We start from the raw sequence: 54,082 nt of genomic DNA on the forward strand, positions 1-54,082 counted from the left end.
CGGGCGCGTCCGCCGGGCGCGTGCGCCCGCCCCGCCCCGGTCCGCCATCGGGGGCGCCCGCCCGCCGAGGGGGCCGGACCGCCTGCGGCTGGGTATACTGGGGGGCAGGGCGCGCCTGCGCCCCCGACCGACCGAGGAGGTCCGCATGGCCGATTCCGCACCCAACCCCATCACCGCAGCCGAGCTCGCCGACCGCGTGCCCGACGTCGTGATCATCACGGGCATGTCCGGATCGGGCCGCACGCAGGCCATGCACGTGTTCGAGGATATGGGCTACTTCTGCATCGACAACCTGCCCCCGCGCCTCTTCCTGCAGCTCGCCGAGCTCGTGGGCATCAACGCCGGGATCGGACGGCATCTCGCGGTCACCTGCGACCTGCGCAGCCAGGGCCTGTTCGACGAGCTCCAGGACGCCATCAAGGCCCTCGCCGACCACGAGATGAGCTGCAAGGTCGTCTTCCTGGAGGCCTCCGACGAGGTGCTCATCCGCAGGTACAGCGAGAACCGCCGCCGCCACCCGCTCGCCATGCCGGGGGAGGCCACGGCCGACGCGATCCAGCGCGAGCGCGTGCAGCTGCGGAGCGTGCGCGACCGCGCGGACATGATCATCGACACGAGCCGCCTGCGCACCAGCGCGCTGCGCACCCGGCTGCGCCACGCCTTCTCCGAGCTCACCGACCAGCAGCTCATGGACGTCCACGTGTTCTCGTTCGGCTTCAAGCACGGCATGCCCGTCGAGGCGGACATCATGATCGACGTGCGCTTCCTGCCCAACCCGTTCTACGACCCCGAGATGCGCACCATGACGGGGCTCGACGAGAAGGTATCCGGCTTCGTGCTGGACAACCCCAAGACCCGCGAGTTCCTGGAGGCGTGGTACCGCCTGCTCGACGCGGTGATGCCCGGCTACGTAGCCGAGGGGAAGCCCCAGCTCTCCATCGCCATCGGGTGCACGGGCGGGCAGCACCGCAGCGTGGCGATCGCGGAGGCGACGGCGCGCTACCTCGAGCGCCAGCAGTACCATGTGAGCATCTCCCACCGCGACCTGCCGCGCGCGAACCGGACCGCTACGGGCGAGGCGCACTGACGCCCCGCCGTCGGGGTCGGGTGCGGTCGGCGCAGGCCGGAGTGCGGCGCAGGTCGGAGGGCGGTGCAGGCCGGAGAGCTGAGGAAGGGGAGGACCGATGTCATTCACCGCAGAGGTGCGCGACGAGCTCTCGCGGTGCGCGCCGGAGTGCGAGTACTGCAACCTGGCGACGCTCGCCGCCCTCACGCGGGTCTGCGGCACGCTGAGCCTCGTGGGCCGCGGGCACTACCGCCTGCAGGTCGCCACGGAGACCGGGGCCGTCGCCCGGACGATGATCGGGCTCACCCATCAGATCCTGAAGCTCGAGACCGAGTTCACGGTCCGCCGCTCGGTCCTGCACCGCGTGCGCAACTACCTGATCTCCCTGCCCGACCAGCCCGACCTCGAGAAGGCGCTCGTGCTGCTCGGCATCCTCGACCGCTCGGGCTCGCTCGTGACGGGGATCCCGCACCACGTGGTGGCGCGGGACTGCTGCCGGCGCGCCTACATCCGCGGCAGCCTCATCGCGGGCGGGTTCGTCGCCGACCCCCGCGGCGACTTCCACCTGGAGATCTCGGTGAACGGGGAGGGGTTCGCGCAGGCCCTCGCGGACCTCATCGGCCAGACGGGCGTGCGGGCCCGCGTCAACCGGAGGAGGTCCTCGTTCGCGGTGTACGTCAAGAGCGCCGAGGACATCCTGCGCCTGCTCGAGGAGGTCGGGGCGACCCGCTCGGTCGCCGAGATCCGCGAGGCACAGGCGGTCAAATCGGTCAAGAACGAGGTCAACAGGCGCGTGAACGCCGAGCTCGCGAACCAGGGGAGGAGCGCCGGCGCCGCCCAGCGGCAGCTCGAGCTCATCGACCAGGTCGATGCCCTGGGGCTGCGCGACGGCCTGCCCGAGGCGCTCGCGTCGTTCTGCGACCTGCGCCGGGCGCACCCGGACCTGTCCCTGCGCGACCTGGGGGCGGTCGCCGACCCCGCGCTCTCGAAGTCCGCGCTCTACCATCGGGTGCTCAGACTCGAGCGGATCGTAGCCGAGGCGCGCGGTGATGAGTGAAGCGTTTCAATGGCCTTTGTACTGGGGTTTTGAAGCGAATCAACGGAGTGAAAATTCTCAAATCACCCCCATTGTCGCGACACGCGCCCCGAAAAAACGGTATATTCTAAGAGGTTTGTTTTGTAGGCCTCCCAAGGCAGGCAAGGGAACCTGCCGGGGCCTCGCGAAAGGAGACAAGCATGGCAGTAAAGGTTGCGATTAACGGCTTCGGCCGCATCGGTCGTCTCGCGTTCCGCCAGATGTTCGGCCACGAGGGCTCCGAGATCGTCGCCATCAACGACCTCACCTCCCCCGACATGCTCGCGTACCTGCTGAAGTATGACTCCACGCAGGGCAACTACTCCCGTGACCACCAGGTCGAGGCCGGCGAGGACTCCATCACCGTCGACGGCAAGAAGATCACCATCTACAAGGAGGCCGACGCCAAGAACCTCCCGTGGGGCGAGCTCGGTGTCGACGTCGTGCTCGAGTGCACCGGCTTCTACACCTCCAAGGCCAAGGCCCAGGCTCACATCGACGCCGGCGCCAAGAAGGTCGTCATCTCCGCTCCGGCCGGCAACGACCTGCCGACCATCGTCTACAACGTCAACCATGAGACGCTGACCGCCGAGGACGACATCATCTCCGCCGCCTCCTGCACCACCAACTGCCTCGCCCCGATGGCCAAGGGCCTGAACGACTTCGCCCCCATCGTGTCCGGCATCATGACCACCATCCACGCCTGGACCGGCGACCAGATGCCGCTCGACGGCCCGCAGCGCAAGGGCAACAAGCGCCGCAGCCGCGCCTGCGCCGTCAACATCGTCCCCAACTCCACCGGTGCCGCCAAGGCCATCGGCCTGGTCCTGCCCGAGCTCAACGGCAAGCTCATCGGTGCCGCCCAGCGCGTCCCGACCCCGACCGGCTCGCTGACCAACCTCTACGCCGTCGTCGACAAGAAGGTCACCGCCGACGAGGTCAACGCCGCCATGAAGGCCTACTCCGAGACCATCCCGGAGACCTTCGCCTACAACACCGATGACATCGTCTCCACCGACATCATCGGCGAGACCCACGGCTCCATCTTCGACGCCACCCAGACCATGTGCTCCGATCTGGGCAACGGCCAGACCCTGGTGCAGGTCGTCTCCTGGTACGACAACGAGAACTCCTACACCTCCCAGATGGTCCGCACCATCAAGTACTTCGAGAAGTTCATCGGCTAGGTCCGCGCAGCGGATACGAGCTCTCCGATAGCGTCTTAGACAAGGGGGCGCGGCCTTAAGGCGTATGCCCTGAGGTCGCGCCCTCGTCGTGACGGGAGGGCGGGCTCCCGCGCCCGGCTTTCGCGCGGCGCCCGGCCCCTCCGCCACCGAAGAGAAAGGCAACAGCACATGGCTTTCACCAAGAAGACCGTCCGCGACATCGACGTCGACGGCAAGCGCGTGCTCATGCGCGTCGACTTCAACGTGCCCCTGAAGGACGGCGTCGTGACCGACGACACCCGCGTGCGCGCCGCCATCCCCACCATCTCCTACCTGAAGGACCACAACGCCAAGGTCATCCTCATGAGCCACCTCGGCCGCCCGAAGGGCGACGGCCCCGAGCCCGAGCTCTCGCTCAAGCCCGCCGCCGACAAGCTCGCCGAGCTCACCGGCTACGAGGTCAAGTTCGTCGACGACACCTACGGCGAGAAGGCCGCCGAGGCCGTCGCCGCGCTGGAGCCCGGCGACATCCTGGTGCTCGAGAACGTCCGCTTCGACAAGCGCGAGAAGAAGAACGACCCCGAGATCGCCAAGACCCTCGCCTCCTACGGCGACGTCTTCGTCCTCGACGCCTTCGGCACCGCGCACCGCGCCCAGGGCTCCGTGGTGGGCCCGGCCGCGTACCTGCCCGCCGTGGCCGGCTTCCTGCTCGAGAAGGAGGTCGACACCCTGACCGGCATCTTCGCCGAGCCCGAGCGCCCCTTCGTCGCCATCGTCGGCGGCTCCAAGGTGTCCTCCAAGATCGGCGTGCTCGACCACCTCATCGACTCCGCCGACACCCTGATCATCGGCGGCGGCATGGCCTACACCTTCTTCCTGGCCAAGGGCTACACCGTCGGCACCTCCCTGCAGGAGCCCGACTGGGTCGAGCGCGCCGGTGAGATGCTCAAGAAGGCCGAGGACAAGGGCGTCAAGATCCTGCTGCCCGTGGACAACGTCGTGACCGACCACTTCGGCGAGGACGCCGTGGGCGAGGTCGTCGACTCCGACAAGATCCCCGCCGACCGCATGGGCATGGACATCGGTCCCAAGACCGAGGCCCTGTACGCCGAGGCCATCGCCGGCGCCAAGACCGTGTTCTGGAACGGCCCCATGGGCGTCTTCGAGATGGACCAGTTCGCCCACGGCACCCAGGCGGTCGCCGAGGCCGTCGCGGCCAACGAGGGCTGCACCTCCATCATCGGCGGCGGCGATTCCGTCGCTGCCGTGAACAAGTTCGACCTGGCCGACAAGATGTCCTGGATCTCCACGGGCGGCGGTGCCTCCATGGAGCTCGTCGAGGGCAAGGCCCTTCCCGGAGTGGAGGCTCTGAACGATGCCGAGTAACCGCACCCGCCTCATCGCAGGCAACTGGAAGATGAACAACGACGTCCCGGCCGCCAAGGAGCTCGCCTCCGCCCTGGTGGAGAAGGTCCCCGCCGACAACGGCGTCGAGGTCGTCGTCTGCCCGCCCACCATCGATCTGGCCTGCACCTCGCACAAGATCGAGGGTTCCGCCATCAAGCTGGGCGCCCAGAACGTCTACTGGGAGGCCTCCGGCGCCTACACCGGTGAGACCTCCTGCGCCATGCTGAAGTCCGTGGACGCCGCGTACTGCATCATCGGTCACTCCGAGCGCCGCGACTACTTCCATGAGACCGACGCCGACGAGAACAAGAAGGCCCGCGCCCTCATCGCCGCCGGGATCACCCCGATCTTCTGCTGCGGCGAGAGCCTCGAGACCCGCGAGGCGGGCGAGCACGTCGCCTTCGTGACCGCGCAGATCCGCGCCGGTCTCGACGGCGTCGAGATCGACAGCGCCGATCAGCTGGTCATCGCCTACGAGCCCATCTGGGCCATCGGCACGGGCAAGACCGCGACGGCCGCCGACGCCCAGGAGGTCTGCGGCGCCATCCGCGCCACGCTCGCGGAGATCTACGGCGAGGAGCTCGCCGGCGGCATCCGCGTGCTGTACGGCGGCTCCGCCAAGCCCGAGAACATCGCCGGCTTCCTGGCCGAGGAGGATGTCGACGGCGCCCTCGTGGGCGGCGCCTCCCTCAAGGCCGACGACTTCGCGGCGATGGTCGAGAAGGCGGGGGAGTAGCCCATGGCCGAACGTCACCTGCCCGCGCTCCTGGTGATCATGGACGGCTGCGGCCTGGCGCCCGAGGGCGCCGACAACGCCGTGGCCGCGGCGAAGACGCCGTTCCTCGATCACCTGTACGCGACCTACCCCCACACCACGCTGGGCGCCTCCGGCGAGGACGTGGGCCTGCCCGACGGGCAGATGGGCAACTCCGAGGTCGGCCACCTGAACATCGGTGCCGGGCGCATCGTGTTCCAGGAGCTGTCCCGCATCAACAACGCCATCAAGGACGGCTCCATCGAGGAGAACGAGACCCTCGTCTCCGCGATGGACGACGTCGCCAAGAGCGGCGCGACCCTGCACCTGCTGGGCCTCGTCTCCCCGGGCGGCGTGCACTCCATGCAGCGCCACGGCGAGAACCTCGCCGCCGTCGCCGCCATCCACGGCGTGGAGCACATCCGCTTCCACTGCTTCATGGACGGGCGCGACGTCGACCCGCACTCCGGCGCGGGCTACATCCAGACGCTCAAGGAGAACCTCGACGCGCTGAACACCTACGCCGGCACCGACGCCCGCATCGCCACGGTCTCCGGCCGCTACTGGGCCATGGACCGCGACAACCGCTGGGAGCGCGTCGAGCGCGCCTACGACGTCATCACCCTGCCGTCCGACACCGAGACCGACCCGGTCGAGGGCGTGCGCGCCTACTATGAGCGCGACGAGCGCGGCGACGAGTTCGTCGAGCCGTTCGCCTGCCACAACGAAGGCGTGCGCGACGGCGACGCGATGGTGTTCTTCAACTTCCGTCCCGACCGCGCCCGCGAGATGACGCGCGCCTTCACCGAGGCCGATTTCGACGGCTTCGAGCGCAAGGTCGCGCCGAAGCTCTCGCACTTCGTGTCCATGACGGAGTACGACGACACGTTCACCAACGTCGAGGTGGCCTTCCCCAAGACCTTCCCGCAGAACGTGCTCGCCGACGTCATCGCCCAGGCCGGCCTGAAGCAGCTGCACACCGCCGAGACCGAGAAGTACGCCCACGTGACGTTCTTCCTGAACGGCGGCGTCGAGGAGCCCAAGGAGGGGGAGGAGCGCGTGCTCGTGCCCTCGCCGAAGGTGGCCACCTACGACCTGCAGCCCGAGATGAGCGAGCCCGAGGTCACCGAGAAGCTCGTGGCGGCCATCGAGGCCGATGCCGCGGACTTCTATATCGTCAACTACGCCAACTGCGACATGGTCGGCCACACCGGCGTGTTCGACGCCGCCGTCAAGGCGGTCGAGGCTGTCGACGACGGCCTGTCCAAGGTCATCCCGGCCATCCTCGCCAAGGGCGGCTTCGCGCTCATCACCGCCGACCACGGCAACGCGGACCACATGTTCGACGTGGACGACGCGGGCGAGAAGCACCCGTTCACGGCGCACACCACCAACCGCGTGCCGTTCATCGTGGTCGATCCGGCCGCCAAGCTCACCGGCATCGAGGACGGGCGCCTGTCCGACATCGCGCCCACCATGCTCACCATGGCGGGTCTCGAGCCCTCCGCCGAGATGACCGGCCGCGTGCTCGCCACCGAGTAGCCCTTTTTGGGACGGGGTCATTTTTGCCCATGCCAGGGGCCGTTGCGGTGCATCCGCGACGGCCCCTTCTTTTATGGTGGCCCTTTTTGGGACGGGGTCATTTTTGACCATATGGCCAGCGACGCATGGTGCGCGGCGCCGGCGGGAAGCGAAACCGCTCGCAGAGGAGCATCGCCCCTTCGTTTCCCTCGACAACCATGAGTTCGAGGTCATCGACCCCGGTTGCATCGAATGGGGCGATCGCCCACGAGAGCAGCCGGGTACCTAGGTCGTTGCAGCGCCAAGCGGGAAGCACGCACAGCTCGTCGATGTATCCCCGACCGCGCACGATATCGATTATGTAGAATACCGCGGCCTTTCCGCCGCACTCGACATTTGATAACGACGACCTGCGTCTTACCAGTGGCGAGGTCATCTCGGCATTCCTCAAGCTGCATATCGACTGTGGCGGTTGGGAACCGGCCCGCAGCATGGGCGTAGACATCGTTATGATGCTGCGCCAACGCTTCGTACAGCGGTTTCAGTTGTGCGACGCCGCAGCTGTCGATGGCCGTGAGATGGAAGTCGGAGTTCTCGTCCAAAGCCGGGCCTTGCTGCAGCTGCTTAGGGGATCGAAGGGGCGGCCGGCGCACCGGCAGATCGTCGGCTAGGGTCGCTTAGGGGCCGGCGTTCCCCGTGCGAGGTGGCCGAGCAGCCCGAAGGCCGCGCTTGGACGAAACCGTATCAAAGTCGCGCCGCCCGGGCGGAATCGCGTTCGGCCGGAACGGCTCCCAATAGATTTCCTCGCGTGCAGCGCCACGGTTGCGATGCGACGGGGCGCTGGGGACATCGCCGAGGGGGTTCGGCTCCGAGTCGGTAGCGCTGATCGCGGAACCAGGCTTCCCTTGCATACTCCTGTCAGCATCCTTACCGGATCCCATCGGGTTCCTTGCAGGAATCTTACTGCACAATAGGCTGTCTACCTGCAGTAATAATGGGTACTAGCGTATAACGCGCTTTCGGCTGCGGCTTTGAGCGCGCGGGAGGGAGTGAGCAAAAATGACCCCGTCCCCAAAGGACCAAACGGGGTCAGACGGGAGGTGGCGAGCATGCCGCGGAGGGCGCGAGAGTATGCGGATACCGGCTTCTACCATGTTATCCACCGGGGCAACGGAAGGCAGCTGCTCTTTGAGGACGATCGGAGCCGCCGATTATTCCTGAAACTTCTGACCGAGCACACCTCCGAAAAGGAGATAGATATCATCGCGTGGTGCCTGATGAGCAATCACGTTCATCTTGTCCTGCACGACGAGGGAGGCAGGCTCAGCGAGGCGATGCACGGGCTCGCGACATCGTATGCCCGCTACTTCAACGGCACGACGGGGCATGTCGGATCGGTTTTTCAGGACCGATTTACCAGCGTGCCCATCAAAGATGACCGCCAGCTGCTCCAGGCGGTCCGATACGTGCACGAGAATCCGGCAAAGGCCGGCATCGCGGAAGTCGGGCGGTATCCGTGGAGCAGCTACGGGGATTACCTACGGGGACCGGGGATCACGCATACGGCGACGGTGCTTGACATGCTCGGCGGACCCGACGGCTTTCTGCGCTTCTGCTCGGATGGCAGATACGGCTGGTACTATGCGCGGGTATCGAGGAAGGTGCCAGATGATGAAGCGCTGCAGGCTGCACGGGCAGCACTCTGCGGGGGAGACCCGGGCGCGATCAAGGCCCTGCCGCGCTCAGAGCGCGATGCCGCGCTTTGTCTCTTGCGAGATGCGGGTGTGACGCTAAAGCAGATCGAGCGGCTCACTGGTATCGGCCGAAGCGCCGTCATGCGCGCGACGAAACGCGCGGGCACCTCGATGAGCAAAAACGACCCCGTCCCCGAAAGACCCACCGAAAGAGCCGCCGAAGGGGTCGAATGAGCAAAAACGACCCCGTCCCAAAAGGGCTCAGATGGCGATTGCGTGCGGCGGGTTCGGGTGTGGTACCATACGGACTGTTCGAACGTACGTAGAAGGAGTGTCCCCGTGGGTCCGTTCCAGATCATCCTGTTCATCGTGTGGGCGCTGTCCACCCTCGCGCTCATCGCGCTCGTCCTCATGCATTCCGGCAAGGGCACCGGCGTCTCCGACATGATCGCCAGCTCGCTGTACAACTCCAGCGCCGCGACGGGCGTCATGGAGCAGAACCTCGACAAGCTCACGGTCATCGTCGCCGTGGTCTTCGCCGCGTGCGTCGTGCTCGCCATGTTCTTCTTCCCCCAGGGCATCGTGGGCATCTAGGCGCGCGTATCTACCGAACCGACCTTCAGGCGGGCCGTCCGGATTCCGGGCGGCCCGCCTTTCGTTTCCGCCCTCCCCGTCGTACCGACCCCTCGGGACGCCCGCATGGGGCTTACCCGAACGTTACGAAACGGTTACAGGAGGGAGCGGTCGGTTGCGGGGGGTCAACGGCGAAACAGCATGAATTATGCAAGAAGTCACAGGAAGGACTCCGTTTTACTAAAGCTGAATCAGCGCATCGGCCAAATTGAGCACTTTATTATGCAAAAGTTGCGGTAGAGTATAGCCCAACGCGTGCGGGGTGCCCGACAGCCCGGGTCCCGTGGCGACGCTACCGGAAGGGGAGGGAGGTGTCGCTCCCTCGACCCGAATCCAAAGGAGGATGGCATGGCTGAATTCCTGAACAAGCCGATGGGACGTCGCACGTTCATCGGCAGCGCCCTGGCTGCAAGCGCCCTCGCCGCTCTGGCGGGCTGCAGCGGCGGCAACGGCGAGAGCTCCGGTTCCGGTGACTCCGGTGCCGCGGCCCCCTCGGTCGGCGAGAACTACATGAGCTTCTACCTGTCCGAGCCCGCCTACATCGACCCCTACAACGGCCAGGAGAATCAGGGCATGGCGGTCATCCACGCCTGCTTCGACAGCCTGCTGACCTGGGACTACAACACCAACGAGGCCGTCCCCCTCGCCGCCGCCGACCTGCCGGCGGTCTCCGAGGACGGCCTCACCTACACCTTCACCCTGCGCGAGGGCATGACCTTCCACAACGGCGACCCGGTGGACGCCGCCTCCTTCAAGCGCGGCTGGGAGCGCGTCGCGAGCCCTGCTATGGCGACCCCGTCGGACATCTGCTACCACCTCGCCCCGATCGCCGGCTACGATGAGTTCCACGCCGGTGACGCCGACGAGATCACCGGTGTCGTGGCCGTCGACGACCTCACCCTCCAGGTGACCCTCTCCGCCCCCATGGCCGACTTCCCCGCGGTCGTCTGCCACCCGAGCCTCGTGCCCGTGCCGCAGGCCGCCCTCGACGACCCGGCGTCCTTCCTGGAGCAGCCGATCGGCAACGGCGCCTTCAAGATGGATGAGCCCTGGCAGCACAACCAGTACATCCTGTGCTCCCGTTTCGAGGACTACTACGGCGAGGCCCCGGCGCTCGACGGCGTGTACTTCTCCATCCAGGCCGACCCCGACACCGCCTATCGCGGCTTCGAGAGCGGCGACATCGACTTCGCTCAGGTGCCCCTGGGCCAGCTCGAGGACAACATCGAGAAGTACGGCGAGTCCGAGGACGGCTTCACCTCGACCCCGGGCAAGCAGGTCATGACCGGCACCGAGCTGTCCACCTACTACCTGATTCCCAACCTCGACGACGAGAACCTCGCCAAGAAGGAGGTGCGTCAGGCCATCAGCCTGGCCATCGACCGTCAGGCCATCGTCGACACCCTGTACGAGGGCTACCGCGAGCCGGCGAACTCCATCATGCCGCTGTCCATCGATGACAACGAGCGCAACATCTGGGAGTTCTGCCAGTACGATCCCGAGCGCGCCAAGCAGATCCTCGCCGACGCCGGCATCGACCCGAGCACCATCAAGGTCACCCTGGACTACAACGGCGACGGCGGCCACGAGGACATCATGAGCTCCATCCAGGCCAACCTCTCCGAGATCGGCATCGAGGTCACGCAGAACACCCTCGAGTGGGCCGCCTACCTGAACTCGCTGTCCGACGGCTCCTACGGTCTCGCCCGCCTCGGCTGGACCGCGGACTACCCGATCCCGGACAACTTCCTGTACCCGAACTTCTTCAGCACCGCTGACAACAACTACAACGGGTACAACAACCCCGAGGTCGACGCCGGCATCCTCGCCGCTCGCCAGATCTCCGACGAGGAGCAGCGCCGCCAAGCCTACCGCGAGGTCTGCTACACCGTGGGCGAGGACATGCCGGTCATCCCGATCATGTTCTACGCGCACAACTACGTGAGCTCCGAGCGCATGGCCACCTTCAACTACGACCCGAGCACCATCCCCCACTTCGAGACGGCCGAGATCGCCTAGCTCTCGATTCCTCGGGTTGCGTAACTGCATGAATCGCGGTTGAACAGGCAGGGCATCGCAGGCGCGGTGCCCTGCCTTGTGAGATGGGTGGCACGGCCCCATCCTCCCGTTTGTGGCTTTCTGCCGCTGTTTACGCTGATAAAACCATTTACGCTTATACTCAGACTTTACGGCGCTGCAGCGCCGGTAGTATCCATCAGACGAGGGAGGGTATCGCCTGTGTTCAAGTACATAGCCAAGCGAATCCTGCAGTTCATCCCTGTCTTCCTGGGCGTTACGCTGATCCTGTTCATCATGCAGAACGTTGTGCCGGGCGATCCGATCAAGCTGATCGCAGGCGAGAGGAAGCTCGATGAGGTCACGGAGCGCAACATCCGCGCCCAGCACGGCCTGATCAAGACGGATGCCGACGGCAACATCATCTACGACGAGAACGGCGACACGATCGAGACGCCGATGTACGAGCGCTACTTCACGTACCTCACCGACCTGCTCCAGGGCGATCTGGGTACGAGCTACCAGCGCGGCACCTCCGTCTCGAGCATCATCCTGCAGAAGTACCCCTACACGGTGCAGATCGCGATCGTGGGCATCATCATAGAGGCGATCGTGGGCATAGGCGCCGGCATCATCTCGGCGATCAAGCGCTACTCGTTCTGGGACGTGCTCGTGACGCTCGTCACCTCGCTGCTCGTCGCCATGCCGGCCTTCTGGCTGGGCATGCTGCTGCAGCTCGTGTTCGGCATCTGGCTGGGCAACGTCACCGGCGGGGCGTTCTCGTTCCCCATCTCCGGCGTCGCCGGCCCGCTCGCCAAGTACCCCGACTGGATGTACTACGTGCTGCCCGCCGTCACGCTCGCCTCGGTCTCCACGGCCTACACCGCGCGCATCATGCGCTCGCAGCTGCTTGACGTGATGAACCAGGACTACATCCGCACCGCGCGCGCCAAGGGCCTGTCCAAGGGCGCCATCATCCGCAAGCACGCGCTCAAGAACGCGCTCATCCCGGTCGTCACCTACGTGGGCATGGACTTCGGCGCCATGCTCGCCGGCGCGATCCTCACCGAGACGGTCTTCTCGTGGCCCGGCATCGGCCGCGAGACCTACGTCGCCATCACGCAGCGCGACTGGCCCATCGTCATGGGCTCGGTCACGGTGATCGTCTTCGTGGTCATGATCATCAACCTCATCGTCGACGTGAGCTACGCCTTCCTCGATCCCCGCATCAGGCTCGGCAGCTCCAAGAACGAGGGCTAGGGAGGAAGCGCATATGATCTATCCTGTGCACCAGCGTCCCGACGCGGCGGCGCACGCCGACGCGATCGCGGCCGAGCACGGCGGAGCCGCCGTCTCCGGCGCGTCCCGCACCCTGTGGGGTGACGCCGTCAACCGCCTGAAGAAGAACAAGCTCGCCATCATCGCGGTCGTCTGGATCGCCTTCATCGTCCTGGTGGCCCTCACCGCCGACCTGTGGGTCCCGCAGGTCCTGGGCGACCCCAACGCGACCGCGGCGAACATGGCCGCCGAGTCCCGTCTGGCGCCCTCGCTCGAGCACCCGTTCGGCACCGACTCGCTCGGCCGCGACGTGCTCTCGCGCGTCATCTACGGCGCGCGCATCTCGCTCACCGTCGGCGTCGTCGCCACCGGCATCTCCACCGCCATCGGCCTGGTGATGGGCGCCCTCGCCGCGTACTACGGCGGTATCTGGGACACCATCATCATGCGCCTCGCCGACATCTTCCTGGCGTTCCCCTACACGCTGTTCGTCGTGGCCATGATCGCGGTCATCGGCAACGGCATCCAGAACGTGTTCATCGCCATCGGCATCCTCGGCTGGCCGAGCATCGCGCGCGTCTTCAGGAGCGCCATCCTGTCGGTCAAGGAGAACGACTACGTCGATGCCGCCCGCTCCATGGGCGCCTCCGACGTCCGCATCATCGTCCGCCACATCTTCCCGAACTCCGTGGCGTCCATCGTGGTGTACGCGACCATGAACATCGGCGGCGCGATCCTCACCGAGAGCGCCCTGTCGTTCCTCGGCATGGGCGTCGTCCCGCCCGATCCGTCGTGGGGCACCCTGATCCAGGACGGCCAGAAGTACCTGCAGACCGAGCCGTGGCTCATGATCCTGCCCGGCCTCGCGATCCTGTCCACGGTGCTCGCGTTCACCCTGCTGGGTGACGGCCTGCGCGACGCCCTCGACGTCAAGATGAAGGATGCATAATGGCGAAGAAGAGTTCCAGCTACGTCGACCTCAAGACGAAGCCCGTGCCCGAGGGGCGTCATCTGCTCGAGGTCGATGACCTGAAGATGTACTTCCACACCCAGGACGGTATCGTCCACGCGGTCGACGGCGTGTCCTACACGCTCGACCGCGGCGAGACCCTGGGCGTGGTGGGCGAGTCCGGCTCGGGCAAGTCCGTCACCGCGATGACCCTCATGGGCCTCATCGACATGCCCCCGGGCAAGATCGAGGGGGGCCACGTCTACTACCGCGGCGAGTCCCTGCTCGACATGACCGAGGAGCAGATGCAGCACGTCCGCGGCAACGACATCGCGATGATCTTCCAGGACCCCATGACCTCCCTGAACCCGGTCTACAAGATCGGGCGCCAGGTGGGGGAGGGCCTGCGCCTGCACCGCGGCTACACCAAGCAGCAGGCCCAGGAGCGCGCCGTCGAGCTGCTGCGCCTGGTGGGCATCCCCAACCCGGAGAAGCGCGTCAACGAGTACCCGCACCAGTTCTCGGGCGGCATGCGCCAGCGCGTGATGATCGCCATGGCGCTCGCCTGCGACCCCGACATCCTCATCGCCGACGAGCCCACCACGGCCCTCGACGTGACGATCCAGGCGCAGATCATCGAGCTCATGCAGGAGATGCAGGAGAAGAACGGCAACGCTATCATCATGATCACCCACGACCTGGGCGTCGTGGCCGACATGGCCGACAAGATCATGGTCATGTACGCCGGCCGCCCGGTCGAGTTCGGCACGGCCGACGAGATCTTCTACGAGAGCCGCCACCCCTACACCTGGGGCCTCATCCGCTCGATCCCCGAGCAGGCGACCGACGAGAAGAAGCCGCTCACCCCGATCCACGGCAACCCGCCGTCGCTCGTGAACCTGCCCTCCGGCTGCCCCTTTGCCCCGCGCTGCCCGTATGCGGTGGACATCTGCCACGAGAAGCTCCCGGAGCACCACACCACCGAGACCGGCCACTACTCCGCGTGCCACTTCGCCGACGACCCCGAGTTCGTCAAGTTCGCACCCGACACCTCGCGCTCGCGCGGCAAGATCGCGACGGGCACCCCGGACACGTTCGATGACACCCTGAAGGGAGGTGAGGCGTAAGATGTCCGCGAACACCGAGAACATGCCGCTGCTCAAGGTCGAGCACCTCACCAAGGAGTTCCCCGCCGAGGCGGGCATGCTCGCCGGGCGCCTCTCCAAGCGCGTCGTCTCCGCCGTGAACGACGTCTCGTTCGAGATCCACGAGGGCGAGACCTTCGGCCTGGTGGGCGAGTCCGGCTGCGGCAAGTCCACGACGGGCCGCTCCATCATGCGCCTGACCAAGCCCACCTCGGGCAAGGTCTACTTCCAGGGGCACGACATCGCCAAGATGAACCGCAAGGAGCTCAAGGCGATGCGCCGCGAGATGCAGTTCATCTTTCAGGACCCGTACGCCTCGCTGAACCCGCGCATGACCATCGGCGAGATCGTCTCCGAGCCGCTGACCATCCACAACGTCGGCACGCGCGAGGAGCGCATGCGCACCGTGCGCGAGCTGCTCGACGTGGTCGGCCTGAACCCCGAGCACATCAACCGCTACCCGCACGAGTTCTCCGGCGGCCAGCGCCAGCGCATCGGCATCGCCCGCGCGTTCGCCCTGCGCCCGAAGCTGATCATCTGCGACGAGCCGGTCTCCGCCCTGGACGTCTCCATCCAGGCGCAGGTCCTCAACCTGCTGAAGGAGCTGCAGCAGCAGTTCGGCACCGCGTACCTGTTCATCGCGCACGACCTGTCCGTCGTGCAGCACATCTCCGACCGCGTCGCCGTGATGTACCTGGGCAAGATGGTCGAGCTCTCCGACTGGAAGACGCTCTACAACGACCCGCACCACCCCTATACGCAGTCGCTGCTCTCGGCGGTGCCCGTGCCCGACCCCGACGTCCAGAAGACGCGCGAGCGCATCATCCTCGCGGGCGACCCGCCCTCGCCGATCGACCCGCCGGCCGGCTGCCGCTTCCATACGCGCTGCCCGATCGCGCAGGAGGTCTGCTCGACCGATCAGCCCGAGTTCAAGGAGGTCGCGCCCGGTCACCGCTGCGCGTGCCACTTCGCGCGCCGCTTCCCGATCCGGGAGTCCCATATCGACCTCTAGGCTGCCTCGCCGACGACCACGGCCTCATCGCCGCGCCCCGGCCCCCGCGCGCCCGCCGACCCCTCGGCGGACGGGTGCGGGGCCGGGGCGCGGCCTTTTCCTGCGCCCGGGGCCCGGCGGGTCCGCGTCGCCGCGTCCTTTGGCCGTGCGAACCCGTGATGACGAGGCGGTCGTCGCGCGTCCCGGCGCGTCTTCCGCAGGAGCGGGGAGGGCGCGGCAGTTGTGGTGGTTTGACGGGTGCGGGGGCCGGGGCGCGATGTGCGGGACAATACCGGCAGGACATACGGGTCCGACCGGACCCCTCGGGCTGGAGGTGCTGATATGGCGACGACCGACGGAAAACTGGTGAGCAGGCGCGGCCTGCTGCGCGGCTCCCTTGCGCTCGCGGCGCTCGCGTCGCTCTCCGGCTGCACCGGCACCGCTTCAGACGGCGGCTCGTCGACGCCGCCCGCCGCCGGCTCCGCCGCATCGGAGCCGGCGACCCTCTCGCTCGGCATCCTCGAGCCGGTGTGCATCGACCCGTTCAACGCGGTCGACGAGGCGGGCGCGCAGGTCGCCTACCAGCTGTTCGACCCGCTCACCCGCTATGACTTCGCGGCGGGCGAACTCGTCTACCTCGCCGCGGAGAGCTGCGCCGCCTCCGAGGACCGGCGGACCTTCACCTTCGTCCTGCGGGAGGCGACCTTCCACGACGGCACGCCGGTGCGCTCGGCTGATTTCAAGCGCGCGTGGGAGCGCATCGCGAGCCCGATCAGCGCGGCGACGCAGTACCACGGGGCGTCGAGCGCCGCGTACCTGCTGTCGTTGGTCGAGGGCTACCAGGCCCTGCGCGGCGGCTCCGCCACGGGGCTGTCGGGTGTCGCGTGCCCCGACGACCGCACCCTCGCGGTGACGCTGTCCATCCCGTACGCCGACTTCCCCTATGTGGTTGCGAACCCCTGCCTCGCGCCCGTCCCGCCCGCCGCGGAGGAGGACGCCGCCGCCTTCGCGGTGCATCCCGTGGGCAACGGCCCCTTCTCGCTCGCGGAGGCGTACTCGAAGGGCGACACCGAGCTCGAACTCGTCGCGTACGACGGCTACGCGGGGGATGCGCCGCGGATCGCCGGCGCCCGCCTCGCCGTGTACCAGACCATGTCCGATTCCTACCAGGCGCTCGAGGAGGGGGACCTCATGGCCTCCCCCTGTCCCGTCGAGCGGGTCGACACCGGAGCGGCGGCCTGGCGCTCCGACGACCCGGCGCTCGAGCTCACCCGCGACCGCCGGTGCGTGCTCGGCTGCACGCCCACGGTGTCCATGCTCGTCTGCAACACCGCCGCCGCCCCGCTGGACAACGCGGGGCTGCGTTACGCCGTGTCCATGGCGATCGACCGGGAGGACCTCGCGCGCACCGTCTTCCGCGACGCCCGCATGGCGGCAGACGGCGTCGTCGCGCCGGATATCCCCGGCTACCGCACGGGCGCCTGGCCCTACGCCGTCCACGACGCGGACGCGGCGACGCAGCTGCTCGACACGCTCTACCCGCGCGACTCCTCGGGGGAGCGCGACGTCCACCTGACGCTCAGCTACAGCTCCGGCAGCGGTCAGGACGACGCCATGGAGGCGATCGCCTCCGACCTCGAGGCGGTGGGCATCACCTGCGACCTCGACCCGGTCCCCTACGACGCCCTGCGCAACCGCCTGGCGACCGGCAACTTCCAGCTGGGGCGCTTCGACTGGACCCCGGGCTTCATGAGCATGGACAACGTCCTGTACCCGCTGTTCGATTCCGCGTCGATCGGGTCGCGCAACTACGCGCGCTATTCCGACGAGCAGGTCGACGCCCTCATCTCCGAGGCGCGCGGCCAGGTGGGCGAGGAGGTGCGCATCGAGCTGCTCCAGCAGGCGGAGGATATCGTGGCGGCGGACTGCCCGGTCATCCCGTACCTGTTCGGCGGGTTCTCGTTCTCGGGCACGCAGGAGCTCGAGAGCCTGCCGGTGGATCCGCTCGGCTACGCCCATCTGGCCGAGGCCGAGCTCGCGGAGTAGGGGCTTCGAAATAGTTTGAAAAAAAGTCCTTGCATCCGACCGAGCGCTTGGGGTAATATCTTCTTCGCCGAAAGGCACGTCGGAGTGGCGGAATTGGCAGACGCGCTAGCTTGAGGTGCTAGTGACCAATTTACGGTCATGCGGGTTCAAGTCCCGCCTCCGACACCATCGATTTCCCAGAGCCTCCTCGCGAGGCTTTCTTTTTACCCATCGGACATGTCATGATAGTGCCCGTCCGCCCGCGCCCCTGTGCGGGCGCGGGGCACGATGCTGCGGAGGTGCGCTGATGGAATCCATGGCAACGGATGAGTTCTCCGAGGTCGCGCGTCTGGTGGACATGACGAGCGACGCCATCGTCCTGTGCCGGCGCGACGGGACCATCCTGCATGTCAACCACCAGATGGCCGAGCTCGCCTCCCAGGAGCGCGACCGCCTGATCGGTCAGGACATCAAGGACCTCCTGTACAGCGAGGACTTCGAGCGCGCCGGGGGCCACAGGCTCCCGTTCAGCACCGACGGGCTCGACAACAGCTGCATGCTCAAGCTGCCCGAGGGCTCCTTCATCCACGTGCGCGCCCGCGCGGGCGAGGTCCCGCCCCATCCGCTCGGCATCAACGGGGTGGACGGAAGGCGGCTGCTCGTGGTCATCAAGAACCTCGAGGAGCGCTATGCCTACGACCGGCAGACCCAGCGCCTGTTCTCCGAACTCCAGGCCGTCAACCGGAGGCTCTCCGGCACCCTGTCGGTGATCATGACCGCGGCGGGCTCCAAGGACCTCGTGTCGCTGCTCGACGCCGTGCTCAACAAGATCGTCGAGACGCTCGACGCCGACGGCTCCTCGATCTACTTCGCGGAGAGCGGCGGCTTCAAGCTGCGCGGCGTGAGCTACGGCCTCGCGCGCGACTACGTCCCCGAGTTCATACCCTTCGGCGCCGGCATCCCCACCTACGTGCTGCGCGAGCAGCGGGCGTGCAACCTCGCCGTCACCCCGTCCTCCTATGGCGGCGGGCCGGAGTCGTGCATCTACTTCGACCTCGACACGCACGAGACCGGGTCCCTGCGCATGGAGAACATGCCCCCGTACCGCACCCTCATCGCGGTCCCGGTGTTCTTCGGCACGCAGGTGCTCGGCATCCTGGAGCTCGGCTGGAAGCGCCCGCGCCTGCCGCGCGGGTTCGACGCGCGCGTCCTGGAGGTGGTGTGCGACTACCTCTCCATCGGGCTGGTCGGGGTGGTGAGCAGCCTGCGCTCCCGGCGGACCGAGGAGCTCACGCGCTCGCTCAACCGCATCCGCGAGGTCATGTACTCCCAAAGCGACGACCGCGTCGCCGTATGGCGCGAGATGGACGAGGAGATCCATCGCGTGCTGCGCTGCAGGACCTGCCGGATCGGTCGGGACGAGCGGCGGAACTGCTATGTGATCGACTTCGAGGGCGGCAGCCGCGTGTGCCTGCCCGGCACGGTCGAGGAGATGTTCCTCTCCGCCACCGCGCCCGCCGCCCGCGTGGACCCGGCCGCGCGCCTGCCGTTCGAGCGCGGGCAGAGCGCCTGGTCGTGCACCCCCGACGACCTGAAGGCCGTCCGGCTCGTCCGCGTCGACGCGACGTCGTGGGCGGGGGAGTGGCTCGCGTCGCGCGGGCTCCCCAGCCAGGGGGTGTTCTTCGACATGCGCGACAGCGACATGCCCCCGGAGGCCTGCGGCGCCGACGACTCCCTGCCCGAGGACTCGCCCGTGCGCGAGGGCATGCCGCGCATGATCCTGCTCCTGCGCGACGGCTCGCAGGAGCCCATCGACGACATCGAGTACGACTACCTCGTCCGGCTCGCCCACGACTTCGAGATCATGTGCCAGGGGATGAAGCGGACGAGCTCCGAGCGCAGGATCGCCCAGACCCTGCAGGTGGGCATGCGCAACGACCTCGGGCGCGTGCCGGGCATCACCGCCGACTCGCTCTACTCCTCCGCCACGCAGCAGGCGCTCGTGGGCGGCGACTTCTACACCCTCATCCGCCTTCCCGACGACCGGGCCGTGATGATCCTGGGCGACGTCTCGGGCAAGGGGGTCGAGGCGGCGTCCATGTCGGCGCTCGTCAAGACCGCGCTGACCGCCTACGCATGGGAGGGCGCCGGCCCGCAGGACATGGTGCGCTCGCTCAACGGCATGCTCATGAGCTTCTCGCGGGTGGAGACCTTCGCGACCATGTTCGTTGCCAAGATCGACCTGCGCTCCGGGACGGCGAGCTACTGCTCCGCCGGGCACCCGCCCACCGTGCTGATCCATCCGGGCGCGCCCGCCGCGGACGGCGCCGCCGACGGGGACACTGCCCCCGGGGACGCCTGCAGCGCCCCGCCCGCCGAGATGGAGCTGCTCACCGTGCAGTCCGGCGTCGTGGGCGCGTTCGAGTCGATGGCGTACGAAGGAGGGAGCTTCTCGTTCTCGCCCGGGGACATCCTGTTCATGTACACCGACGGCGCCATCGAGGCGCGCGACGCGTCCGGGGCCTTCTTCGGCGAGCGGCGCCTGTACGACGTGCTGCTGCGCGCATCGGCCCACGGGGTGACGGGGCTGTGCTCCAGCGTGCTGGCGGAGCTGGACGCGTTCAGCGGCTCGGCGCTCGACGACGACATCGCGCTCGTCGCGCTGCGCTTCGACGGGGACGGGCGCGCGTGAGGCCGTGCGGGCGGGGCGCGGGCGGGGCGGCCGGCATCGCCCGGGGCATCTCGGCGCGGTGTGATTAGAGCCGCGTCCTCCCGGGAACCATGAGCGTATGAACGAGTGGAACGACATAGCCGTGATCTCCCCTGCGCGCGACATCGACATCTCGACGGTCGCGACGCTGCGCGAGCAGATCGACACCCTGGTGGAGCAGGGTGTCAGACGCGTGATGGTGAACTGCCTCAACGTGGGCTTCATCGACTCGTCGGGACTCGCGTGCCTGCTCTCCCGGGCGCGGAGGCTCCACGCCAAGGGAGGGCTCCTGTCGCTCGTGAACACCTCGCCCGGGGTGACGCGGTCCATCCAGATCGCCCGCCTGATCGACGCGCTGCACGTCACGGCGGCGGTCCGACCTCCGGTCCCGCTGCTCAAGCCGGGGGCCATGCCGCTGTGGAGCAAGAGCGTCTCGGTGCGCGAGGGCGTCGAGAACCTGGGGTACTACCGGCACCGGGTGGTCGATATGATCTCGGCGCTGCCCATGAGCGCGAGCGACCGGTTCGATACGGCGCTCGCGGCGGGGGAGGCCCTGTCCAACGCCTACGACCATGCGGACGGGGCGGCAGGGTGCACGATGATGGTCATCGCGTATCCGGACCGGGTGGTGATCGAGGTGCGCGACCGGGGCCGCGGGTACCAGATCGCCGCGGACGAGGAGCCCGATGAGACCGAGGAGCGCGGGCGCGGGATCAGACTCATGCGCATGCTCGTGGACAGCGTCGAGGTGATGCGCCGCCGCGATGCGCGCGGGACCCTCGTGCGCCTCATCAAACTGCTGGCGCCCGCCGAGGAGGCGTGAGCCCGGCGGGGGATTCGAGGCGGATGAACCCGCGGAGGGACGCTTCGAGAGGTAAGGCGAAACACCCGTCGCCCCCGCGCCTGCCCGGCGCCGCCCCCGCCCCGAACAAAGCGAGGGCCCCGGCGCTGCGCCGGGGCCCTCGGGGCGTCCCTGGAGGCGAAGCCCGGATTCGAACCGGGGGTAAAGGCTTTGCAGGCCTCTGCCTTACCACTTGGCCACTTCGCCGATATGAAAAGAGCCGATTCGAGTAAAACCGGCTCCCTGCATGCGATGGAGCGGACAACGGGGCTCGAACCCGCGACCCCAACCTTGGCAAGGTTGTGCTCTACCAACTGAGCCATGTCCGCTTGCGAGGAAGTACTATACGCGATTTGCGAGGGGGCCGCAAGGGGGAATCTAAAAAATCCGGTGCGATACAATGGCATCCTGAGAGAACGGATCCAGCGCGCGTCGTCGAGAGGTAGCCTTGTTTCGGATTTCGCTGCTCATCATATTCGTCTTCCTGCTCTGCCGTGCCGTCATCTGGCTCGTTCAGAAGCACCATGACGCCCGCGGGTCCGGCCGGGAGTTCAACCGCCTCGTGTCCGAGGGCATCCTCGACGAGAGCGTCTACGAGGGCGCGGTCTGGCGCGAGGTCGAGCGGTTCGGCAGGCGCCGCATGCGCGCCAAGCTCGCCAAGGCCCAGCGGCGCATCATCCGCGACACGAAGACCTTCCTGCGCAACGAGTACCTCGAGGCGCATCCGCCCTCGATCTACCAGTACATCATCATCTTCCTGATCGCGTCGGTGCTCGGGCTCGTGCTCGAGACGGTGTACACCTTCGTCATGTTCGGCGTCGTGGAGAGCCGCGTGGGGCTGGTGTGGGGGCCGTTCTCCCCGCTGTACGGCTGCGGGGCCGTTCTGCTCACCGTCTGCCTGTGGCAGGTGCGCGACCGGCCCTGGTGGCAGATCTTCCTGCTCTCCGCTCTGCTCGGCGGCGCGCTCGAGCAGACGACGGGATGGGGCATGGAGCGCTTCGCGAACGCGGAGTCGTGGACCTATCTCGGATTGCCGGACCACATCACCCAATGGGTCGCCTGGCGCTTCCTCGCCATGTGGGGGCTCATCGGGCTCACCTGGTGCAAGGTCATCATGCCCGAACTCATCTACCGCATCGGCCAGCCCACCACGACCCGGCAGATGGTCGTGGTGGGCGTGCTGACCGCCTTCATGACGCTCGATATCGTGATGACGGTGGCGTGCTTCTGGCGCGCGGGCCAGCGGCATCGGGGCGTGCCGCCGAGCAACCCCTTCGAGGTGTACGTCGACACGCACTTCGATGACGACTTCATAGCCGACACCTTCGAGAACATGCAGATCGGCGGGAAGCTTCCGCCTGCGGACCGATAGGGGCGGGGCGGCTCGCCGCTGGGGCCGGTGAAGTGCTGCGGCGCCCGCCGGCTCGTGCCGGAGGCCGGTTAAGCGTTGCGGCCGGTGGAGCGCTGCAGCGCCCGCCGGCTTCTTTTTTCTGCCGGTCGCCCGGGCCGCCGGCTCGCCGCCGGTGGCTAGTGGAGCACGAGGGTGCCGGCTCATCGCCGGAGCCGGCGAAAGGCGCCGACGACCGGTGAAACGTGTGGATTCCGGTTCGTCGCCGGAGGCCGGTGAAACAATGGTGTGCATGGACGCCATCGTCTCGCTGACGGAGGCTGCAGGCGAGACGATCGCGTGCGTGCACGCTTTTGTTTCGGAGGGGGACGGGTGCAGAGGGGGTGGCCGACTTCGCTGCCGAGCGCGGGATAGTCGGCGAGTTGTGGGGGAGCGAAAACTTTTTCAAATTGGTGCTTTACAGCGTCGCGGGTGTTCGGTATATTATTTCCCGCGCTGAAACGCGCACCCTGAACGGGCGTTTAGCTCAGGGGGAGAGCGCTTCCCTGACACGGAAGAGGTCACAAGTTCAAATCTTGTAACGCCCACCATCAATGACGAGGCCAGAGGGTAAATCCCTCTGGCCTCTTTTTCGTTTCTTATGCCGATGTGGCTAACGACTTCCTAAAGGTACCTAACGAACCTTCCTAGCCCGTCGCATTTTGGTATAAAACGCCCGTCATGGCGCGGCCCGCGCTGTCGAACGTCTCCTGGTACGGGGACAGGTAGTTGCTGTAGAGCACCTTGGAGTCGCGCGACCTTCCCTGCATGGCGTTGATGACCGTGCTGTCGACGCCCGCGCTCTGCATTATCGTCGCGTTCGTGGCGCGCATGCGGTTGATCCCGACGAAGGGAAGGCCGTGCAGCAGGTCCCCCTTGCGGAAGAGCCTTTTCCATACCTTCGGGAGGTAGTTTGCCGACATCCTCCCGCCCTGGCGCCCGACGCAGATCGGGCCGCTCCCGCGCATGGCGTAGAGCTCGTCGGAGAACGGCGGCTGGATCCGCATCGTGCGGTAGCGCCGCGCGTTCTTCGGCTCCTTCTCCCCGTCGCGCGACGTCACCGCCTTCGTGATGGGCGCCATGGCGACCATGTGCTCCGTGCCGTCGAGACCGAGGACCGGGGCGAAGGTAATGTCCTCCCAGTCGAGCGCCAGCGCCTCGGACCTGGACGCCCCGCCTCCCGTCATGACGCACCACAGCGCGAAGAGCCGGTGGCCCCTCAGCCGCTCGAGGCACGCGAGGACTTCGGGGACGCCCCACACCGGCAGGGGCGTCGTGTCCTTCCCCCTCGGGTACTTGAAGTTGTACCCGCTCCCCATGGGGTTCTCGTCGATGACGTGGTCGAAGTGAGCCTGTGTCATGATCGTGCGCATGACCCTCACGTACGTGTCAGCGCTCTGGGGAGGGAGCGTGTAGATCCAGCTCTGGATCTCCCGGTTGTCGATCTTGTCCATGGGCCACCTGCCGAAGTGCGGCCCTATGTGGCAGCGGTAGACGCTCTCGCACGTCTCGGCGTTCGCCCGAGTCGTGGACGCGCGCCTGCCCGGCGCGAACTGGACCCAGAAGTAGGTGTCGAGATCGGTACCCCTGCCCAGGTTAACGTTCTTGCGCATGGACGCCGCAAGCCTCAGGATCGCGGTGTCGGCGTCCCTCTCGTCGCCGTGGACGTACTCAGTGACGCGCCTCTGACCTCCGTCCGGGCGGTAGCCCACGCTCACGCGCACCTGCCACACGCCGGGCGAGACCTCCTTTTTGGATCCCAACGATGCGCGCTTCCTGCCCCTGCTGGTAGAATTAGCCATAAGGGTGCACCTCCGCACTCTTCCCGTGACCCCGTGCGTCGTCCGCCAAGAAGCCGCACGGGGTCTATTCTGTTCACGCCTACTCGGCGATCTTGTACTCCGCGGACTTGTAGATCGTCACGGTGTCGCCGTCCTGGGCGACGACCTCGACCTTGTGCGTCCCCGGCTCGAGCGCCGGGCCGGTGAGCTCGAGCTGCATCTGCACGCTGCCGGCGTTCAGGCGCATGTTATCCATCCCGTCGACGTAGACCGTGCAGACGCTGCCGTCTCCGTCGAAGTAGTTGATGCCGATCTGCATGAGGTCCATGCCGTCGGCGACGATCTCGGGCACGTTGCCGTCCTCGGTCGTGCCTGCGGCCGAGGAGAGGTACATCGTGCCGGCGCCCGTGTCCTCGAGCCCGGTGCCGTCGAAGTCGACCTCCGTCGTCTGCTTCGCCTCCTGCTGCTGGGCCGCAGGCTCCTCAGCCGTGCTTTCGGGTGCCGTCGAGCCGCACCCCGCGAAGGACAGCGCGACGACGAGCGACGCGGCCACCGCAAGTGCCTTCCTTGCCATGTGATCTCCTTTCCTCAAGGGCGAGCGCCCCTTTTACCAAGCCCTATATTGCCTCGCGTCTTTCGGCTTCATCTGAAGGACGTTCGGCCATATCTTTAGACATGACCGCCGACGAACGGGCGGTCTTGAGGATGTGATCACGCCACTCAGGGGTGGAGGCACGATATGTGTCAAGCAGCTCTTCTTCGTAGCCATCCGAGAAGACGCGGCCCTCGTTTTTGCCCTTCGGCCAGCCACACAGATCGTTGACGCTGCAACCAAGAGCAAGTGCGATCTGATAGGCGCTGTCCAATGGCAAAGCGGTTTCTCCGCGCTCCCACGCGCCAACAACCCTCTCGGTCTCACCAATCATCGCTGCTAGCTGACCTTGGGTCAGCTTCTTTATCTTTCGAAGCTCCTTCATTTTCAGGCTGTAGCTCATCGTTCTACCTCCTTCGACGTCCATTCTACCAATATCGTGTAATCAAATCTACGAAATTGGTATTTTGTTGTTGACTTATCCCGTATTCGTAGATAGGCTATAGCACGACATACGATATTCGTAGATTCAGAGAGGAGGACGGCCGTGACTGAGTTCAAACAGGTTCTGCGCAAGCGGCTTCGTGTGCTTATGGCCGAGGCGGACATGAACGCTGAGCAGCTGTCGGCGAAGTCGGGTGTCTCCATCGACGCGGTACGCCAGTACCTGCGCGGTGAGACCGCACCGCTTCTTGAGACGGCGTGCAAGCTCGCCGAAGCCCTGGGATGCACCCCTAATGACCTGTGCGCGTTTCCGAAGGAGGGATAGTCGTGAGGAAGCAGAACAGCGGCGCTGTTAGCAGCGCTTCAAGCACCGCTAATAGCGCCGCTTACGAAAGCGCCCGCCCGGTGTTGCACCACCGAACGGGCATGTCAGTTAGCGCTGAGCAACCGACAACAGACATCTTAGCGCACCTCCCGCGCTGGAAGCGCTGGGGATTGTGTGCAATCGCCGCCATGACCATCACGGGCATCCTGCCCATGCTCGCGTGCGCCGCGCTCTTCGCGGTCTGCGACGTTGTCGGCTGGTGGATCCCGCTCGCCGCGCTCGGCGCGATGGTCGCCTACGGCATGTGGGTGGTGATGTCCCTATGAGGTCCCGTGAGGTCGAGCACGGGTGGCTCTGCATCACGGAGGCCGCCAAGTACGCCCAGGTCGCCGAGAAGGACATCAACGCCGCCATTGCGAGCGGCGACCTCCCGGCCTTCAACCACCCCGCCTCCGACCCGTCCGCGAGGCGCAGGAACATCCGCATCTCGCGAGACGACGTCGATGACTGGATCAGGCGCTGCTGGGCGCCGGTGGTCGCCGTATGAGGATCGTGAATTATCTGGACGGCGAGGAGCGCCGCTTCCTCGAGCTTGAGGACATGCCGCCGTGCCGCGCGTGCGGATGCGCTCCCGTCGAGAAGAAGACGGGCATCGACGTGACGCGGCTCCAGTGCCCCGAGTGCGGCATCAGGACCGCCGGGAGCACCAACGACCAGGCCAAGTTCATCACCTGGAAGAGGGTGATGGAATGAAGCCGCTGCTGAAGGTCTACAGCGGCCGAGACTCGTCCGGGCGGTGGGTCGCCTACGTCGAGGACCTGCGCGGCAAGCCCGTGCCCGACTCGGGCGCCGGCGACGTGCGCACCATCGTCGACCTCGGCCTGCCGGAGAGCGCCACGAGGCTCGACGCTGCTATCGAGGTAGAGAAGCTGGTCGCCGACGCCAAGGTGCCCGTCCTCTACCAGTCGCGCGACGGGTGGGTGGTCTCATGAACCTCGACGACTACACCCAGAGCCTTGAGGCCGTCATGGCCCAGGAGCGCGCCAACCCCAGGCCGTGGCCGCTCAGGCGCCGCGACCAGGTCGAGCTCTTCGAGACGTGGATGCGCCTCAACCCGGACGCCGCGCGCGAGATGGAGCTCGTTGCCGTCTCGATGCACGAGAAGGGCTTCCGGGTCTCCACGAAGTACCTCGTCGAGCGCCAGCGCTACGAGGGCTCCGTGAAGCTCGTGCCGGTCCCGTTCTTCGACGAGCGTGGCATCGAGCACAGATACGGCATCAGCAACTCCATCACGCCGATGCTCGCCAGGTGGCTGCTCAAGCGGCACCCGGACATGCGGATCTTGACCAAGCGGTCCATCTACGACGAGGAGGTGATAGCGAATGGCGAAGGCCAAGGAGGACATGGAGGCGATTGAGGAATATGCCCGCTCGTCCATGGCGTGGTTCCGTCACATGTCGAACTCTGGGACGAACGATAAGCTGCGCAAGCTCATGATCCGCTGCGGTGTCGAGGGGTACGGGCGATGGTGGCTCATGTGCGAGTACCTAGCGACAGTGACGGGGCACAAGGTCTCCCTCCAGACGGAGGAGGACATGACGCTTCTCGTCCAGTCACTTCAGTTCCAGGGTGGTCCCTTCAACGACCTCGTCACTCGCGAAGCCTGCCGCAAGTTCATCGACAACCTCATTGATCTCGATCTCGTACAGGTCAACGAGGACGGTGACATCCACTGCGAGCACATGGACGAGGAGGCGCTGTACTTCGGGCGCCAGCGATACAACGCGTCGAAGGGCGGAAGCTCCAAGCGCAAGAAGAAGCCTGCGGAGGTGAGCGATGAAGCCGAGTGATACCGCGCTTGCAGCGGTGCTAATAGCGGTGCTTAAGCGGTGCTATAAAACTGGCTCAAGCCCAACAATACATAACAATACAGAACAGAACAGTACAGTACAGCGCTCTGTTCTGTCCTTAAGACAGAACAGAACAGAGCGCGTTGTAAGGGCAACGTTTGAAGCAAGTCCTTCTTTCTTGCTCCTTCTTTCTTGTGGAAAACTTCGACTTTTCCACAGCCAGAAACCCAGTTTTCAACATTCTTCAGGTGCTTGGCGGTGTTTCGCATGACGCCGGCAGGATGTCTCATGTCCTGGCTCCCACGCGTCGCGCGTGCGGAGATCTGGGACGACGAGACGGGCCGGCCCAGGACGTTCCAGGTCCTCTTCCACGGGTTCTTCCAGCAATCAACTCCCCATGCCGCGATCCTCGTCGGCGAGGCTTCGGGAACCGTCGCGTTCCCGGTGGCGATCGTCGAGCGGGCCGACGACGGGAGGGTGTTCACGGTGAGGGCCGACGGCGTGACCTTCTGCGACGGGCTCGGCGGCGAGTACGCGTTTCCACCGGAAAGGGGCTGACATGGGAGTTCAGAACACGCTCGGAGACCTCACGAACCATCTGTTCGCTCAGCTCGAGCGGCTTGGCGACGAGAGCATGACTCCGGAAGAGCTCGACCGCGAGATCGAGCGCTCCAAGGCCGTCACCGGCGTCGCCCAGCAGGTCGTCGCGACCGCCAACACGGCGCTGCGCGCCCTCGAGTTCCAGGACGGCGCCATGAACGCGCACACGCGGCTGCCGCGCATGCTGACGGACGGCCAGTGATGGCCGCGCTCAGGTCGTGGACGCCGGAGATGCTTGCCTGGCTCGACGCGCGCTACGGAACCACCGACATCCACGAGCTCACACGCGAGCTCAACGCCACGTTCGGATGCGTCAAGAGCGAGACCGCGCTCTACGTCAAGGCAAACCAGCGCGGGCTGCATCGGCCCAAGGACAGCGAGCGCAGGAAGCGCGCCGAGCGGGTCGTCAGGTGGTCAAAGGAGCCGGAGATGACGGCGTTCATGCTCGCGAACGACAACGGGTCCATCCCGTCGATCGTCGAGAAGTTCCGCGAGCGCTTCGGGATCACGCTCACCGGCACCCAGGTGAGCGCCTTCCGCACCGCGCACGGCACGCAGAGCAAGCGCGGGCGGACGACCGCCCAGGACTGGCACCGCCGCCCCGTCGGCTACGAGCGCGACACGGGCAAGGGCTACACCCTCGTCAAGGTGCGCGAGGATGCCGAGGTTCCCGGCAGCAAGGACAACTGGGTCCCGAAGCACGTGCTGGTCTGGGAGCGCACGCGCGGCCTCACGCTTCCCGACGGGTGGCTCGTCCTGTTCTGCGACGGCGACCACTCCAACCTCGACCCGACGAACCTCAAGGCGGTGCCAAGAGACCTGATCGGGATCATGAACGGCGGCCCAGCGTGGAGCGACCGCGCGACCCTCGAGGCCGCGATCGCGACGGCGATGCTCGTCAAGGCGACCGCAGAGGCGAACCTGCGCCCACGGAAGTGCGGGGTCTGCGGGAAGGAGTTCACGCCCGACATCCGCTCCACCAAGCGCGGTGTCCAGCAGAGGACGTGCCGCGCGTGCCTGGACAAGGGGCTCAGGGCGCCCAAGGACTACGGGTGGATCACCTGCCCCACATGCGGCGGCCGCGTCAGGAGGAGGAGCGCGTCGCAGCGCTACTGCTCGTCGGCCTGCTGCGAGAAAGCCTACCGAGAGAGAAGGAGGAAGCGATGAACATATCGACCGACGACCTGAGGTTCCTCCGCGAGCTTCAGGACGAGCTGAACACCCAGGAGCACTTCTGCCAAGCGGACCCGCGATTCTGGGTCGTCACGACGCTTGAGTGGCGCCTGTGCACCGAGGACGACGATATCGGTCGGGTCGACTTCTACGACGAGTCAGAGCTCGTCTCGTCGAAGACGCTCCAGGAGGCGCTTGACTGTGCGTACAAGGCTGCCCTGGACATGGGCGGAGAGGACTACGCGAGCTCATGGCTTGACGACCACGGATACCTCGACCTCGACGACGAGGGGCACGTGAGCACCATCGGCTGCCGCCAGTCCGAGATCGAGCGCGCAATCGAGGACTACGCGAGCTCCTTCTGCTTCGACGTCACCTACAAGTGCGCCCACCGGGTCATCGCGAAGAACACGATGTTCCTGACCTACCGCGAGTGTTGCGAGCACATCGAGCGCAACGGCTACCACTACGAGGACCCGAAGCCCTACGCGATGACCGCGTGGAGGAGCCCGCAGGTCGAGCGGTTTGTGAGCATCCTCCAGAACGCCGACTTCACGGACGGCGGCGATGCGCGGTGACCCCGAACGTCAGGGAGATCCTTGCCGACTGGCTCAGGCAGCACGGCTACGACGGGCTGTTCAACGACGGCGTGTGCGCGTGCTCGGTCGACGAGCTCATGCCCTGCCTCGAGCCGTCGTCCGAGTGCCAGGCGGGATACGCGGTCGCTTGCTGCGAGTGCGCCTGCCAGGACGAGTGCCCTGGCGGCGGGGACTACGACTACCTGATCACCGAGGAACAGGACGGGTGCGGCGTCAGGAGGGACGACGCCGACCGCCTCTGACAGGAACCACGAGACAAAGGAGGAGACATGGACAAGGCGAAGAGCGACGGCACGAAGGGGCTGAAACTGCCGTCTACGGGACTCCGCCCCGACTGGATCGAGTGCGACGAGAGGGTCTACGTGCCCAGTGAGGACCTGGCGGAGACCACCTGCACCTTCACGCCGGACCTCGAGGATACCGAATGGGACGAGGACGGCAACGAGGTCGACACTGGCGAGCAGGAGGCCATCAAGCCCCATGAGGACTGTGAATCTTTTTTGTGCTCGAACTGCGGACGCTCGATGTTCTACGGCGAGAACGGCTGGTTCGAGCTCGATCCGCCCTACACGCCCAAGTTCAGCTACTGCCCCTACTGCGGCGCCAGGGTCGTCTCATGAGGACCGGTGGCATGCGGGTCGAGTGCGACCGATGCGGAGCCACGTGCTTCGCCGCGCTGCTCGAAGAGCAACCCAAGTCCACGGACGGCGGCTACACGACGTGGATGGAGAGGAGTTTCGAGGACCTGCCCGATGGATGGACCAGGGGAACGTTCTACGGGTCCGTGATCGACTACGTCGACCTCTGCCCGAGCTGCACGGCCGAGCTCACCGCCGCCCAGAGGGAGTTCATGGGAGGTGGTGCCGATGTACGTGCAGATGCCCAACGGCAGGGTTCGCAAGGTTCACGTGCGGTCCAACGGTAGGTACGGCTACGCCTTCGTCTGGATCGTGTGGCCGATCTTCAAGAGGGAGCGCGCCGCCTGCAACCCGGACGTCGCGGTCAGGAACCTGACGAAGGAGCTCTGGAAGGAAGGATGGAGGGTTATCGGATGATCTTTGCAGAGGCAGACAAACAAGCGTCTGCGATGCAGGTGAGGCAGCACGTTTGCGATACGAGAGCGCTTCTGAGCCGGATTCTGAGGACGGTCAGCACGCCGGTCCCCGATTTCGACCGATGCCTGGCTCTCACTACGGAGCTCGCTCTGGAGATTGACGAGATGCAGAGGATCGCCCTCAGGGGCTTGTGGTGCCAGGGGTTTGGTTACGCCCTCGCTGCGGCGTCAAAGGCTTCTCTCACCTGCGAAGGCCGACGGCCGACGGCAGCGGAGCACAACGGAAACAGCGGAAAACTAGGAATCGTTGGAGTTGGTACGAATGATTGAAAGCAGATCTGAGCACGCGAAGTCCCTGGTCGAGCTCGTTAAGGGGACGACCGACGACGCAGAGACCGCGCAGGGAGCGACCGACGCCGTCGAGCATCCGGCGCACTACGCGGGGACCGGCATCGAGTGCATGGACGCCATGTCGTCGATGATGGGCGCCGTCGCCGGCGACGTCCCGCCCATAGCCGCCTACTGGTGGGGCAACGCCTTCAAGTACCTCTGGAGATGGCGCAAGAAGAACGGCCGCGAGGACCTTGAGAAGGCGCGCCAGTGCATCGCCTACCTCCTCGACGAGATCGGAGAGGCGGAAGGGGCGAAGTGAGGAAGCAAACGCAACTCGCCGCGCTGATCGCCGTCGCTGCGGCGACGTTCGCATCGACGGTCGCGATCCTATGGGCTCTCTACCGCTGCGCCCTGGCAGTCGCGCGCTTTCTGATCTTCATCGTCTACGCAACGCTCACCTACTGAGAAAGGAAACCAATGGACGACAACAACGCAAAGGCCATGGGGTGCCTGGTCTTCATCATCTTCGCCGCATCCGCTCTCTGCGCGAGCGTGGCGGTCGGATTCCTGTTCGGCGCCGGATACGGCTTCCTTGCCGCGTCCGGGCTCTGCGTCGTCGCAATCCTGCTCCTGATCGCGTCCGCGCGCAGGCTGTTCGGGCACGGCGAGAAGCAGTAGGGGCGTCGCCATGCACGTGAAGGTGAAGATGGGTCGGGACGGAATCTGGTACGCCCGACCGTACATGGGCACCGACGCCCTGGGTCGCCAGATCAAGCCCTACCGCCGCTTCCCGGACGCCCGTGACGAGGAGGAGGCGCAGAGGCTCGCGGAGGCGTGGGCGAGCCACCTCACCGCCGACGGCAAGGTCAGGAGTGCGCTGCTCGTCGACCTTCTCGGCGAGTACATCGCCATGTGCGGACGCAACGGGGCGAGCCCGAACAGCCTGAAGTCCTACCGGCTCTTCACCTACAACTACGTGCGGACCTACCTCAAGAACGTCCTCGCGCAGGACCTCACGGTCCTCGACGTGAACAGGTTCCAGCAGCGCCTGCTGACCCCGAAGAAGGACGGTGGGCAGGGGCTGTCGCGCAACTCCGTCACCGCCGTCTACAACTTCCTGCGCGGAGCCTACAACTACTTCGTCAGCGCGGGGATCTGCGAGGGCAACCCGGTCGCCGGCGCCGTGAAGCCGCGCCCGGAGCACGCCGAGGCTTTCGCACTGGACGAGTACGACTTCGCCGCGACCGACGCCGCGCTCGAGGCCGACCTCTCGCCCGAGTCCGAGGACGAGGTGAGCGTGAGGCGCGCCGTCTACGCCTTCGCTGCGTGGATCGTGCTGCGGACCGGCCTTCGCTGCGGCGAGGTCTGCGCGGTCAGGCGCCGTGACGTCAACCGGATGGCGCGCTACGTCCACGTCGGCGGGAACGTCATTGAAGAGGCTGGGAAGCGGCCGTACAGGCGCGAGGTGACCAAGGGCAAGCGCTCGCGCAACGTCACCGTCACCGAGCACGACATTGCGGTCGTGACCGACTTCATGGCGCTACTGGACCGCACGCTCGGGCCGTTCGGGGCCGACTCGCCCCTCGTGACCGTGGACGGGACGTACATGCGCCCCTCGACGGTCTCCGAGGCGTTCAGCGCCATCAGGGACCGCCTGGGGTTGCCCAAGAGGCTCACGTTCCACGGCCTCAGGCACACGCACGCGACGTGGTGCCTGATGAACGGCATCGACGTGAAGACGCTCCAGGAGCGCCTTGGTCACGCCAGCCCGTCCATCACCCTCAACACCTACGCGCACGTCCTCCCGGGCCGCGACGCGCTCGCCGCGACCGCCTTCGAGGACGCCGCCAGGAGGGCGAGGGGCAAGTGACAGAAGCGTGACAAACGCCGTCTCGCGACACGACCGGCGATGTCGCGGGAAAAGCGACGCAGAGGGCCGCGAACCGTCAGGCGCGAACGGCCCACCGAGGAATAAGAAGCACTTATACGGAACGAGGGAGAGGAGGCAAGTCGATGGCGGAAAAGAAGGACAGCTCTCAGCGACTTCAGGAGGTCATGAAAAGGGCGATGGAGGCGTCGAAGGAGCGCTCTGCGCGAGAAGCGGCAGAGGCACAGACCCGGTACACCATCGAAATCCCCTCGCAGAAGCTCGTCATCTACGACCGCCAGCTTGCAGACATCACCATCCGACGTCTCAAAGACGTGGGAGTCCGCGGGTCATACCGCGCGACCAAGGCATAGAAAGGAACTGGAATGAACCCGGTACCCACACTCACCAGCGACCAGCGCAGGGAAAACCTCAGCAAGGCCATGGCGGCCCGCTCCGAGCGCCACCAGATGCTCATCAACGTCAAGCGCGGAAGTCTCTCCGTCCCCGACTTCATCGGGATGGCGGGGACGAGCAAGGTCGCGGCCAACACTCGCGTCTTCGCGCTCCTGAAGGCCGCGCCCGGATACGGCTTCGCCAAGGCTCAGCGCGCCCTCAAGCAGATCGGGGTCTCCGAGACCAGGAGGGTCAAGGGTCTCGGCGCCCGCCAGATCAGGGAGATCTGCGACCTGTTCGGAGGTGCCGAATGAGCATCAACCAGGTATCCATGTCCGGCAACCTCGGGGCGGACGCCGAGCTCCGCTCGACCAGGGGCGGCACGCCCGTCCTCACGTTCGCCCTGGCGGTGAACGAGAGGGTGAAGCAGGCGGACGGCACGTGGGGAGACAGGGCGAGCTGGATCGACTGCGTCCTGTTCGGCGCTCGCGCCCAGGCTCTGGCGGACTGGCTCCGCAAGGGCAACAAGGTGGCCGTCCAGGGAAGGCTCCGCACCAGCACGTGGGAGAGCGACGGGGTGAGCCACAAGCGCACCGAGGTGGTCGTCGAGGAGGTCGACCTCATGACCGTCAAGCGGGACAGGCAACAGGGCACCGCGCAGAACGCGCCGGGCGTCTACGACGAGGACGTACCGTTCTAGGGGGAGAGATGTTCAAGACACTCAAGGCGCTGTTCAGGCGCGACGACAAGATTCCGAGCGACCGCTTCGACGCGGTTCGCGACCTCCGCGCGACGCTCCCGAGGGACAGCGCGGGCGTGACCCTGTTCCTGGACGACACGGTCTCCTATCGCGGCAAGCCCTACGAGGTCGTCGCCATGAGCCACAGGCAGAAGGTCGTCATCCGTAGGCACGGCGCGACGAGCGGGGGCCGATGGGTTCCCTCCCGCCTCGTGCGACTCAGCCACCACCACACCGACTAGGAGGAGACATGTTCGGACGAAAGATGCCGGCAAAGAACACGAGCGAGTTCCCGATGCCCGAGTACGCGCACGAGGGCGACGCGGGCTTCGACCTCAGGATCACGGAGACGGTCACGCTCCAGCCATTCGAGCGCGTCATCGTTGGGTGCGGGCTCGCGGTCGCCATCCCGAGCGGATGCGTCGGGCTGCTCTTCATGAGGTCCGGCATATCGGCGAAGCACGGGGTCACGCTCTGCAACTCCGTCGGGGTCATCGACTCCAGCTATCGCGGCGAGATCGGCGCGGCCCTCGTGAACAACAGCCACGAGACCGTCACCCTCGAGGCGGGCGAGCGCATCTGCCAGCTCGTCGTCATGCCCTACGTCCCGTGCGAGCTCGTCCCCGTCGAGGACCTGATCGAGACCGAGCGAGGCGCCGGCGGCTTCGGCTCGACCGGGACGGAGTAGGGTGAGGCCATGACGCTCGCCAGGGAATACTTCGAGGGCATACGCTCAGAGCGCGTCAAGATCTCCAAGACCGAGGAGATGCTTGAGCGCATGGCGGAGCGCGAGGCGGCCAAGGCGCAGAGCTACGAGATCGGCAGAGGCTCGGGCGGCACGACGGTCTCCGACGCCATCGACCGGCGCATCGACATGGAGGGCAGGCTCAAGAAGCGCGCCGCGAACCTCCAGAAGGACATCGACGAGGCGCTTGTCGTGCTCTACGGTGCGGACAACAGGGGCGGCCTTGCAAAGCTCAAGGGGAACAGGTACGCCGACGCGATCTGCATGTACTACTTGCAGGCCGAATCGTGGGATGACATAGCCGACGTCATGCAGAGCTCCAAGCGGTGGTGCCAGCAGCTATGTTGTGCAGGTTTTGTGTTCATTGACAAGCTGGGCTGGGCGAATGTGAAAAACGCCTGATAAATGCATGTTCGCATTTGTTCGTCGTTTGTGCTAGATTTCGGTATCAACAGGAGTGTGTCGAGGGCCGCGCGGAGAGATCCACGTGGCCCTCGTGCGTTCGAGGGGAGGCGCCGTGAGGATCCCTGGCGACCGCCCGCTCGAGTCCTGGATACGCGACCTCATGGAGCACGACAGGCTCTACGCCTTCTACCAGTCCGACGACTGGCAGGAGCTGCGCGACGCGGTGATGCTCGACCACAACTACGAGTGCGAGATGTGCGCGGCCGAGGGAAGGTACGGGCGGGCCGACACGGTCCACCACGAGCACGAGGTCAGGCGCGAGCCTTCCATGGCGCTGACAAGGTTTGTGACAACAGATGATGGTGAGAGGCGCGAGGTGCTTCATCCCCTTTGCAACCACCATCACAACGTGGTTCACAAGCGCACGTACTCAGAGCTGCGGAAACAAAGGACGCAAAGCAAGGACGAGCGCTCGAACCTACGCGAAGAGATCTGGTAGACACCCCCCGTACCCCATATGGGGTCAATTTGGGGGTTATTTGCAACGTTAGGGGGAATCCGACTGTCGGATTTTTTCTCCTACAACCGAAAAACGGAACCGGAGGCGATGGAGGGCCATGGCACGACCGAGGGACCCCACTGCGCTCAAGGTAGCGCGCGGGAAGGCGCACATGACCAAGAGCGAGATCGAGGAGGGGCTGAGCCGCGAAATCTACGCCGCAAACGGTGAGATTACGGCGCCGGACTGGCTCCAGGGCGAGGCACGGGAGATCTTCGACCGCGAGGCGGCCTACATGAGGCGAGTGAACGTCGCCGCAGGCGTCGCGATCTACGGGGAGACCGACGTCGAAGGGCTCGTGACGATGGTCACGAGCTACGTCCGGATCAACGAGTACCGCAAGCGCGAGGAAAAGGCGCGGGAGCTGGAGAGCAAGCAGAAGTACAACTCGATGAAGAACAAGGAAGCGGCAACCTACGAGCGCTTCAGGCGCCTGCTCAAGCTCGACCCATCGTCCCGCGTCGACTTCGCGGGGCTGAAGGGCGGCGCGGATGGCGGCCAGCAAGACGCGTACGCGAACATCTAGGGCGCGGCGCCACAAGCAGATCCGGTGCAAGCGCATCACCGAGTACATGCGCATGGTCGAGACCGGCCGCGTCCGCTCCTGCGAGCGCCAGAAGAAGCTCATGGCGTACGTCCGGCGCGTCTTCGCCGAGGAGGAGCTTTTCATCGACACGGAACGGCTCGAGAAGTACGAGGGCATGCTCGTCTTCTTCCCGTTCCACGAGCTCTTCCCCTGGGAGTGGTTCGTTTTCACCCTCTTCATGTGCACGTTCCGCGCGGACGGGCAGCCGAGGTGGGACGAGCTGATCGCCGTGCTCGGCAGAGGCGCGGGAAAGAACGGCTTCATCTCGTTCATCTCGTGGTGCCTGATGACCAAGGCCAACGGCATCCAGTTCTACGACGTGAACATCGTCGCAAACAGCGAGAAGCAGGCGGAGACCTCGTTCCTGGACGTCAAGCGCATCCTCGACGCAGACCGGCAGGTCTGGAAGCGCATGTGGGAGTGGAACAAGACCGACATCACGAACAAGTCGACGCTATCGACGCTGCGCTACCTCACGAGCAACGCCGACACCAAGGACGGAGGCCGCCCCGGGCTCGTCGTCTTCGACGAGGTCCACATGTACAAGCAGTGGAAGATCGTCGAGATCATGACCACCGGCCTCGGCAAGGTCGACCACGGCCGCACCGCCTACATCACCTCGATGGGAGACGTCCGCGAGGGCGTGCTCGACTCGCTCATCGCAGACTGCGACGCCATCCTCGACGGCAAGGAGGACGACGCCGGGCGCCTCCCGTTCGTCTGCACGCTCGACAGCGCCGACGAGGTCCACGACGAGGCCAACTGGGAGAAGCCGAACCCCTCCTGGCGGTGGAAGCCGGAGACGTTCAAGGCCAAGATGCGCAAGGAGTACGCCAAGTGGCTGAAGAACCCGACCGGCGGCAACGCCTCGTTCATGACCAGGCGCATGGGCATCCCGCAGGGTGACCGCGACTTCGACGTCACGAGCTACGAGAACCTGCTCAGGGCGAGCCGCGAGATCCCCGACATGCGCGGCAGGCGCTGCGTGCTCGGCCTGGACATGGCGCGCAAGGACGACTTCGTCAGCGCGTGCCTGCTCTTCCCCGAGCACGGCGAGGACGGGGACAGCTACTACGCGATACACCACTCCTGGCTGTGCCGCAGCTCCCGTGACTGGGAGCGCATCGACGACCAGGTCAAGGCATACGCGGACGAGAGGCCGGACATCCTCACGATCGTGGACGACGTCGAGGTCCCCTCGAGGCTCGTCGGCGACTGGATCTACGAGGCGAGCGGCGAGTACGGGATCGAGATGGCCGCGTGCGACTTCTACCGCTACGACGCCATCCGCGACGTGCTCGAGGACCTTGGGTTCAGCGCCAAGGAGAAGACGGTCGTCTTCGTGCGGCCGTCCGACCACATGCGCATCCAGCCTGTCATCAACAGCGCCTTCCTGACGGGGCGCATCGCGTGGGGCGACGACCGCCTCATGCGCTGGTTCTGCAACAACACGAGGCTCACGCCTTTCCAGAACAGCAACTACAAGTACGAGAAGAAGGAGGCTCGCGGGCGCAAGACCGACGGCTTCATGGCGCTCGTCGCCGCGTTCTGCGCGGTGGGGAGCCTGCCGGACGACGCCGCCGAGTACGAGCTCCCGGAGGCTTTCACGTGGTAAGGAAGGGAGGCCAGGTGAGCTTCATCGACGACATCGCTTCGTTCTTCGGCTATATCGTGCGCGACTCCGAGATCGTGCCGGCGTCCGGCGCGAGCGACCCCAGCCTGACGGCGAGGAGCTTCGCCGCCCGGCGGATGGCGATGTACATCGCCGTCTCGTACGTGTCCAACGCGCTCTCGATGTGCGAGATCAAGACGTACGAGGGCGGAAGGGCGGTCAAGGGCGACCTCTACTACGCCCTCAACATCGACCCGAACCCCAACCAGTGCGGATCTGCGTTCATCAACTCGCTCGTCGAGCACTACTTCTACGACGGCCACGCGCTCATGGTGCAGCCGTCGAGGTTCAGGAACGACTTCTACATCGCCGACAGCTTCGGCATCGACGAGGTCCCGCTCGGCGAGAACGTCTTCTCCGGGATCTCGGTCGAGGGGCAGGGCATCGCGGCCAAGCTCAAAGCGACAGACTGCTGCTACTTCCGGCTCGAGTCGCACGAGGTCAAGGCGATCGTCCACGACATGTACGGCGAGCTCGGCGAGCTCCTGGCGTACGCGATGGCGAGCTACAAGAACGCCAACGGGGAGAAGTTCACGCTGACGCGCGGACACCCGCCCGGGGGCAAGCGCTCCGACGAGAAGGAGTCTGCGGCCGAGGTCAACGAGAGGCTGCACAGCTTCCTGACCAACCCCAACGGCGTCCTGCCGCTCTACACGGGGCAGGAGCTCGAGCGCGTGAAGCCGGTCTCGACGGGGTCGAGCAACGACGTCATCGCCCTGCGCAAGGACATCTTCGAGACGACCGCCAGCGCGTTCAAGATCCCGCAGTCGATGATGTACGGCAACATGACCAACACCAACGACGTGGTCAACCAGTTCATCACGTTCGGGGTGGACCCCCACGCCGTGATGATCAGCAAGGAGCTGACCCGGCGCTTCTACGGGGGCGACGCGTGGCAGGGAGGCTCGAACCGCGTCGAGGTGGACACCTCGAAGCTCGTACACACCGACATGTTCCAGGTCGCCGACAAGGCCGACAAGCTCCTGGCGAGCGGCCTCTTCTCCATCGACGAGATCAGGCAGCCCCTCGGGGCCGACCCGCTCGGCACCGACTTCTCCAGTGCACATTGGGTGACCAAGAATTACACGCTGATTCAGGACGCCCTTGCGCAACTCATGGCAGGAACCGCGAACGAAGGAGGTGAACAATGAGCAAGAGCAACAGGCGGTACTTCTCGCTCGTGAGGAGCGGCACCACGGCGGAGCTCGACATCTACGGGGACATCACCTCGTGGCCCTGGCTCGAGTCCGACGTGAGCGCCTACAACCTCTCGCAGCAGCTCGCGCAGCTCGACGACGTCACCGAGATCAACGTCAACATCAACAGCTACGGCGGCGAGGTCGCCGAGGGTCTGGCGATCTACAACGCCCTCATGCGCCACCCCGCGCGGGTGACCACCCGATGCGACGGCTTCGCGTGCTCCATCGCGAGCGTCATCTTCATGGCGGGCGACGAGCGCGTCATGAACCAGGCGTCGCTCCTCATGATCCACAACGCGTGGACCTACGCGAGCGGCGACGCGAACGAGCTGCGCAAGCAGGCGGACGACCTCGACACCATCACGGGCGCCTCCAAGGCCGCCTACATGGGTCGCGTGAGCATCACCGAGGACGAGCTCGCGGCGATGATGGACGAGGAGACGTTCATCACGCCCGAAGACGCCGTCTCGATGGGCTTCGCCACCGCGATCGAGGGCGAGGAGCCCGAGAACGTCTCCCAGTCCGCCCGCCGCGCCGTCTTCATGCGACTCACCGACGAGGACGAGGACGATGACGGCACCGAGGACGGGGATGAGACCGGCGAGGGACAGGGCGACGACCCCGACGACGCCGCCACGGACGACGACCCCGCCGACAGCCCGGGCGACGATGACCCGGAGGCCGCCGAGGACCCCGGCGAGGCCGGGGAGAAAGACCCCGACGACGAGGAAGACGACGAGGAAAGCGACGACAAGGACGCCGGGGGCGCGAAGGCTTCGGCCGCGAGCGCGCTCGCCGCGTTCCTCAAGAAGACCCTCTAGAGAAGGAGATCTAAAAATGCCCATGACCATCAACCGCTCCGGCTCCGCCGAGCGCTTCGCCCAGGCGCTCATCAGCAACGACGCCGAGGGCATCACCCAGAGCTGGGACGACTGCATGCAGGAGATCGCGCGATCCGTCGCCGAGGACTACGAGCGCATGCACGGCGACGCCGACGCGGCCATCCTCGCGCAGCGCGGCTACCGCCAGCTCACCCAGGAGGAGACCTCCTGGTACCAGAAGTTCATCGACGGCGCCAAGGGCACGAAGCAGGCGTTCATCGACATCTTCACCAACGAGGGCGACGACGCCTTCATGCCCGAGACGATCATCGAGGACGTCTTCAAGCACCTCGAGCAGGACCACCCCATCCTCAGCCGCATCAAGTTCCAGTACGTCGGCTACTCCACCAAGTGGATCATCGACGACAGCGCCACCCAGAAGGGCGCCTGGGGCCGCATCGACGCCAAGATCACCGAGGAGATCGAGGGCGGCCTCAAGATCCTGGACCTCACCCAGAAGAAGTACACCGCCTTCGTCGTGATCCCGCTCGCGATCATCGACCTCGGCCCCGTGTGGCTCGACTCCTACATCCGCCGCGTCCTCTACGAGGCCATCGCCATGGGCACCGAGGACGCCATCGTCAACGGCACCGGACTGAACATGCCGTGCGGCTTCATGTACAAGCCCAACAGCTCCTTCAGCTCCAGCACCGGCTTCACCGCGCAGGACGCGCAGAAGGTCACCTCCTTCGAGCCCGCGTCCTACGGCGCGCTCGTCGCAAAGCTCGCCAAGACCCAGACCGGCAAGCAGCGCAAGTTCAGCAAGGTCCAGCTCCTGTGCAGCATGACCGACTACCTCACCAAGATCATGCCTGCCACGACCACCGTCACCGCCGACGGCACGGGCTACGCCCGCGACCTCTTCCCGTTCCCGACCGAGCCTCTGATCTGCAACGCCGTGCCCTCCGGCAAGGCGGTGCTGTGCCTGCTCGACGAGTACACCCTCGCCGCCGGCAGCCGCCGCAACGGCGTCACCGAGTACGACGACTCCCTCGGGTTCCTGGACCACACGCGCGCCTACCGCAACGTCAACTACTTCGACGGGCGCCCCTACGACGACACCTGCGCCGTCGTCCTCGACATCTCCGAGCTCGACCCGGCCTACATCACCGTCAAGGTCGCCGGCCAGGTCCAGACCTCCGCTGAGGTCACCGAGCTCCCCACCGCCTAGGCGGTGACGGCGCATGGCAGGTGAGGAGAACGCAACGTCCCTCGAGGCGGTGAAGCGCAAGCTGCGCATCACCTACTCCGACGCCGAGACCGACGCCCGCGTGCGCGAGATCGCGGAACAGGCCGAGGGCGAGCTCCGGTTCGCCCTCGGCATCCCCGACGACCAGAACCCGTTCGAGAAGCCCGGCGCCGAGTCCGGGCTCCTGCTCAACCTCTGCTTCTACGAGTGGAACGACGCGGGCGACGAGTTCTGGTCCAACTACGAGGGGAAGGTCGCCCAGTGCCGGGAGAAGTGGACGGTGATGGCGTTTGCTAAGGAAAACGAGGGCGATGACGTCGTTCAATGACGGCGTCCTCGACGTCTACCGAGACAAGGACATCAAGACCCCGTTCGGCGCCAAGGTCAACGCCCGCTCCGTCGACGACCTCGAGTTCGTCGTCAGGCTCGCCTACAAGGCTCAGGCGATCAGGGACCAGGACTTCACGTTCGCCGAGCGCCACGGCATGGTGCTCTCCATGAAGGTGAAGACGCATCCCGTCCCCCGCGTCGACGCGGAGTGCAGGGCGGTCATCGGGGGGAACATCTACGACATCTCGCACATCGACCGGACGACGAACGAGATGTACCTGTACCTGGAGGGAGGTGCGCCATTTGGAGGACGAGACCCTGACGCTGATCAAGCGGGCGCTCGATGAGCGCTACGACCGCGTCTACTACGGCACGGCCGCCGACCACCCGAAGGACGAGCCCTGGAACTACGTCGTCTTCTCGCGCGAGAGGACCAGCTTCGCGGCGAACCTCTCCGGCACGTCGGAGGTCTACATCGTCGCTGTCGTGCGCGAGGGATACGTCCCGACTGGGACGCTCGAGGAGGTCGTCGGGGCTATGTCGGCGATACCGGGCATGAAGCCCCTCGCGTCGTCGGACGCCGAGTACGACTACGACGTCAAGCCGAACACCAGGAGCACGGTCGAGATGATGACCGTGCGCTTCGTCAAGGGCCGCAAGAGATGAGCGCCGGCGTCCTCGAACTCGACGCCAGCCAGGTCGAAGCCCTGGCGAGCGCCGTGTCCGGGTACGGCGAGCGCGCCGAGGAAGCGATCAACGAGGTCTTGCACGACGAGGCGGGCCCGCTAATCTACCGGAGGATAAACCCTCTCATCCACCCGTCGGGCAGGACCTTCAAGGGGCACCGCGCGTCGGCGACGGTGTCCGACTGGGCGTCCTACGACACGACGAGGAACCTCGAGGTGACGGTCAGGGCCGACGCGAGCCACCGGTACCTCTACTTCCCCGACGACGGCGGCACGACCGTCCGCCACCAGGGGAACCAGCAGTTTTTCAAGCGAGGAGGCGAGTCCGCGACCCCGGAGATCGTGGAGCGGTGCCTCCGCGTGCTAACCAAGGATTGGAGCTGACATGACAGCGATTTCCACGACGGTCTTCAGCGAGTACGAGGTCCGCCACATGAACGTCATCATGCCCGACATGAGCATCGGGTCGATCAAGTGCATCGGGCAGGTCGAGGAGGAGGCCGAGGTCCGCGTCGTCACCAAGAAGTGCCGTGGCGTGGTCGCCAAGTCTCGCACGCGCGGGACGGGTTCCGGCACCCTCAAGCTGACCGGCCACATCCCCCACGAGCTCTACATCAAGCTGCACAACATGGACAGCGAGGCGAACCTCAAGGAGGGCGTCTCCGCGTACGGCAAGAACTCGATCCACCCCGTCGTCTGCATCACCGCCGACGTCTTCGACGAGGACGACGTCGAGAAGTTCAAGGCGTACCCCGTCTGCACGGTGTCCACCGGCCCCGCCCGCACCGTCGAGAACGGCGCCGAGGAGGTCGCCGAGGTCGAGATGGAGATCGCCTTCAGCCCCGACGACTACGGCGACGGCATCTACGAGGCGCTCGCCGAGGAGCTCGACCCCACGCTCAAGAGCCAGTGGATGGAGGGCTTCACGCCCGCGCTCGTCCGCGACGAGGAGGCGTAGGGTGGCCGCTGAGAAGGTGCGCGCGGTCGTCCTGAGGAGCTTCCGCGACAAGCGCACGAAGAAGGTTCACGAGCAGGGCTCCGTGATCGAGGTCACGCGCCGCCGCTTCGAGGAGATCGTGGCGACGGACCCGACCCTCATCAAGGAGGAGCAGTAACGACGGAGCGAGGGGGAGCGAGCCTCCCCCTCGCGCACATTTGGAGGACGAATGAAACCTGTCAACGGTGGCCCCGTCAAGCTGAGCACGTCCGTCGACTTCGAGCTCGCCGACGGAACCCACGTGCCGCTCACGTTCACCTGGAGCTGCATGATGCAGATCGAGGCCGGAGCCAAGGACGTCTACAAGCGATTCTCGCGCGCCTTCATGGCGGGCGAGCTCATGGACAGCATCATCACGGCCGCGACGTCCGTCTACGTCGCCTACCTCTGCGGCTACATCGTCAACAACGGGAGCATGCAGGGCTGCATGAGCGAGCGCGAGTTCCTGGACGCCATGCCCCAGGACTTCGGCCGCGCGGCGAAGGTCATCGGCGAGGTCTTCTTCCCAAAAGGGACGGAGGATTCCGAGAACCTTTCCTAGAGCGCACCGAGCGCCTTAAGCGGAAGCTGCGCGGCAAGCGCAGCAGGCGCCACGACGTGCCGGACTTCCACATAGCGACGGTCGAGGACGCCTACGCCTACTACGTCCTCGTGCTCGGGATCTCCGAGGGGATCTTCTGGCACGCGGACGTCGCCTTCCTTCGGGAGGTCGCGGCAAACAAGAACGCGTACGACTCCTGGCTCCAGGCGGAGCGCGAGGTCATGAGATTGGAGGCCGAGAAGCGGCATGGCAAGCGCAAAAAACGAGGCTAAGATCCGATTCACGGCCGACACATCGGATTTCAACAAGCAGATCAAGAGCGCCGACAGCGCCATGCGCGAGCTCAGGAGCGAGCTCAGGCTCAACGCGACCCAGATGAAGTCCTCCGGGGCTTCGGTCGAGGCGCTGACCGAGAGCAAGAGGATCCTCGAGGCTCAGGAGCAGGCGCTCGCGCAGAAGGTCGACGCGCTCAGCGGGAAGCTCGAGGCGGCGAAGAGCATCTGGGGCGAGAACTCCACGGAGGCTCAGCGCTACGCCACGCAGCTCAACAACGCCCGCGCGCAGCAGGAGAACGTGCGCGCCGCCATCGAGCAGGCGAACCAGGCCATCGAGGAGCAGACGAGGGCTGAGTCGGACGCGCGAAGCGCCTACGGGCGCCTGACGGCCGAGATCTCCCAGCAGCGGTCGCACGTGGACCAGCTCGAGCGAGCCTACGCCGACGCGGTGCTGACCTACGGCGAGAACTCGCGCGAGTGCCAGGAGCTCAGGACCGAGCTCTCGAGGGCGAGCGCCGAGCTCCGCGAGAGCGAGTCGCGCATGGACCGCGCCGAGCGCTCGGCGCGCGACCTAGCACGCGGGCTCGACGACGCCGGGGACTCCGCGGACGACGCCGGGATCTCGTTCGGCGAGCTCGCGGGCGCCGACTTCGTCTCGGACGTCGCCCAGGACCTCATCGGCACGCTCATGGGGCTCTCCGAGGAGACGGACGAGTACCGCGCGTCCATGACGCAGCTCAACAACACGTTCGAGTGGAGCGGGCGAAGCGCAGACGAGGCGCGCGACGTCTATCAGAACTTCCTCGGGCTGCTCGGGGACAGCGACGAGGCCGTCGAGGCCGCGCAGGACATGAACAACCTGGCGGACACGGGCGCCGACATCGACACCTGGTACAGCATCGCCGCCGGCACCGTGAGCGCCTTCGGGCAGGCTCTTCCCATCACCTCGCTCGTCGAGTCCGCCAACGAGTCGATCAGGTGCGGGCAGGTCGTCGGCGGACTGGCCGACGCCCTCAACTGGACGTCCATCAACGCCGAAGTCCTCAACACCAGGCTCGGGAGCGAGCACCCGGCGGCCATGGGAGCCTTCAACGCCGCCCTCGCCGAGGGCATGAGCAACGAGGACGCCATGAACGCCGCCCTCGCGGCGTGCAGCGACGAGCAGGAGCGCCAGCAGCTCGTCACCGCAGTCCTCGCGAGCCAGTACAGCGAGCTCGGCGACGGTTACCTCGACGCGACGAGCGACATCGACGAGGCGCGCCGCGCCTCCGACGACCTCAAGCAGGCGCAGGCCGACCTCGCCGAGAGGATCGCGCCCCTCAGGACGCTCGTGACCGAGTTCGCGGCGAACGGCCTCGGGTTTCTCAACGAGAACATGAGCGGGGTGGTGTCGGTCGTCATGGCCCTCGCCACCGCCTTCGTGGTGCTCAAGGGCGCCATGCTCATGCAGGGCGCTGCCAACCAGCTCGCGAGCCTCCTCAACTTCGTGAAGATGGGCATCGGCGGCCTCTCTCCGCCCATCCTCGTGGTGGCTGCGGCGCTTGCGGCGCTGGTAGGGATCTTCACCTGGGCTTACCAGGAGGTCGAGCCGTTCCGCGCCGCGATCGACCAGCTCGTCCTCACGTTCCAGCAGACCTTCGGCCCCATGATCCAGCAGCTCATGACGTACCTAGGGAGCGTCATGCAGCAGGCGATGCCCATGCTCGCCAGCTTCCTCACCACCTACGTGGTGCCGGCGATCCAGCAGTTCGCCGACTTCCTCGTGACGACGGTGTTCCCCGCGCTCCAGCAGTTCGCCAACTGGTTCACCGTGAACATCCTCCCGGTGCTCCAGCAGCTCTGGAACTTCGTCCTCACGAACATCCTCCCGCTGCTCCAGCAGTTCGCCGACTTCATCGTCACCACCGTGGTGCCGGCGCTCGGCAACCTCTGGAGCTGGTTCAGCGCGAACATCCTCCCGGTGCTCCAGCAGATCTGGAGCTTCTTCGTCGCGAACATCCTCCCGATTCTCGGGCAGTTCGCCAGCTTCGTCCTCGGGACGGTCGTCCCGGCCCTCGGGGACCTCTGGACGTGGTTCAGCAACAACATCCTCCCGGTCCTGAGCGACGTCTGGAGCTTCATCAGCTCTAACATCCTGCCGGTCTTCTCGTCCCTCGCCGGGTTCGTGACCGGAACGGTCGTGCCGGCGCTCCAGAGCCTGTGGAGCTGGTTCAGCAACAACATCCTCCCGATCGTCCAGGACGTGGGTGACAAGGTCAAGTGGCTCGGCGACCGATTCAACGACGTCGCCAACTTCATCGGCGGGCTCAAGATCGAGTTCCCGCACTTCGACCTGCCTCACCTGAAGTTCTCGGGCGAGTTCTCGCTCATCCCGCCGAAGGTTCCGAGCTTCTGGATCGAGTGGTACGCGAAGGGCGCCGTGCTGAACAAGCCGACGATCTTCGGCTCGAACGGCGGGCACCCCATGGTCGGCGGAGAGGCGGGGCCGGAGGCGGTCGCGCCGATCAGCGTCCTCCAGGGGTACGTCGCGGACGCGGTCGCGGCAGCGGACTCCCGTGGCGCCGACATGATCTGCGACGCGATAGAACGGCTCGCCGACCGCGTGACCGTGCTCGAGGTCAACGGGCGCGAAATCGCCACGGCGATCGCCGGGGACTCCGACCGCGTCGCCGGAAGGCGGCAGAACCTAGCGACAAGGGGGCTCGCGCTATGACGTGCACCAAGTCGAGCTGCCTCAGCGGCTTCACCATCGACGGAACCCACATCTCGCGCGACCTCGGCTTCGCCATCTCAGGACGGGAGCTCAGCGCCCCCGTCCTGAAGTCTGCGCGCAAGACCGTTCCGTTCACGAACGGCTCGTACGACTTCTCGATGATCTACGGGCAGCTGTTCTACGAGGACCGCGAGCTCACCTACTCATTCGACGTCATCGGGTGCTCGAAGGAGGTCGAGGCGGAGGTCGCGCGGCTTCTCGGGTACCTGTCCTCAATCCACGAGGCGGACATCCACGACGACGACCGCCCCTACTACCACTTCAGAGGCTCTTACGGCGAGGCTGAGGTCGAATGGGACGAGAGCGGCGAGGCCGCCACCGTCACCGTCACGTTCCTCGTCTACCCGTTCCTGATCTCTGACGACGTCTGCGAGAAGCGGGTCGAGGTCGGAGACAACGTCATCGAGAACCACGGCCAGCCGGCGCGCATCACCGTCGTGCCGGACGGGACCATGACGATCCAGATAGGCGCGCTCAAGCAGACGTTCAGCGCCGAGACCGTCGCCGACATCGCCCTGGGGCACGGCGAGAACACGGTCAAGGTGACTGGCGGCGGCGGAGTCCTCAGGTGGCACGAGGAGGTGGTGTAGGTGTACCTGGTCACCCTGCGCATCGACGGGGTCCCGGTGATCGCCCACAGCACCTTCGAGAGGGTCGCGGACGCGAAGGTCGTCAAGGAGAAGAACGCCATCCCGTCCTTCGAGTTCAAGATCTACCCGGGCAGCAGGGCGTACGGCGCCATCACCCACTACACCACGACCGTGACGTGCCAGCGCATGAGCGACGGAGCGATGGAGTTTGAGGGCAGGGTCATCTCCGCTGTGCCCTCCATGGACTCGGACGGCTCCGTCTGCAAGGTCGTCACGTGCGAGGGTCTGGAGGGCTATCTCTGCGACTCCGAGCAGCCCTACACCGAGGAGAGGACCTGGGAGGGAGACGCCGAGCGCACGGGGCTCCAGGAGTTCGTCGACTACGTCCTGGACAACCACAACTCCCGCGTCGAACCCGAGAAGCGCGTGTACCGGGGCATCGTCGACGTCCCGACCTTCAAGACGACCGACAACGTCACCAAGGGCACGAACTTCGAGCGAACCTTCGACCTCTTCCAGGAGAAGATCGTCAAAGTCTTCGGCGGAGAGTGGAGGGTGAGGCGCGGCGACGACGGCCTGCTCTACCTTGACTACCGGGACATGCTTGGCACCGTGAGGGAGACGCCCATACGCGTCGGCCACAACATGGAGAGCGCGTCGCGCGAGCCCGACCCAGAGAGGCTTATCACGAGGCTCTACCCTCGAGGCGCCAAGCTGAAGCGCACAGAGAAGGACGAGGACGGCGCCGAGCGAGAGGTCGAGACCGAGGAGCGCCTGGGCATCGCCGAGGTGAACGGCGGGAAGCCGTACATCGACGACGAGAAGGCCATGGCCGACTTCGGCATAATAGAGGGGCACGCGGACTGGGACGACGTCACCGACCCGCTGAACCTCATGACGAAGGCCGAGGCGTGGCTCGAGGACAATAACGCCTTCCCGGTTTCGACCGAGGTGTCTGCGCTCGACCTGTCTCTCATAGGCATCGACCCAGACTCGTTCGCAATCTACGACTGGTACCCGTGCTACAACGACCTCATCGACCTCGACGAGAAGCTGGAGATCGTCAAGCAGACGATCGACATCAACGACCCGACGGCGTCGTCGTTCGTCCTCGGCGAGAGCACGCAGACCCAGTCGAACAAGATCGCCGCCCTCGAAGGTCTCGCCGGAGAGGTGGAGATCGTCAAGTCGCAGAGCCACACCACCGTCATCAACCTCGAGAACAGCATCCGCTACACCATGTCCGCCATCCAGGTGGCAGAGGACAGGATCGTCTCCACGGTGGGCGAGCAGATCGTCCAGACGACGGAGCGCATCGACGGCGAGATCACCGTCATCAAGTCACGCGTGAGCACCATCGAGCAGACGGCGACCCAGATCATCCTCGACGTGTCGGTCCTCGAGCAGTCCCAGAGGGAGATGAGCTCGCAGATCGCGCTCATGCCGGACCAGATCATCTCGACGGTCACCGAGGGCTACGAGGCTTACGTCGACGGCGAGATCAGGACGGTCAACACCGCCATCTCGGAGGTCGTCCAGAAGGCGGACAGCATCGAGAGCACGGTCCAGGGGCTCCAGGCGGCCTACGGCACGTGCACCACAGCCGCCGCGACCGTCGCGAAGACCGTGTCGGCGGCGAACTTCAGGCTCTTCAAGGGCGCGACGATCTCGGTCAAGTTCTCCTACGCCAACACGGCGGCCAACCCGACCATGAACGTCAACGGCACGGGGGCGAAGCGCATCGTCGACAGGTACACGAACTCCGAGGTCACCTGGAACGCCGGCGACGTCCTCTCCTTCGTGTACTCGGGCACCTACTGGTACATCTCCGACTGCGGCTCGAAGTCCCAGATCAAGCAGCTCCAGGACAGCATCACTCTCAAGGTGAGCAAGGGCGACGTGTCGAGCCAGCTCTCGGTCGAGAGCAGCGCGATCAGCATCACGTCGAACCGCTTCTCGTGGAGCAGCACCTACTCGTCAATGACGAAGTACGGGGCGCTCACGTGCACGAGCGGCAAGATCGGCGGATTTACCATCAGCTCGTCCTCGATCTACAACGATCTGATGACGTTGTCGTCCAACGGCCTCACTCTCTATGACACGCCCAGCGGTGGCACAAAGGAGCTGATGGGCGGCATCGGAACGAACAACTACACGGGAAACCCGAACATCAACGGCCTCGTCTTCGATCTGGAGACGCAGGGAGACTACATGACATGGGCTTCCAGGATGAAGTCGAGCGACACGAGCTACACCTACCGGCTCCTCTACACGCGCACCGCCTTCTCGTCCTACGCCGCAGATTCGCTGAACGTTTCGTGCCGGCTCGACGTCTGGAGCGAGAGCTACTGGCACAACTGGACCGCGCACGATTTCTGGTTCGACGTGGAGAGCGGGGGCGCGGACGGTGGAAAGACATTGACCACCGGATCGGGCTCGTCGCTCGGCACCATCAGATTGCAATCTCCGAGCGGTACCTACTGGGACGTCAACGTGAAGCACGGAATCATCTGCTAGTGAAGGGAGGGGCGTGTGGAGGTTAGAAGTGTCGACAAGGACGGCCCAAAGCCAGAGCAGGCCACGGTTGACGAAACCGTCCCCGAGAGACGCGGGGCAGATCTGGAGGTAATAAACGACAAACTCGACATGGTGCTCAAGGCAATGGGATTATCTTACGAAGGGAAATGACATGATTAAGAGCCTGCACGTCTCCCAGGCCGAGGCTGCTAGCATGGCCACTTCGGTCGAGCCGTTTTGTGACGATCGTGGGCTGCTCGGGTTCGCTTGCGCGAGGAACATGCGCAAGCTCGCCGACGCCTGCCTCGAGTACATCAAGATCAGGGATTCCGCGCTCAAGGAGTTCGGCGAAGGCGTGATCGACGCCAACAACCGCGTCGTTGGGTACCGCATCGGGCCCGAGAGCGAGGGGTGGACCCGCTTCAAGGATAGGATGGAGCCCTTCGACGGCCTGGAATGCGACGTGGAGATCATGACGGTGCCTGCCTCAGAGGTCATCGGCAAGATCTCCGGCCGCGAGTCTCTGACCATCGACTGGATGATCGAGGAGGTCGACGGCGCATGATCTACCCACTCAGGGTCGACGACAGGGTCATCTCCCACCCCATGCACGACGACGTCATCCAGAATGGCATCGAGTCTGACTCCATCCAGGTATCGTTCGACGGCGAGTGGATCAACCTGGGAACTTGCCGCGCGGTCTTCGCAAACAGCGAGGCGACCGTCGCCGTGCTCTTCAGCGCAAAGGCATCGGTTACCATCGACATCCCATGGGAGGTGTTGGAGCGCCCCGGATGCCTTTACGTCACGTTCGTCGGCTACCCGTCGAGCGACAGCCGAATCGTCACGCGCATGATGGATCGACCATTCAAGGTGGCGCCGAGCGGCCGCATCGAGGGCGACGAGGAGCGCGAGCCGACGCTCGACGAGGCGGCGGTCATCCTCGAGGCGGTGCGCCAGGCGCTCGAGGACGTCGAGAAGACCAACAAGGAGATCGACTCTGCCGAGTCGGCGAGGGCCACAGCCGAGAAGACGAGGCAGTCCAACGAGTCGACGCGCCAGAAGAACGAGACGTCGCGCGTCGAGGAAGAGAAGAAGAGGGCTGAGGCCGAGAAGGATAGGTCTACGGCTGAAACCTCAAGGGCGAGCGCAGAGGAAGGGCGCGCGAGCGCGGAGAAGGAACGGCAAGGCAACGAGTCGGGACGGCAGAAGAGTGAGGCCGAGCGAGCGGAGAGCGAGGGATCACGCGCCGAGGCGGAAGCCATCAGGGCAAGCGAGTTTGATGCCCTAAAAAGCCAGTTCTCCGCATCCGTCTCCGCCTCGAACGCGGCGACGCTCGAGGCGAAAGCGGCGGCCGCCAGCGTCGACGAGGCGATTAGAGAGGCCATCGGCAGGGCGTCCTCGATCGGCGACCAGAGCAAGGCAATCGACACCCTCGCCAGGAGCGTGTGCACGAGCGGGATCTTCGTGAGCGGAGCCTGGTACGTGAAGGCGTCTTCAGTGTCGTTCGGGCAGGGAAGGCTGACCGTGCACGGGTCAGGGCTCAGCATGGGGCGCATGCTGCTCCCATCCACCCGATGCCAGGCGTCGAGGGCGCTTGAGATCGCTCGAGACGCGCTGTCGACATCTACGGAGCTCGCCTCGATCGTATCCGTTATCACTTCGAGCATCGACGCCATCGTCGATAGCCTGAAGACGCTCGCCCGACACGCCGGAAGCTACCCGTTCCGGATCGGGAAGTCAATGTACGTGCGAGGGGTTACTTACTCCTCGAACCGGCTGACCATGCCGACCGCATCTTACGAGGGCGGTCGCATGAAGATCTCGGACATGTAACTTTAGCCAGCAGAAGGGAAGACCAATGGCAACAACCTACGAACTTAACGAGTTCATCGACGACGAGGGTAACATCTACGACTTCTCCGACGACGAAGCCCGGCGCATCGCCTCGAGCGCCCTCGACCTCGCCGAGGAGACGCGGCTTGCGGCGAACGGCATCGGCGAGATCTGTGAGGACTACGTCTGGCTCGGCGAGAACATCGCCACCAAGTTCGCCGAAGAGATCGGGTCCACCGACCCGATCACCTGGCTCAAGCAGCGGGCCGCCGACGGCGACTTTGACGGGCTCGAGATCGGCATGTACCTGCCGGTCACCCTCAACGACGGCAAGAACACCCAGATGAAGTACCAAATCGCGGGATTCGACCAGTATTACGGGGTCGGCGACACGGTCAACGGGCACATGATCACGCTCGTGCCCGCCATCGTCTACCCCGAGAACGTCAAGTTCAACGCGACCAACGACAACAACGGGTCGGCGGAGGAGACGACGCCCTGGCGCAACAGCGACCTGTTCGAGTGGATGAACACGACGTTCTACAACTACCTGCCCGCAGCGTGGAAGAGCGCGCTCAAGGACATCCGCGTCTACCAGGCCATCCGCTACTCCGAGAGCGGCAAGCTCACCGACGACAACGGCGGCGCTTGGATTAGCCTCGGCAAGGTCTGGGCACCCTCCGAGATCGAGGTGTGGGGCTCCGTGCGCTTGTCCTCCCCGCACAACAAGCCGACGCTCATCGCGTGCACGGACAGGAAGCTCCCGATTTTCGAGAACGGGCGCACCGTCATCCGCTCCCGCGCCTACTGGTGGGGGCGTTCCGTTGCGGCTGGTTCTTCGACCTACGCCTGCGGTGTCAGCTACTACGGCGGTTCGTACTACACTGCCGCGTCGTATGCCTCCGTCCGGGCTTTGCCGTGCTTCCACATTGGCTGATACAATCAGCCAAGTGCCCGACGCCCCATGCGCCCCGCCTCGCGCGGGGCGCTCTGGTAAGGATAGGAGGCGGTTGTGAGCAACGTGCTCAAGAGGAAGCGGAACGTCAGCGACCGCGAGTTTTACGCGAACGCCATAAGGATCAGGGTCGAGGTGACCAAGCTCGTGTGCTCGGAGTCGGTCGTTCCGAAGAAGTACCGGCTGATACTGGGCGTGCCCATGGTGCAGACCGCGAAAGACCTCGTTGACGACGTGGTTCGCGCCGACTCGTTCTACCCGAACACGGCGCACGGCGTACTGTGGAGGCGTCACTACCTGACGCTCGCCATAGCAGACTGCCACCGCCTGGTACAGGACGCGCAGACTCTGAAGGACATCGGCCTGTCCGTCAACCTCAACCGCATGATCGACCTGGCTGACATGATCGACCGGGAGATCGCGCTGCTGAAGGGGACTAGGAAGTCGACGCGCCTCACCGGGGACGCCACGATAGCCGAGCGCATCGAGCGGGCGAGATCGGACATAGCCGAGCTTGAGGAGCTTGCGGACGACATCGCAGGATCGAGACCGAGCATAGGGTAGAATCGCATGGTGCGTTACGGCTTGCATAGCGCGCCAACTGGTGGGAGCGTTCCGTTGCGGCTGGTTCTTCGACCAACGCCTGCAATGTCAGCAACAACGGCAATTCGAACTACAATGCCGCGTCGAATGCCTCCATCCGGGCTTTGCCGTGATTCCATGCCATGGGCCAGACCGAGTAGGCGGCGAGCCGAAAGCGGAGCCCCAGTGGAAGGAAGCCGTGACCTTCGGGCGAGAGCCCGTGAATATGGGCCCTGCGGGCGGCGGCGGACGCTGCTTGCATGGCGGCGGCCAGGATGCCGGCCGCCGTTTCATGCCGTCGTACCAAGCGGATGTCTGGGCATTCATTGCGATCCGTGCAGGGCCCGTTCCTT

Annotated in this window: 67 protein-coding genes and 4 tRNA genes; 65 read left to right on the plus strand and 6 right to left on the minus strand. The window is 65.7% G+C overall.

Annotation, left to right across the window (positions count from 1 at the left end; translation table 11 throughout):
- Positions 1–145 precede the first annotated feature (145 nt).
- The 6 genes from rapZ (at position 146) to gpmI (ending at position 7,010) form a co-directional block, all read left to right on the plus strand.
- Positions 146–1,087: an RNase adapter RapZ gene (gene rapZ / locus PHA29_RS00560; protein WP_270405209.1), complete on the plus strand. Its 942-nt coding sequence runs from the start codon at positions 146–148 to the stop codon at positions 1,085–1,087.
- Between the two features lie 97 nt (positions 1,088–1,184).
- Positions 1,185–2,123, plus strand: a complete 939-nt coding sequence (whiA, locus tag PHA29_RS00565; RefSeq protein WP_270847457.1) for a DNA-binding protein WhiA — start codon at positions 1,185–1,187, stop codon at positions 2,121–2,123.
- A gap of 179 nt (positions 2,124–2,302) precedes the next feature.
- The gene (gene gap / locus PHA29_RS00570) at positions 2,303–3,328 is read left to right on the plus strand and encodes a type I glyceraldehyde-3-phosphate dehydrogenase (RefSeq protein WP_270405207.1); all 1,026 of its coding nucleotides are present in this window, start codon (positions 2,303–2,305) and stop codon (positions 3,326–3,328) included.
- A gap of 168 nt (positions 3,329–3,496) precedes the next feature.
- On the plus strand, positions 3,497–4,693 hold the full coding sequence (locus tag PHA29_RS00575; RefSeq protein ID WP_270847459.1) for a phosphoglycerate kinase: 1,197 nt from the start codon (positions 3,497–3,499) through the stop codon (positions 4,691–4,693).
- Positions 4,683–5,450, plus strand: coding sequence for a triose-phosphate isomerase (tpiA, locus tag PHA29_RS00580; RefSeq protein ID WP_270847460.1), 768 nt, complete (start codon positions 4,683–4,685; stop codon positions 5,448–5,450). The genes PHA29_RS00575 and tpiA overlap by 11 nt, the downstream gene beginning before the upstream one ends.
- A gap of 3 nt (positions 5,451–5,453) precedes the next feature.
- On the plus strand, positions 5,454–7,010 hold the full coding sequence (gene gpmI, locus PHA29_RS00585; protein ID WP_270847462.1) for a 2,3-bisphosphoglycerate-independent phosphoglycerate mutase: 1,557 nt from the start codon (positions 5,454–5,456) through the stop codon (positions 7,008–7,010).
- A 97-nt stretch (positions 7,011–7,107) separates the two neighbouring features.
- Here the strand turns inward: gpmI and PHA29_RS00590 are convergent, their stop codons facing one another.
- Positions 7,108–7,425, minus strand: coding sequence for a GNAT family N-acetyltransferase (locus PHA29_RS00590; RefSeq protein ID WP_270405203.1), 318 nt, complete (start codon positions 7,423–7,425; stop codon positions 7,108–7,110).
- Between the two features lie 673 nt (positions 7,426–8,098).
- Here PHA29_RS00590 and PHA29_RS00595 point away from each other — a divergent pair.
- The 11 genes from PHA29_RS00595 to PHA29_RS00645 all read left to right on the plus strand — a co-directional run bounded on the left by PHA29_RS00595 (position 8,099) and on the right by PHA29_RS00645 (position 21,253).
- Positions 8,099–8,917, plus strand: a complete 819-nt coding sequence (locus tag PHA29_RS00595; RefSeq protein WP_270847464.1) for a transposase — start codon at positions 8,099–8,101, stop codon at positions 8,915–8,917.
- 105 nt (positions 8,918–9,022) lie between these two features.
- Positions 9,023–9,277, plus strand: coding sequence for a preprotein translocase subunit SecG (secG, locus tag PHA29_RS00600; protein WP_270405201.1), 255 nt, complete (start codon positions 9,023–9,025; stop codon positions 9,275–9,277).
- Positions 9,278–9,664: 387 nt separating this feature from the next.
- Positions 9,665–11,335: an ABC transporter substrate-binding protein gene (locus PHA29_RS00605; RefSeq protein ID WP_270847465.1), complete on the plus strand. Its 1,671-nt coding sequence runs from the start codon at positions 9,665–9,667 to the stop codon at positions 11,333–11,335.
- A gap of 219 nt (positions 11,336–11,554) precedes the next feature.
- Positions 11,555–12,592 carry an ABC transporter permease gene (locus PHA29_RS00610; protein ID WP_270405199.1) on the plus strand — a complete coding sequence of 346 codons (1,038 nt, stop codon included), beginning with the start codon at positions 11,555–11,557 and terminating at the stop codon, positions 12,590–12,592.
- 13 nt (positions 12,593–12,605) lie between these two features.
- Positions 12,606–13,559: an ABC transporter permease gene (locus PHA29_RS00615; protein WP_270847466.1), complete on the plus strand. Its 954-nt coding sequence runs from the start codon at positions 12,606–12,608 to the stop codon at positions 13,557–13,559.
- Positions 13,559–14,686 (plus strand): ABC transporter ATP-binding protein, encoded by a 1,128-nt coding sequence (locus PHA29_RS00620; RefSeq protein ID WP_270847467.1) that lies wholly within the window; start codon positions 13,559–13,561, stop codon positions 14,684–14,686. The genes PHA29_RS00615 and PHA29_RS00620 overlap by 1 nt, the downstream gene beginning before the upstream one ends.
- Position 14,687: 1 nt before the next feature.
- Positions 14,688–15,716 (plus strand): ABC transporter ATP-binding protein, encoded by a 1,029-nt coding sequence (locus tag PHA29_RS00625; RefSeq protein ID WP_270405196.1) that lies wholly within the window; start codon positions 14,688–14,690, stop codon positions 15,714–15,716.
- A 321-nt stretch (positions 15,717–16,037) separates the two neighbouring features.
- Positions 16,038–17,741 (plus strand): ABC transporter substrate-binding protein, encoded by a 1,704-nt coding sequence (locus PHA29_RS00630; protein WP_270847469.1) that lies wholly within the window; start codon positions 16,038–16,040, stop codon positions 17,739–17,741.
- Positions 17,742–17,819: 78 nt separating this feature from the next.
- Positions 17,820–17,909, plus strand: a tRNA-Leu gene (locus tag PHA29_RS00635).
- Positions 17,910–18,027: 118 nt separating this feature from the next.
- Positions 18,028–20,412: a GAF domain-containing SpoIIE family protein phosphatase gene (locus PHA29_RS00640; protein WP_270847471.1), complete on the plus strand. Its 2,385-nt coding sequence runs from the start codon at positions 18,028–18,030 to the stop codon at positions 20,410–20,412.
- Between the two features lie 97 nt (positions 20,413–20,509).
- Positions 20,510–21,253, plus strand: coding sequence for an anti-sigma factor antagonist (locus tag PHA29_RS00645; protein WP_270575169.1), 744 nt, complete (start codon positions 20,510–20,512; stop codon positions 21,251–21,253).
- Positions 21,254–21,404: 151 nt separating this feature from the next.
- On the opposite strand, the gene PHA29_RS00650 is transcribed toward PHA29_RS00645, so the two are convergent.
- Together PHA29_RS00650 and PHA29_RS00655 are read right to left on the minus strand one after the other, a co-directional pair.
- Positions 21,405–21,478: transfer RNA gene (locus PHA29_RS00650), tRNA-Cys, on the minus strand.
- A gap of 46 nt (positions 21,479–21,524) precedes the next feature.
- Positions 21,525–21,600, minus strand: a tRNA-Gly gene (locus PHA29_RS00655).
- A 119-nt stretch (positions 21,601–21,719) separates the two neighbouring features.
- Between PHA29_RS00655 and PHA29_RS00660 the strand changes: the two genes are divergently transcribed.
- Positions 21,720–22,643 (plus strand): putative ABC transporter permease, encoded by a 924-nt coding sequence (locus PHA29_RS00660; RefSeq protein WP_270847473.1) that lies wholly within the window; start codon positions 21,720–21,722, stop codon positions 22,641–22,643.
- A 491-nt stretch (positions 22,644–23,134) separates the two neighbouring features.
- A tRNA-Val gene (locus tag PHA29_RS00665) sits at positions 23,135–23,209 on the plus strand.
- 96 nt (positions 23,210–23,305) lie between these two features.
- Here the strand turns inward: PHA29_RS00665 and PHA29_RS00670 are convergent.
- The 3 genes from PHA29_RS00670 to PHA29_RS00680 form a co-directional block, all read right to left on the minus strand.
- Positions 23,306–24,460 (minus strand): hypothetical protein, encoded by a 1,155-nt coding sequence (locus tag PHA29_RS00670; RefSeq protein ID WP_270847474.1) that lies wholly within the window; start codon positions 24,458–24,460, stop codon positions 23,306–23,308.
- Positions 24,461–24,539: 79 nt separating this feature from the next.
- Positions 24,540–25,013 carry a hypothetical protein gene (locus PHA29_RS00675; RefSeq protein ID WP_270847475.1) on the minus strand — a complete coding sequence of 158 codons (474 nt, stop codon included), beginning with the start codon at positions 25,011–25,013 and terminating at the stop codon, positions 24,540–24,542.
- Between the two features lie 43 nt (positions 25,014–25,056).
- Positions 25,057–25,434, minus strand: a complete 378-nt coding sequence (locus PHA29_RS00680) for a helix-turn-helix transcriptional regulator (RefSeq protein ID WP_270847476.1) — start codon at positions 25,432–25,434, stop codon at positions 25,057–25,059.
- Positions 25,435–25,578: 144 nt separating this feature from the next.
- On the opposite strand from PHA29_RS00680, the gene PHA29_RS00685 reads away from it, so the two are divergent.
- The 46 genes from PHA29_RS00685 to PHA29_RS00910 all read left to right on the plus strand — a co-directional run bounded on the left by PHA29_RS00685 (position 25,579) and on the right by PHA29_RS00910 (position 53,711).
- Positions 25,579–25,800, plus strand: coding sequence for a helix-turn-helix domain-containing protein (locus tag PHA29_RS00685; RefSeq protein WP_270847478.1), 222 nt, complete (start codon positions 25,579–25,581; stop codon positions 25,798–25,800).
- Between the two features lie 101 nt (positions 25,801–25,901).
- Positions 25,902–26,126, plus strand: a complete 225-nt coding sequence (locus PHA29_RS00690; RefSeq protein ID WP_270847479.1) for a hypothetical protein — start codon at positions 25,902–25,904, stop codon at positions 26,124–26,126.
- The gene (locus tag PHA29_RS00695) at positions 26,123–26,347 is read left to right on the plus strand and encodes a helix-turn-helix domain-containing protein (RefSeq protein ID WP_270847481.1); all 225 of its coding nucleotides are present in this window, start codon (positions 26,123–26,125) and stop codon (positions 26,345–26,347) included. Before PHA29_RS00690 ends, PHA29_RS00695 begins: the two co-directional genes overlap by 4 nt.
- A complete protein-coding gene (locus PHA29_RS00700) occupies positions 26,344–26,553 on the plus strand; it encodes a hypothetical protein (RefSeq protein WP_270847482.1) in 210 nt (69 codons plus the stop codon). The genes PHA29_RS00695 and PHA29_RS00700 overlap by 4 nt, the downstream gene beginning before the upstream one ends.
- A complete protein-coding gene (locus tag PHA29_RS00705) occupies positions 26,550–26,792 on the plus strand; it encodes a hypothetical protein (protein WP_270847483.1) in 243 nt (80 codons plus the stop codon). Before PHA29_RS00700 ends, PHA29_RS00705 begins: the two co-directional genes overlap by 4 nt.
- Positions 26,789–27,217, plus strand: coding sequence for a hypothetical protein (locus PHA29_RS00710; protein WP_270847485.1), 429 nt, complete (start codon positions 26,789–26,791; stop codon positions 27,215–27,217). The genes PHA29_RS00705 and PHA29_RS00710 overlap by 4 nt, the downstream gene beginning before the upstream one ends.
- Positions 27,183–27,650, plus strand: coding sequence for a Lin1244/Lin1753 domain-containing protein (locus tag PHA29_RS00715; protein ID WP_270847487.1), 468 nt, complete (start codon positions 27,183–27,185; stop codon positions 27,648–27,650). Before PHA29_RS00710 ends, PHA29_RS00715 begins: the two co-directional genes overlap by 35 nt.
- A gap of 288 nt (positions 27,651–27,938) precedes the next feature.
- Positions 27,939–28,208, plus strand: coding sequence for a hypothetical protein (locus tag PHA29_RS00720; RefSeq protein ID WP_270847488.1), 270 nt, complete (start codon positions 27,939–27,941; stop codon positions 28,206–28,208).
- Position 28,209: 1 nt separating this feature from the next.
- Positions 28,210–28,452: a hypothetical protein gene (locus PHA29_RS00725; protein ID WP_270847489.1), complete on the plus strand. Its 243-nt coding sequence runs from the start codon at positions 28,210–28,212 to the stop codon at positions 28,450–28,452.
- Positions 28,452–29,417 carry an HNH endonuclease gene (locus PHA29_RS00730; protein ID WP_270847491.1) on the plus strand — a complete coding sequence of 322 codons (966 nt, stop codon included), beginning with the start codon at positions 28,452–28,454 and terminating at the stop codon, positions 29,415–29,417. The genes PHA29_RS00725 and PHA29_RS00730 overlap by 1 nt, the downstream gene beginning before the upstream one ends.
- Positions 29,414–30,001, plus strand: coding sequence for a hypothetical protein (locus tag PHA29_RS00735; protein ID WP_270847493.1), 588 nt, complete (start codon positions 29,414–29,416; stop codon positions 29,999–30,001). The genes PHA29_RS00730 and PHA29_RS00735 overlap by 4 nt, the downstream gene beginning before the upstream one ends.
- Positions 29,998–30,264: a hypothetical protein gene (locus PHA29_RS00740; protein ID WP_270847495.1), complete on the plus strand. Its 267-nt coding sequence runs from the start codon at positions 29,998–30,000 to the stop codon at positions 30,262–30,264. Before PHA29_RS00735 ends, PHA29_RS00740 begins: the two co-directional genes overlap by 4 nt.
- A gap of 27 nt (positions 30,265–30,291) precedes the next feature.
- Entirely contained in the window at positions 30,292–30,642 is a 351-nt protein-coding gene (locus PHA29_RS00745; protein WP_270847497.1) for a hypothetical protein, read from the plus strand.
- Positions 30,639–30,947, plus strand: a complete 309-nt coding sequence (locus tag PHA29_RS00750; protein WP_270847498.1) for a hypothetical protein — start codon at positions 30,639–30,641, stop codon at positions 30,945–30,947. The genes PHA29_RS00745 and PHA29_RS00750 overlap by 4 nt, the downstream gene beginning before the upstream one ends.
- Positions 30,948–31,398: 451 nt before the next feature.
- Positions 31,399–31,728, plus strand: a complete 330-nt coding sequence (locus PHA29_RS00755) for a DUF3310 domain-containing protein (RefSeq protein ID WP_270847500.1) — start codon at positions 31,399–31,401, stop codon at positions 31,726–31,728.
- Complete coding sequence (locus PHA29_RS00760; protein WP_270847502.1) at positions 31,725–31,874, plus strand: hypothetical protein; 150 nt, start codon at positions 31,725–31,727, stop codon at positions 31,872–31,874. Before PHA29_RS00755 ends, PHA29_RS00760 begins: the two co-directional genes overlap by 4 nt.
- A gap of 12 nt (positions 31,875–31,886) precedes the next feature.
- Positions 31,887–32,087, plus strand: a complete 201-nt coding sequence (locus PHA29_RS00765) for a hypothetical protein (RefSeq protein WP_270847504.1) — start codon at positions 31,887–31,889, stop codon at positions 32,085–32,087.
- A gap of 10 nt (positions 32,088–32,097) precedes the next feature.
- Positions 32,098–33,279: a tyrosine-type recombinase/integrase gene (locus PHA29_RS00770; RefSeq protein WP_270847505.1), complete on the plus strand. Its 1,182-nt coding sequence runs from the start codon at positions 32,098–32,100 to the stop codon at positions 33,277–33,279.
- A gap of 143 nt (positions 33,280–33,422) precedes the next feature.
- Positions 33,423–33,650: a hypothetical protein gene (locus tag PHA29_RS00775; protein ID WP_270847507.1), complete on the plus strand. Its 228-nt coding sequence runs from the start codon at positions 33,423–33,425 to the stop codon at positions 33,648–33,650.
- A 12-nt stretch (positions 33,651–33,662) separates the two neighbouring features.
- Positions 33,663–33,986 (plus strand): integration host factor, actinobacterial type, encoded by a 324-nt coding sequence (mihF, locus tag PHA29_RS00780; protein WP_270847508.1) that lies wholly within the window; start codon positions 33,663–33,665, stop codon positions 33,984–33,986.
- Positions 33,983–34,372 (plus strand): single-stranded DNA-binding protein, encoded by a 390-nt coding sequence (locus PHA29_RS00785; RefSeq protein WP_270847509.1) that lies wholly within the window; start codon positions 33,983–33,985, stop codon positions 34,370–34,372. Before mihF ends, PHA29_RS00785 begins: the two co-directional genes overlap by 4 nt.
- A gap of 8 nt (positions 34,373–34,380) precedes the next feature.
- Positions 34,381–34,653: a hypothetical protein gene (locus PHA29_RS00790; RefSeq protein ID WP_270847511.1), complete on the plus strand. Its 273-nt coding sequence runs from the start codon at positions 34,381–34,383 to the stop codon at positions 34,651–34,653.
- An 8-nt stretch (positions 34,654–34,661) separates the two neighbouring features.
- Positions 34,662–35,099: a dUTP diphosphatase gene (dut, locus tag PHA29_RS00795; RefSeq protein ID WP_270847512.1), complete on the plus strand. Its 438-nt coding sequence runs from the start codon at positions 34,662–34,664 to the stop codon at positions 35,097–35,099.
- Positions 35,100–35,108: 9 nt separating this feature from the next.
- On the plus strand, positions 35,109–35,558 hold the full coding sequence (locus PHA29_RS00800; RefSeq protein WP_270847513.1) for a hypothetical protein: 450 nt from the start codon (positions 35,109–35,111) through the stop codon (positions 35,556–35,558).
- Positions 35,559–35,673: 115 nt separating this feature from the next.
- Positions 35,674–36,060 carry a hypothetical protein gene (locus PHA29_RS00805; protein ID WP_270847514.1) on the plus strand — a complete coding sequence of 129 codons (387 nt, stop codon included), beginning with the start codon at positions 35,674–35,676 and terminating at the stop codon, positions 36,058–36,060.
- 118 nt (positions 36,061–36,178) lie between these two features.
- A complete protein-coding gene (locus PHA29_RS00810) occupies positions 36,179–36,646 on the plus strand; it encodes a hypothetical protein (protein ID WP_270847515.1) in 468 nt (155 codons plus the stop codon).
- Positions 36,612–38,321 carry a terminase large subunit domain-containing protein gene (locus PHA29_RS00815; RefSeq protein WP_270847516.1) on the plus strand — a complete coding sequence of 570 codons (1,710 nt, stop codon included), beginning with the start codon at positions 36,612–36,614 and terminating at the stop codon, positions 38,319–38,321. The genes PHA29_RS00810 and PHA29_RS00815 overlap by 35 nt, the downstream gene beginning before the upstream one ends.
- Entirely contained in the window at positions 38,315–39,529 is a 1,215-nt protein-coding gene (locus tag PHA29_RS00820; protein ID WP_270847517.1) for a phage portal protein, read from the plus strand. The genes PHA29_RS00815 and PHA29_RS00820 overlap by 7 nt, the downstream gene beginning before the upstream one ends.
- A complete protein-coding gene (locus tag PHA29_RS00825) occupies positions 39,526–40,398 on the plus strand; it encodes a head maturation protease, ClpP-related (protein ID WP_270847518.1) in 873 nt (290 codons plus the stop codon). The genes PHA29_RS00820 and PHA29_RS00825 overlap by 4 nt, the downstream gene beginning before the upstream one ends.
- A 16-nt stretch (positions 40,399–40,414) precedes the next feature.
- Positions 40,415–41,629 (plus strand): phage major capsid protein, encoded by a 1,215-nt coding sequence (locus tag PHA29_RS00830; protein WP_270847520.1) that lies wholly within the window; start codon positions 40,415–40,417, stop codon positions 41,627–41,629.
- 13 nt (positions 41,630–41,642) lie between these two features.
- The gene (locus PHA29_RS00835) at positions 41,643–41,975 is read left to right on the plus strand and encodes a hypothetical protein (RefSeq protein WP_270847522.1); all 333 of its coding nucleotides are present in this window, start codon (positions 41,643–41,645) and stop codon (positions 41,973–41,975) included.
- Positions 41,959–42,324 (plus strand): hypothetical protein, encoded by a 366-nt coding sequence (locus tag PHA29_RS00840; RefSeq protein WP_270847523.1) that lies wholly within the window; start codon positions 41,959–41,961, stop codon positions 42,322–42,324. Before PHA29_RS00835 ends, PHA29_RS00840 begins: the two co-directional genes overlap by 17 nt.
- Positions 42,281–42,643 (plus strand): hypothetical protein, encoded by a 363-nt coding sequence (locus tag PHA29_RS00845; protein WP_270847524.1) that lies wholly within the window; start codon positions 42,281–42,283, stop codon positions 42,641–42,643. The genes PHA29_RS00840 and PHA29_RS00845 overlap by 44 nt, the downstream gene beginning before the upstream one ends.
- Positions 42,640–43,047, plus strand: coding sequence for a hypothetical protein (locus PHA29_RS00850; protein WP_270847525.1), 408 nt, complete (start codon positions 42,640–42,642; stop codon positions 43,045–43,047). Before PHA29_RS00845 ends, PHA29_RS00850 begins: the two co-directional genes overlap by 4 nt.
- A 1-nt stretch (position 43,048) precedes the next feature.
- On the plus strand, positions 43,049–43,621 hold the full coding sequence (locus PHA29_RS00855; protein ID WP_270847526.1) for a hypothetical protein: 573 nt from the start codon (positions 43,049–43,051) through the stop codon (positions 43,619–43,621).
- A 1-nt stretch (position 43,622) separates the two neighbouring features.
- Positions 43,623–43,778, plus strand: a complete 156-nt coding sequence (locus tag PHA29_RS00860) for a hypothetical protein (protein WP_270847528.1) — start codon at positions 43,623–43,625, stop codon at positions 43,776–43,778.
- Positions 43,779–43,829: 51 nt separating this feature from the next.
- Complete coding sequence (locus PHA29_RS00865) at positions 43,830–44,201, plus strand: hypothetical protein (protein WP_270847530.1); 372 nt, start codon at positions 43,830–43,832, stop codon at positions 44,199–44,201.
- Positions 44,202–44,257: 56 nt separating this feature from the next.
- A complete protein-coding gene (locus PHA29_RS00870; protein WP_270847532.1) occupies positions 44,258–44,473 on the plus strand; it encodes a hypothetical protein in 216 nt (71 codons plus the stop codon).
- Positions 44,448–47,189, plus strand: a complete 2,742-nt coding sequence (locus tag PHA29_RS00875; RefSeq protein WP_270847534.1) for a phage tail protein — start codon at positions 44,448–44,450, stop codon at positions 47,187–47,189. Before PHA29_RS00870 ends, PHA29_RS00875 begins: the two co-directional genes overlap by 26 nt.
- Positions 47,186–47,839 carry a phage tail family protein gene (locus PHA29_RS00880; RefSeq protein ID WP_270847536.1) on the plus strand — a complete coding sequence of 218 codons (654 nt, stop codon included), beginning with the start codon at positions 47,186–47,188 and terminating at the stop codon, positions 47,837–47,839. Before PHA29_RS00875 ends, PHA29_RS00880 begins: the two co-directional genes overlap by 4 nt.
- Positions 47,840–50,356: a phage tail protein gene (locus PHA29_RS00885; protein ID WP_270847538.1), complete on the plus strand. Its 2,517-nt coding sequence runs from the start codon at positions 47,840–47,842 to the stop codon at positions 50,354–50,356. It abuts the gene before it with no gap.
- 15 nt (positions 50,357–50,371) lie between these two features.
- Entirely contained in the window at positions 50,372–50,527 is a 156-nt protein-coding gene (locus tag PHA29_RS00890; protein ID WP_270847539.1) for a hypothetical protein, read from the plus strand.
- A 1-nt stretch (position 50,528) separates the two neighbouring features.
- Positions 50,529–50,921 carry a hypothetical protein gene (locus PHA29_RS00895; RefSeq protein WP_270847540.1) on the plus strand — a complete coding sequence of 131 codons (393 nt, stop codon included), beginning with the start codon at positions 50,529–50,531 and terminating at the stop codon, positions 50,919–50,921.
- A complete protein-coding gene (locus PHA29_RS00900) occupies positions 50,918–52,192 on the plus strand; it encodes a hypothetical protein (RefSeq protein ID WP_270847543.1) in 1,275 nt (424 codons plus the stop codon). The genes PHA29_RS00895 and PHA29_RS00900 overlap by 4 nt, the downstream gene beginning before the upstream one ends.
- Positions 52,193–52,217: 25 nt before the next feature.
- Positions 52,218–53,129 carry a DUF6273 domain-containing protein gene (locus PHA29_RS00905; RefSeq protein ID WP_270847544.1) on the plus strand — a complete coding sequence of 304 codons (912 nt, stop codon included), beginning with the start codon at positions 52,218–52,220 and terminating at the stop codon, positions 53,127–53,129.
- A gap of 75 nt (positions 53,130–53,204) precedes the next feature.
- Positions 53,205–53,711, plus strand: coding sequence for a hypothetical protein (locus PHA29_RS00910; RefSeq protein ID WP_270847546.1), 507 nt, complete (start codon positions 53,205–53,207; stop codon positions 53,709–53,711).
- Positions 53,712–54,082 lie beyond the last annotated feature (371 nt).

This window comes from Candidatus Collinsella stercoripullorum, from assembly GCF_027669965.1.
Lineage (GTDB): Bacteria > Actinomycetota > Coriobacteriia > Coriobacteriales > Coriobacteriaceae > Collinsella > Collinsella stercoripullorum.

Excerpts from the sequence above, each read along its gene's own strand:
- PHA29_RS00765 (WP_270847504.1), top strand. The coding sequence starts at position 31,887 with ATGGACGACAACAACGCAAAGGCCATGGGGTGCCTGGTCTTCATCATC.
- PHA29_RS00775 (WP_270847507.1), top strand. The coding sequence starts at position 33,423 with ATGGCGGAAAAGAAGGACAGCTCTCAGCGACTTCAGGAGGTCATGAAA.
- PHA29_RS00755 (WP_270847500.1), top strand. The coding sequence starts at position 31,399 with ATGATTGAAAGCAGATCTGAGCACGCGAAGTCCCTGGTCGAGCTCGTT.
- PHA29_RS00630 (WP_270847469.1), top strand. The coding sequence starts at position 16,038 with ATGGCGACGACCGACGGAAAACTGGTGAGCAGGCGCGGCCTGCTGCGC.
- PHA29_RS00815 (WP_270847516.1), top strand. The coding sequence starts at position 36,612 with ATGGCGGCCAGCAAGACGCGTACGCGAACATCTAGGGCGCGGCGCCAC.
- PHA29_RS00880 (WP_270847536.1), top strand. The coding sequence starts at position 47,186 with ATGACGTGCACCAAGTCGAGCTGCCTCAGCGGCTTCACCATCGACGGA.
- PHA29_RS00690 (WP_270847479.1), top strand. The coding sequence starts at position 25,902 with ATGTCAGTTAGCGCTGAGCAACCGACAACAGACATCTTAGCGCACCTC.
- PHA29_RS00680 (WP_270847476.1), bottom strand. The coding sequence starts at position 25,434 with ATGAGCTACAGCCTGAAAATGAAGGAGCTTCGAAAGATAAAGAAGCTG.
- gpmI (WP_270847462.1), top strand. The coding sequence starts at position 5,454 with ATGGCCGAACGTCACCTGCCCGCGCTCCTGGTGATCATGGACGGCTGC.
- PHA29_RS00835 (WP_270847522.1), top strand. The coding sequence starts at position 41,643 with ATGGCAGGTGAGGAGAACGCAACGTCCCTCGAGGCGGTGAAGCGCAAG.
- PHA29_RS00735 (WP_270847493.1), top strand. The coding sequence starts at position 29,414 with ATGAACATATCGACCGACGACCTGAGGTTCCTCCGCGAGCTTCAGGAC.
- whiA (WP_270847457.1), top strand. The coding sequence starts at position 1,185 with ATGTCATTCACCGCAGAGGTGCGCGACGAGCTCTCGCGGTGCGCGCCG.
- PHA29_RS00590 (WP_270405203.1), bottom strand. The coding sequence starts at position 7,425 with ATGACCTCGCCACTGGTAAGACGCAGGTCGTCGTTATCAAATGTCGAG.
- tpiA (WP_270847460.1), top strand. The coding sequence starts at position 4,683 with ATGCCGAGTAACCGCACCCGCCTCATCGCAGGCAACTGGAAGATGAAC.
- PHA29_RS00715 (WP_270847487.1), top strand. The coding sequence starts at position 27,183 with ATGGCGAAGGCCAAGGAGGACATGGAGGCGATTGAGGAATATGCCCGC.
- PHA29_RS00700 (WP_270847482.1), top strand. The coding sequence starts at position 26,344 with ATGAGGATCGTGAATTATCTGGACGGCGAGGAGCGCCGCTTCCTCGAG.
- PHA29_RS00790 (WP_270847511.1), top strand. The coding sequence starts at position 34,381 with ATGTTCAAGACACTCAAGGCGCTGTTCAGGCGCGACGACAAGATTCCG.
- PHA29_RS00900 (WP_270847543.1), top strand. The coding sequence starts at position 50,918 with ATGATCTACCCACTCAGGGTCGACGACAGGGTCATCTCCCACCCCATG.
- PHA29_RS00605 (WP_270847465.1), top strand. The coding sequence starts at position 9,665 with ATGGCTGAATTCCTGAACAAGCCGATGGGACGTCGCACGTTCATCGGC.
- mihF (WP_270847508.1), top strand. The coding sequence starts at position 33,663 with ATGAACCCGGTACCCACACTCACCAGCGACCAGCGCAGGGAAAACCTC.
- gap (WP_270405207.1), top strand. The coding sequence starts at position 2,303 with ATGGCAGTAAAGGTTGCGATTAACGGCTTCGGCCGCATCGGTCGTCTC.
- PHA29_RS00830 (WP_270847520.1), top strand. The coding sequence starts at position 40,415 with ATGCCCATGACCATCAACCGCTCCGGCTCCGCCGAGCGCTTCGCCCAG.
- PHA29_RS00725 (WP_270847489.1), top strand. The coding sequence starts at position 28,210 with ATGGGAGTTCAGAACACGCTCGGAGACCTCACGAACCATCTGTTCGCT.
- PHA29_RS00850 (WP_270847525.1), top strand. The coding sequence starts at position 42,640 with ATGAGCGCCGGCGTCCTCGAACTCGACGCCAGCCAGGTCGAAGCCCTG.
- PHA29_RS00615 (WP_270847466.1), top strand. The coding sequence starts at position 12,606 with ATGATCTATCCTGTGCACCAGCGTCCCGACGCGGCGGCGCACGCCGAC.
- PHA29_RS00730 (WP_270847491.1), top strand. The coding sequence starts at position 28,452 with ATGGCCGCGCTCAGGTCGTGGACGCCGGAGATGCTTGCCTGGCTCGAC.
- PHA29_RS00645 (WP_270575169.1), top strand. The coding sequence starts at position 20,510 with ATGAACGAGTGGAACGACATAGCCGTGATCTCCCCTGCGCGCGACATC.
- PHA29_RS00855 (WP_270847526.1), top strand. The coding sequence starts at position 43,049 with ATGACAGCGATTTCCACGACGGTCTTCAGCGAGTACGAGGTCCGCCAC.
- PHA29_RS00675 (WP_270847475.1), bottom strand. The coding sequence starts at position 25,013 with ATGGCAAGGAAGGCACTTGCGGTGGCCGCGTCGCTCGTCGTCGCGCTG.
- PHA29_RS00670 (WP_270847474.1), bottom strand. The coding sequence starts at position 24,460 with ATGGCTAATTCTACCAGCAGGGGCAGGAAGCGCGCATCGTTGGGATCC.
- PHA29_RS00750 (WP_270847498.1), top strand. The coding sequence starts at position 30,639 with ATGAGGACCGGTGGCATGCGGGTCGAGTGCGACCGATGCGGAGCCACG.
- PHA29_RS00745 (WP_270847497.1), top strand. The coding sequence starts at position 30,292 with ATGGACAAGGCGAAGAGCGACGGCACGAAGGGGCTGAAACTGCCGTCT.
- PHA29_RS00720 (WP_270847488.1), top strand. The coding sequence starts at position 27,939 with ATGTCCTGGCTCCCACGCGTCGCGCGTGCGGAGATCTGGGACGACGAG.
- PHA29_RS00705 (WP_270847483.1), top strand. The coding sequence starts at position 26,550 with ATGAAGCCGCTGCTGAAGGTCTACAGCGGCCGAGACTCGTCCGGGCGG.
- rapZ (WP_270405209.1), top strand. The coding sequence starts at position 146 with ATGGCCGATTCCGCACCCAACCCCATCACCGCAGCCGAGCTCGCCGAC.
- PHA29_RS00640 (WP_270847471.1), top strand. The coding sequence starts at position 18,028 with ATGGAATCCATGGCAACGGATGAGTTCTCCGAGGTCGCGCGTCTGGTG.
- PHA29_RS00770 (WP_270847505.1), top strand. The coding sequence starts at position 32,098 with ATGCACGTGAAGGTGAAGATGGGTCGGGACGGAATCTGGTACGCCCGA.
- PHA29_RS00800 (WP_270847513.1), top strand. The coding sequence starts at position 35,109 with ATGACGCTCGCCAGGGAATACTTCGAGGGCATACGCTCAGAGCGCGTC.
- PHA29_RS00905 (WP_270847544.1), top strand. The coding sequence starts at position 52,218 with ATGGCAACAACCTACGAACTTAACGAGTTCATCGACGACGAGGGTAAC.
- dut (WP_270847512.1), top strand. The coding sequence starts at position 34,662 with ATGTTCGGACGAAAGATGCCGGCAAAGAACACGAGCGAGTTCCCGATG.
- PHA29_RS00840 (WP_270847523.1), top strand. The coding sequence starts at position 41,959 with ATGACGTCGTTCAATGACGGCGTCCTCGACGTCTACCGAGACAAGGAC.
- PHA29_RS00620 (WP_270847467.1), top strand. The coding sequence starts at position 13,559 with ATGGCGAAGAAGAGTTCCAGCTACGTCGACCTCAAGACGAAGCCCGTG.
- PHA29_RS00710 (WP_270847485.1), top strand. The coding sequence starts at position 26,789 with ATGAACCTCGACGACTACACCCAGAGCCTTGAGGCCGTCATGGCCCAG.
- PHA29_RS00825 (WP_270847518.1), top strand. The coding sequence starts at position 39,526 with ATGAGCAAGAGCAACAGGCGGTACTTCTCGCTCGTGAGGAGCGGCACC.
- PHA29_RS00895 (WP_270847540.1), top strand. The coding sequence starts at position 50,529 with ATGATTAAGAGCCTGCACGTCTCCCAGGCCGAGGCTGCTAGCATGGCC.
- PHA29_RS00575 (WP_270847459.1), top strand. The coding sequence starts at position 3,497 with ATGGCTTTCACCAAGAAGACCGTCCGCGACATCGACGTCGACGGCAAG.
- PHA29_RS00595 (WP_270847464.1), top strand. The coding sequence starts at position 8,099 with ATGCCGCGGAGGGCGCGAGAGTATGCGGATACCGGCTTCTACCATGTT.
- PHA29_RS00810 (WP_270847515.1), top strand. The coding sequence starts at position 36,179 with ATGGCACGACCGAGGGACCCCACTGCGCTCAAGGTAGCGCGCGGGAAG.
- PHA29_RS00695 (WP_270847481.1), top strand. The coding sequence starts at position 26,123 with ATGAGGTCCCGTGAGGTCGAGCACGGGTGGCTCTGCATCACGGAGGCC.
- PHA29_RS00785 (WP_270847509.1), top strand. The coding sequence starts at position 33,983 with ATGAGCATCAACCAGGTATCCATGTCCGGCAACCTCGGGGCGGACGCC.
- PHA29_RS00865 (WP_270847530.1), top strand. The coding sequence starts at position 43,830 with ATGAAACCTGTCAACGGTGGCCCCGTCAAGCTGAGCACGTCCGTCGAC.
- PHA29_RS00625 (WP_270405196.1), top strand. The coding sequence starts at position 14,688 with ATGTCCGCGAACACCGAGAACATGCCGCTGCTCAAGGTCGAGCACCTC.
- PHA29_RS00875 (WP_270847534.1), top strand. The coding sequence starts at position 44,448 with ATGGCAAGCGCAAAAAACGAGGCTAAGATCCGATTCACGGCCGACACA.